55 protein-coding genes and 1 pseudogene (2 of these 56 cut by a window edge) are annotated in these 55,802 nt (G+C 61.1%); 23 read left to right on the top strand and 33 right to left on the bottom strand.

Annotation, left to right across the window (positions count from 1 at the left end; genetic code table 11):
* The 3 genes from ACM6JM_RS20400 to ACM6JM_RS20410 form a co-directional block, all read right to left on the bottom strand.
* Window positions 1–42, bottom strand: the start of a protein-coding gene (locus ACM6JM_RS20400) for a uroporphyrinogen-III synthase (protein ID WP_414882412.1). Its footprint begins 726 nt before the window's first position; only the first 42 of its 768 coding nucleotides appear in the window; its start codon is at window positions 40–42; the stop codon falls past the left edge of the window.
* The gene (gene hemC, locus ACM6JM_RS20405) at window positions 39–980 is read right to left on the bottom strand and encodes a hydroxymethylbilane synthase (RefSeq protein ID WP_039765286.1); all 942 of its coding nucleotides are present in this window, start codon (window positions 978–980) and stop codon (window positions 39–41) included. The genes ACM6JM_RS20400 and hemC overlap by 4 nt, the downstream gene beginning before the upstream one ends.
* A 138-nt stretch (window positions 981–1,118) precedes the next feature.
* Window positions 1,119–1,865: a LytR/AlgR family response regulator transcription factor gene (locus tag ACM6JM_RS20410; RefSeq protein WP_039765284.1), complete on the bottom strand. Its 747-nt coding sequence runs from the start codon at window positions 1,863–1,865 to the stop codon at window positions 1,119–1,121.
* 473 nt (window positions 1,866–2,338) lie between these two features.
* Here ACM6JM_RS20410 and argH point away from each other — a divergent pair, with 473 nt between their 5' ends.
* Window positions 2,339–3,733 (top strand): argininosuccinate lyase, encoded by a 1,395-nt coding sequence (gene argH, locus ACM6JM_RS20415; protein ID WP_011336517.1) that lies wholly within the window; start codon window positions 2,339–2,341, stop codon window positions 3,731–3,733.
* A gap of 110 nt (window positions 3,734–3,843) precedes the next feature.
* Here the strand turns inward: argH and ACM6JM_RS20420 are convergent, their stop codons facing one another.
* Entirely contained in the window at window positions 3,844–4,503 is a 660-nt protein-coding gene (locus ACM6JM_RS20420; RefSeq protein WP_414882413.1) for a glutathione S-transferase, read from the bottom strand.
* Window positions 4,504–4,623: 120 nt separating this feature from the next.
* On the opposite strand from ACM6JM_RS20420, the gene ACM6JM_RS20425 reads away from it, so the two are divergent.
* The 3 genes from ACM6JM_RS20425 (at window position 4,624) to ACM6JM_RS20435 (ending at window position 8,383) form a co-directional block, all read left to right on the top strand.
* Window positions 4,624–4,908: a hypothetical protein gene (locus tag ACM6JM_RS20425; protein ID WP_007951881.1), complete on the top strand. Its 285-nt coding sequence runs from the start codon at window positions 4,624–4,626 to the stop codon at window positions 4,906–4,908.
* Window positions 4,909–5,099: 191 nt separating this feature from the next.
* Window positions 5,100–5,345, top strand: coding sequence for a TIGR02647 family protein (locus ACM6JM_RS20430; RefSeq protein WP_127648051.1), 246 nt, complete (start codon window positions 5,100–5,102; stop codon window positions 5,343–5,345).
* A gap of 194 nt (window positions 5,346–5,539) precedes the next feature.
* Complete coding sequence (locus tag ACM6JM_RS20435) at window positions 5,540–8,383, top strand: class I adenylate cyclase (RefSeq protein ID WP_103385882.1); 2,844 nt, start codon at window positions 5,540–5,542, stop codon at window positions 8,381–8,383.
* A 6-nt stretch (window positions 8,384–8,389) separates the two neighbouring features.
* On the opposite strand, the gene rnk is transcribed toward ACM6JM_RS20435, so the two are convergent.
* From rnk to cyaY, 3 genes are all read right to left on the bottom strand, one after another.
* Window positions 8,390–8,800, bottom strand: coding sequence for a nucleoside diphosphate kinase regulator (gene rnk, locus ACM6JM_RS20440; protein WP_007951886.1), 411 nt, complete (start codon window positions 8,798–8,800; stop codon window positions 8,390–8,392).
* A 128-nt stretch (window positions 8,801–8,928) separates the two neighbouring features.
* Window positions 8,929–9,153, bottom strand: coding sequence for a DUF1289 domain-containing protein (locus ACM6JM_RS20445; protein WP_039765278.1), 225 nt, complete (start codon window positions 9,151–9,153; stop codon window positions 8,929–8,931).
* A 4-nt stretch (window positions 9,154–9,157) separates the two neighbouring features.
* Entirely contained in the window at window positions 9,158–9,490 is a 333-nt protein-coding gene (gene cyaY, locus ACM6JM_RS20450) for an iron donor protein CyaY (RefSeq protein ID WP_007951887.1), read from the bottom strand.
* Between the two features lie 239 nt (window positions 9,491–9,729).
* Between cyaY and lptM the strand changes: the two genes are divergently transcribed.
* From lptM to ACM6JM_RS20480, 6 genes are read left to right on the top strand one after another with little or no spacing between them, the layout of a single operon-like run.
* On the top strand, window positions 9,730–9,903 hold the full coding sequence (gene lptM, locus ACM6JM_RS20455) for an LPS translocon maturation chaperone LptM (protein ID WP_134334171.1): 174 nt from the start codon (window positions 9,730–9,732) through the stop codon (window positions 9,901–9,903).
* A gap of 9 nt (window positions 9,904–9,912) precedes the next feature.
* Window positions 9,913–11,160, top strand: a complete 1,248-nt coding sequence (lysA, locus tag ACM6JM_RS20460; RefSeq protein WP_039765275.1) for a diaminopimelate decarboxylase — start codon at window positions 9,913–9,915, stop codon at window positions 11,158–11,160.
* A gap of 4 nt (window positions 11,161–11,164) precedes the next feature.
* Window positions 11,165–11,995: a diaminopimelate epimerase gene (gene dapF / locus ACM6JM_RS20465; RefSeq protein ID WP_011336523.1), complete on the top strand. Its 831-nt coding sequence runs from the start codon at window positions 11,165–11,167 to the stop codon at window positions 11,993–11,995.
* Between the two features lie 13 nt (window positions 11,996–12,008).
* Entirely contained in the window at window positions 12,009–12,734 is a 726-nt protein-coding gene (locus ACM6JM_RS20470; RefSeq protein WP_007951894.1) for a DUF484 family protein, read from the top strand.
* A gap of 2 nt (window positions 12,735–12,736) precedes the next feature.
* Complete coding sequence (gene xerC / locus ACM6JM_RS20475) at window positions 12,737–13,636, top strand: tyrosine recombinase XerC (RefSeq protein WP_414882414.1); 900 nt, start codon at window positions 12,737–12,739, stop codon at window positions 13,634–13,636.
* A complete protein-coding gene (locus ACM6JM_RS20480; RefSeq protein ID WP_414882415.1) occupies window positions 13,633–14,337 on the top strand; it encodes an HAD family hydrolase in 705 nt (234 codons plus the stop codon). Before xerC ends, ACM6JM_RS20480 begins: the two co-directional genes overlap by 4 nt.
* A gap of 65 nt (window positions 14,338–14,402) precedes the next feature.
* Here ACM6JM_RS20480 and sutA read toward each other — a convergent pair whose 3' ends face one another.
* The 4 genes from sutA to glnK form a co-directional block, all read right to left on the bottom strand.
* Entirely contained in the window at window positions 14,403–14,729 is a 327-nt protein-coding gene (gene sutA, locus ACM6JM_RS20485) for a transcriptional regulator SutA (protein WP_039765264.1), read from the bottom strand.
* 102 nt (window positions 14,730–14,831) lie between these two features.
* The gene (locus tag ACM6JM_RS20490; protein ID WP_039765261.1) at window positions 14,832–15,257 is read right to left on the bottom strand and encodes a secondary thiamine-phosphate synthase enzyme YjbQ; all 426 of its coding nucleotides are present in this window, start codon (window positions 15,255–15,257) and stop codon (window positions 14,832–14,834) included.
* A 215-nt stretch (window positions 15,258–15,472) separates the two neighbouring features.
* Window positions 15,473–16,810, bottom strand: coding sequence for an ammonium transporter (locus ACM6JM_RS20495; RefSeq protein ID WP_007951904.1), 1,338 nt, complete (start codon window positions 16,808–16,810; stop codon window positions 15,473–15,475).
* Between the two features lie 37 nt (window positions 16,811–16,847).
* Window positions 16,848–17,186, bottom strand: a complete 339-nt coding sequence (gene glnK, locus ACM6JM_RS20500) for a P-II family nitrogen regulator (protein ID WP_002555808.1) — start codon at window positions 17,184–17,186, stop codon at window positions 16,848–16,850.
* Window positions 17,187–17,584: 398 nt separating this feature from the next.
* Here glnK and ACM6JM_RS20505 point away from each other — a divergent pair, with 398 nt between their 5' ends.
* Window positions 17,585–17,845: an accessory factor UbiK family protein gene (locus ACM6JM_RS20505; protein ID WP_011336527.1), complete on the top strand. Its 261-nt coding sequence runs from the start codon at window positions 17,585–17,587 to the stop codon at window positions 17,843–17,845.
* Window positions 17,846–18,151: 306 nt separating this feature from the next.
* The gene (locus ACM6JM_RS20510; RefSeq protein WP_414882416.1) at window positions 18,152–19,645 is read left to right on the top strand and encodes a YifB family Mg chelatase-like AAA ATPase; all 1,494 of its coding nucleotides are present in this window, start codon (window positions 18,152–18,154) and stop codon (window positions 19,643–19,645) included.
* 105 nt (window positions 19,646–19,750) lie between these two features.
* Here ACM6JM_RS20510 and ACM6JM_RS20515 read toward each other — a convergent pair whose 3' ends face one another.
* From ACM6JM_RS20515 to ACM6JM_RS20525, 3 genes and pseudogenes are all read right to left on the bottom strand, one after another.
* Window positions 19,751–20,611 carry a methyl-accepting chemotaxis protein gene (locus tag ACM6JM_RS20515; RefSeq protein WP_371855392.1) on the bottom strand — a complete coding sequence of 287 codons (861 nt, stop codon included), beginning with the start codon at window positions 20,609–20,611 and terminating at the stop codon, window positions 19,751–19,753.
* Window positions 20,606–21,727 (bottom strand): annotated as a pseudogene (locus ACM6JM_RS20520) (Cache 3/Cache 2 fusion domain-containing protein); the annotation flags it as partial. The gene ACM6JM_RS20515 and the pseudogene ACM6JM_RS20520, both read right to left, overlap by 6 nt.
* Before the next feature lie 180 nt (window positions 21,728–21,907).
* Entirely contained in the window at window positions 21,908–22,828 is a 921-nt protein-coding gene (locus ACM6JM_RS20525) for a LysR substrate-binding domain-containing protein (protein ID WP_414882417.1), read from the bottom strand.
* A 158-nt stretch (window positions 22,829–22,986) separates the two neighbouring features.
* On the opposite strand from ACM6JM_RS20525, the gene ACM6JM_RS20530 reads away from it, so the two are divergent.
* Window positions 22,987–24,381 carry a NorM family multidrug efflux MATE transporter gene (locus ACM6JM_RS20530; protein ID WP_074690005.1) on the top strand — a complete coding sequence of 465 codons (1,395 nt, stop codon included), beginning with the start codon at window positions 22,987–22,989 and terminating at the stop codon, window positions 24,379–24,381.
* 42 nt (window positions 24,382–24,423) lie between these two features.
* Here ACM6JM_RS20530 and ACM6JM_RS20535 read toward each other — a convergent pair whose 3' ends face one another.
* On the bottom strand, window positions 24,424–26,094 hold the full coding sequence (locus tag ACM6JM_RS20535) for a putative bifunctional diguanylate cyclase/phosphodiesterase (protein ID WP_039765245.1): 1,671 nt from the start codon (window positions 26,092–26,094) through the stop codon (window positions 24,424–24,426).
* A 264-nt stretch (window positions 26,095–26,358) separates the two neighbouring features.
* On the opposite strand from ACM6JM_RS20535, the gene rep reads away from it, so the two are divergent.
* Together rep and ACM6JM_RS20545 are read left to right on the top strand one after the other, a co-directional pair.
* A complete protein-coding gene (gene rep / locus ACM6JM_RS20540; protein WP_039765244.1) occupies window positions 26,359–28,368 on the top strand; it encodes a DNA helicase Rep in 2,010 nt (669 codons plus the stop codon).
* 57 nt (window positions 28,369–28,425) lie between these two features.
* Window positions 28,426–28,998 (top strand): xanthine phosphoribosyltransferase, encoded by a 573-nt coding sequence (locus ACM6JM_RS20545; RefSeq protein WP_007920398.1) that lies wholly within the window; start codon window positions 28,426–28,428, stop codon window positions 28,996–28,998.
* A 126-nt stretch (window positions 28,999–29,124) separates the two neighbouring features.
* Here ACM6JM_RS20545 and ACM6JM_RS20550 read toward each other — a convergent pair whose 3' ends face one another.
* A complete protein-coding gene (locus tag ACM6JM_RS20550) occupies window positions 29,125–31,047 on the bottom strand; it encodes an acetyl-CoA hydrolase/transferase C-terminal domain-containing protein (RefSeq protein ID WP_414882418.1) in 1,923 nt (640 codons plus the stop codon).
* A 572-nt stretch (window positions 31,048–31,619) separates the two neighbouring features.
* Between ACM6JM_RS20550 and ACM6JM_RS20555 the strand changes: the two genes are divergently transcribed.
* The 4 genes from ACM6JM_RS20555 (at window position 31,620) to ACM6JM_RS20570 (ending at window position 34,334) form a co-directional block, all read left to right on the top strand.
* Window positions 31,620–31,859, top strand: coding sequence for a hypothetical protein (locus tag ACM6JM_RS20555; RefSeq protein ID WP_146040478.1), 240 nt, complete (start codon window positions 31,620–31,622; stop codon window positions 31,857–31,859).
* Window positions 31,856–32,734, top strand: a complete 879-nt coding sequence (locus ACM6JM_RS20560; protein WP_207273885.1) for a hypothetical protein — start codon at window positions 31,856–31,858, stop codon at window positions 32,732–32,734. The genes ACM6JM_RS20555 and ACM6JM_RS20560 overlap by 4 nt, the downstream gene beginning before the upstream one ends.
* Before the next feature lie 189 nt (window positions 32,735–32,923).
* On the top strand, window positions 32,924–33,622 hold the full coding sequence (locus ACM6JM_RS20565) for a hypothetical protein (RefSeq protein ID WP_074690001.1): 699 nt from the start codon (window positions 32,924–32,926) through the stop codon (window positions 33,620–33,622).
* Window positions 33,615–34,334: an AAA family ATPase gene (locus tag ACM6JM_RS20570; RefSeq protein ID WP_074689999.1), complete on the top strand. Its 720-nt coding sequence runs from the start codon at window positions 33,615–33,617 to the stop codon at window positions 34,332–34,334. The genes ACM6JM_RS20565 and ACM6JM_RS20570 overlap by 8 nt, the downstream gene beginning before the upstream one ends.
* A gap of 55 nt (window positions 34,335–34,389) precedes the next feature.
* On the opposite strand, the gene ACM6JM_RS20575 is transcribed toward ACM6JM_RS20570, so the two are convergent.
* The 5 genes from ACM6JM_RS20575 to dadA form a co-directional block, all read right to left on the bottom strand.
* Window positions 34,390–34,806 carry a c-type cytochrome gene (locus ACM6JM_RS20575; protein WP_039765242.1) on the bottom strand — a complete coding sequence of 139 codons (417 nt, stop codon included), beginning with the start codon at window positions 34,804–34,806 and terminating at the stop codon, window positions 34,390–34,392.
* Between the two features lie 181 nt (window positions 34,807–34,987).
* Window positions 34,988–35,536, bottom strand: a complete 549-nt coding sequence (locus tag ACM6JM_RS20580) for a cupin domain-containing protein (RefSeq protein WP_003229444.1) — start codon at window positions 35,534–35,536, stop codon at window positions 34,988–34,990.
* 88 nt (window positions 35,537–35,624) lie between these two features.
* Complete coding sequence (alr, locus tag ACM6JM_RS20585) at window positions 35,625–36,698, bottom strand: alanine racemase (RefSeq protein WP_414882419.1); 1,074 nt, start codon at window positions 36,696–36,698, stop codon at window positions 35,625–35,627.
* A 95-nt stretch (window positions 36,699–36,793) separates the two neighbouring features.
* Window positions 36,794–37,147, bottom strand: a complete 354-nt coding sequence (locus ACM6JM_RS20590) for a RidA family protein (protein ID WP_039765240.1) — start codon at window positions 37,145–37,147, stop codon at window positions 36,794–36,796.
* The gene (gene dadA / locus ACM6JM_RS20595; protein ID WP_414882420.1) at window positions 37,119–38,423 is read right to left on the bottom strand and encodes a D-amino acid dehydrogenase; all 1,305 of its coding nucleotides are present in this window, start codon (window positions 38,421–38,423) and stop codon (window positions 37,119–37,121) included. The genes ACM6JM_RS20590 and dadA overlap by 29 nt, the downstream gene beginning before the upstream one ends.
* A gap of 154 nt (window positions 38,424–38,577) precedes the next feature.
* Between dadA and ACM6JM_RS20600 the strand changes: the two genes are divergently transcribed.
* Window positions 38,578–39,066, top strand: a complete 489-nt coding sequence (locus tag ACM6JM_RS20600) for an Lrp/AsnC ligand binding domain-containing protein (protein ID WP_003177284.1) — start codon at window positions 38,578–38,580, stop codon at window positions 39,064–39,066.
* A gap of 114 nt (window positions 39,067–39,180) precedes the next feature.
* On the opposite strand, the gene ACM6JM_RS20605 is transcribed toward ACM6JM_RS20600, so the two are convergent.
* On the bottom strand, window positions 39,181–39,534 hold the full coding sequence (locus tag ACM6JM_RS20605; protein WP_007954485.1) for a YkgJ family cysteine cluster protein: 354 nt from the start codon (window positions 39,532–39,534) through the stop codon (window positions 39,181–39,183).
* Between the two features lie 145 nt (window positions 39,535–39,679).
* On the opposite strand from ACM6JM_RS20605, the gene ACM6JM_RS20610 reads away from it, so the two are divergent.
* The gene (locus ACM6JM_RS20610; RefSeq protein ID WP_414882421.1) at window positions 39,680–40,990 is read left to right on the top strand and encodes an NAD(P)/FAD-dependent oxidoreductase; all 1,311 of its coding nucleotides are present in this window, start codon (window positions 39,680–39,682) and stop codon (window positions 40,988–40,990) included.
* 116 nt (window positions 40,991–41,106) lie between these two features.
* On the opposite strand, the gene ACM6JM_RS20615 is transcribed toward ACM6JM_RS20610, so the two are convergent.
* Window positions 41,107–41,352 (bottom strand): DUF1127 domain-containing protein, encoded by a 246-nt coding sequence (locus ACM6JM_RS20615; protein WP_039765237.1) that lies wholly within the window; start codon window positions 41,350–41,352, stop codon window positions 41,107–41,109.
* Window positions 41,353–41,531: 179 nt separating this feature from the next.
* Between ACM6JM_RS20615 and ACM6JM_RS20620 the strand changes: the two genes are divergently transcribed.
* Window positions 41,532–42,953: a PLP-dependent aminotransferase family protein gene (locus ACM6JM_RS20620; protein WP_039765236.1), complete on the top strand. Its 1,422-nt coding sequence runs from the start codon at window positions 41,532–41,534 to the stop codon at window positions 42,951–42,953.
* On the opposite strand, the gene ACM6JM_RS20625 is transcribed toward ACM6JM_RS20620, so the two are convergent.
* The 8 genes from ACM6JM_RS20625 to ACM6JM_RS20660 form a co-directional block, all read right to left on the bottom strand.
* Window positions 42,950–43,477 carry a hypothetical protein gene (locus tag ACM6JM_RS20625; protein WP_039765235.1) on the bottom strand — a complete coding sequence of 176 codons (528 nt, stop codon included), beginning with the start codon at window positions 43,475–43,477 and terminating at the stop codon, window positions 42,950–42,952. The two genes, ACM6JM_RS20620 and ACM6JM_RS20625, sit on opposite strands and share 4 nt — an antisense overlap.
* A gap of 13 nt (window positions 43,478–43,490) precedes the next feature.
* On the bottom strand, window positions 43,491–45,914 hold the full coding sequence (locus ACM6JM_RS20630) for a fimbria/pilus outer membrane usher protein (protein ID WP_414882422.1): 2,424 nt from the start codon (window positions 45,912–45,914) through the stop codon (window positions 43,491–43,493).
* A complete protein-coding gene (locus ACM6JM_RS20635) occupies window positions 45,914–46,624 on the bottom strand; it encodes a fimbria/pilus chaperone family protein (RefSeq protein WP_414882423.1) in 711 nt (236 codons plus the stop codon). Before ACM6JM_RS20635 ends, ACM6JM_RS20630 begins: the two co-directional genes overlap by 1 nt.
* A 101-nt stretch (window positions 46,625–46,725) precedes the next feature.
* Entirely contained in the window at window positions 46,726–47,376 is a 651-nt protein-coding gene (locus ACM6JM_RS20640; RefSeq protein WP_039765232.1) for a DUF1120 domain-containing protein, read from the bottom strand.
* 220 nt (window positions 47,377–47,596) lie between these two features.
* A complete protein-coding gene (locus ACM6JM_RS20645; protein WP_039765231.1) occupies window positions 47,597–48,139 on the bottom strand; it encodes a hypothetical protein in 543 nt (180 codons plus the stop codon).
* A gap of 13 nt (window positions 48,140–48,152) precedes the next feature.
* On the bottom strand, window positions 48,153–50,576 hold the full coding sequence (locus ACM6JM_RS20650) for a fimbria/pilus outer membrane usher protein (RefSeq protein WP_414882424.1): 2,424 nt from the start codon (window positions 50,574–50,576) through the stop codon (window positions 48,153–48,155).
* Window positions 50,576–51,283, bottom strand: a complete 708-nt coding sequence (locus tag ACM6JM_RS20655; protein ID WP_414882425.1) for a fimbria/pilus chaperone family protein — start codon at window positions 51,281–51,283, stop codon at window positions 50,576–50,578. Before ACM6JM_RS20655 ends, ACM6JM_RS20650 begins: the two co-directional genes overlap by 1 nt.
* 160 nt (window positions 51,284–51,443) lie before the next feature.
* Window positions 51,444–52,106 (bottom strand): DUF1120 domain-containing protein, encoded by a 663-nt coding sequence (locus ACM6JM_RS20660; RefSeq protein WP_039765227.1) that lies wholly within the window; start codon window positions 52,104–52,106, stop codon window positions 51,444–51,446.
* 376 nt (window positions 52,107–52,482) lie between these two features.
* Here ACM6JM_RS20660 and ACM6JM_RS20665 point away from each other — a divergent pair, with 376 nt between their 5' ends.
* Window positions 52,483–54,018 (top strand): phospholipase D family protein, encoded by a 1,536-nt coding sequence (locus tag ACM6JM_RS20665; protein WP_092163873.1) that lies wholly within the window; start codon window positions 52,483–52,485, stop codon window positions 54,016–54,018.
* A 21-nt stretch (window positions 54,019–54,039) separates the two neighbouring features.
* On the opposite strand, the gene ACM6JM_RS20670 is transcribed toward ACM6JM_RS20665, so the two are convergent.
* Both ACM6JM_RS20670 and ACM6JM_RS20675 read right to left on the bottom strand, forming a co-directional pair.
* Window positions 54,040–55,185, bottom strand: coding sequence for an MFS transporter (locus ACM6JM_RS20670; RefSeq protein WP_414882426.1), 1,146 nt, complete (start codon window positions 55,183–55,185; stop codon window positions 54,040–54,042).
* A gap of 184 nt (window positions 55,186–55,369) precedes the next feature.
* Window positions 55,370–55,802 carry the 3' end of an aldehyde dehydrogenase gene (locus tag ACM6JM_RS20675; protein WP_414882427.1) on the bottom strand. The gene runs 1,061 nt beyond the window's last position, so the window shows 433 of its 1,494 coding nt (coding positions 1,062–1,494); its start codon lies off the right edge, out of view; it ends in the stop codon at window positions 55,370–55,372.

Genomic DNA, 55,802 nt, shown 5'->3' on the forward strand with positions numbered 1-55,802 from the left:
GTCCTCCACCGGGCGCGTCAGCAGCAGGCGCCAGGCGGTCACTCGTGACCTGCCTCGCCGTAGACCGCCTTGAGAATATCGTCGGCGCCTTGGCCGAGCAGGTCTTCGGCAACCTGTACGCCCAGCGTCTCGGCTGCCGCGCGCGGTGCACGAGCCTGTGCGCTGAGCAGCTTGCCGCCGCTCGGTTCGCCCACCAGACCGCGCAGCCACAACTGATCGCCTTCGAGCACGGCGTAGCAAGCGATCGGCACCTGGCAGCCGCCATTCAGATGTTTGTTGAGAGCACGCTCGGCGGTGACACGGTCGGCGGTGTCGGCGTGATGCAGGGGCGCGAGCAAGGCATGGATTTCGGTGTCGGCGCTGCGACATTCGATACCGACGGCGCCCTGGCCACCGGCCGGCAGGCTGTCATCGACGCTGATGGCCGAGGTGATGCGATCTTCGAAACCGAGGCGGATCAGGCCCGCTGCCGCGAGGATGATCGCGTCATACTCGCCGGCGTCGAGCTTGGCCAGACGGGTGTTGACGTTGCCACGCAGGAAACGGATCTCGAGATCCGGACGGCGTGTCAGCAACTGCGCCTGACGCCGCAGGCTGGAAGTGCCGACGATGCTGCCGGCGGGTAATGCATCGAGGCTGGAATAAGTGTTGGAGACAAACGCGTCACGGGGATCTTCGCGCTCGCAGATGCAGAACAGACCGAGGCCTTCGGGGAAATCCATCGGCACGTCTTTCATCGAATGCACGGCGATGTCGGCTTCGTTTTCCAGCAGCGCGGTTTCCAGTTCCTTGACGAACAGGCCCTTGCCACCGATTTTCGACAGGGGCGAATCGAGCAGCTTGTCGCCGCGACTGACCATGGGCACCAGCGTCACCAGCAGGCCCGGGTGGGATGCTTCAAGACGGGCTTTGACGTATTCGGCCTGCCAGAGGGCCAGAGCACTTTTGCGGGTGGCGATGCGGATTTCGCGAGAGGACATGGATCAATCCGTACTGAATAGATACGGCGGATAATAACAGCTCAGCCAAATCCACTTTGACCTGAATCAGATACGGCGTGGCCTCCCTGGCCTGCAATGCCTGGTGAAATGAACGAAGAACCGCCCGAAGCCTGCGGACTAAAGCCCCTGCATCATTTTGCGCACGCCCGCCACATGTCGACGGCTGACAATCAGCGCGTCACCGTTGAGGCCCTTGAGGAACAACTGGAAGTGGCCCAGCGGTGTGCGTTGCAGTCGCTCGATGCGGTCGCGGGCGACCAGTGCGTTGCGGTGGATCCGCACGAAGCGCTCGCCAAATTCGTCTTCCAGCGCCTTGAGCGGCTCATCCAGAAGGACTTCGCCAGCTTCGTGGCGCAAGGTCACGTATTTGTGGTCGGCAATGAAGTACACCACCTGATCCAGCGGGATCAGTTCGATGCCTTTGCGGGTCCGGGCGCTGATGTGGCTGCGCGGGCCGTTACCGCTTTCGGCGGCAGGACGGGTCAGGGCCGAGAGTTGGGCCCGGTTGGGACGTTCAGCCCGTTTCAGGGCGTCATGCAGATGTTCGGTTCGCACGGGTTTCACCACATAGCCCACGGCGCTGGCCTGCAGGGCCTCCACGGCAAATTCATCGGGACCTGCGCAAAACACCACGGCCGGCGGGGTTTCGCGTTCGCACAGACGGGCAGCCACCTGCAGGCCATCGAGGCCCGGCATGCGGATATCGAGCAGTACGATATCCGGCTTGTGGCTGTCGATCAGTGCCAACGCCTCTTCGCCATTGGTGGCGCTGGGCTCCAGGATTGTGTAGCCCTCGAGCTCGCTCACCATTCGGCTGAGTCGCTCGCGGGCCAGTGGTTCGTCATCAACGATCAGGACATTCATATTGCGCTGGATTCCTGCGTGAGTCTCGCACAAGGATAGCGTAGACAAGTGGAGTGACGTCCGTCACCGCGATCCACGCTAAGACTAGCGCGAGCGCCAAAAAGTGCCGTACGTCGGCCGGCAATATTTGCCGACACCCGCAACGTACCGCCCGACGCCCGTCGCCGACTGCGTTTTACGCAGGGTATGCCAATGGCCAATACACCCACCCCTCTCTCTTCTTATAGTCGGTGGCCGGATCTTTGCCCGATCCGTGGTCACCCGACCCCTATGTCCTACTGTAGACGCTCGTCGGGCCGATATTGCTCAATCGGAAAATATCCTTGCGCAAATCCCCCGGGGACGCCGACAACTATGGCGGAGCGAATGAGAAAAAAACGTATCGACCAGTGTCAGCGACAGGATTGGCAACCCTGTTATTATCCGCGCCAGCGTTTCACGCCTTCTTTCTTCAAGCCGATACGAGCGAATTCATGAGCACTGACAAGACCAATCAGTCCTGGGGCGGCCGCTTCAGTGAACCCGTCGACGCCTTCGTCGCCCGCTTCACCGCCTCCGTCACTTTCGACCAGCGCCTGTATCGCCACGACATCATGGGCTCGATCGCCCACGCCACCATGCTGGCCAAGGTCGGCGTGCTGACGGATGCCGAGCGCGACAGCATCATCGATGGCCTGAAGACCATCCAGGGCGAAATCGAGGCCGGCCAGTTCGACTGGCGCGTCGACCTCGAAGACGTGCACATGAACATCGAGGCACGCCTGACCGACCGCATCGGCGTCACCGGCAAGAAGCTGCACACCGGCCGCAGCCGTAACGACCAGGTCGCCACCGACATACGCCTGTGGCTGCGTGACGAGATCGACCTGATCCTGAGCGAAATCACCCGCCTGCAAAAAGGCCTGCTGGAGCAGGCCGAGCGTGAAGCCGCCAGCATCATGCCGGGCTTCACCCACCTGCAGACCGCTCAGCCGGTGACCTTCGGGCACCACATGCTGGCCTGGTTCGAAATGCTCAGCCGCGACTACGAGCGTCTGGTCGACTGCCGCAAGCGCACCAACCGCATGCCGCTGGGCAGCGCCGCACTGGCCGGCACCACTTACCCGATCGACCGCGAATACACCGCGCAACTGCTGGGCTTCGACGCCGTCGGCGGCAACTCGCTGGACAACGTGTCCGACCGTGACTTCGCCATCGAATTCTGCTCGGCCGCGAGCATCGCGATGATGCACCTGTCGCGCTTCTCCGAAGAGCTGGTGCTGTGGACCAGCGCGCAATTCCAGTTCATTGATCTGCCGGACCGTTTCTGCACCGGCAGCTCGATCATGCCGCAAAAGAAAAACCCGGATGTGCCGGAGTTGGTACGCGGCAAGACCGGTCGGGTGTTCGGCGCCCTGATGGGCCTGCTGACCCTGATGAAAGGCCAGCCGCTGGCCTACAACAAGGACAACCAGGAAGACAAGGAACCGCTGTTCGACGCCGCCGACACCTTGCGCGACTCGCTGCGTGCCTTTGCCGACATGATCCCGGCGATCAAGCCAAAGCACGCGATCATGCGCGAAGCGGCGCTGCGCGGTTTCTCCACCGCTACCGATCTGGCCGACTACCTGGTTCGCCGTGGCCTGCCGTTCCGTGACTGCCACGAAATCGTCGGCCACGCCGTGAAGTATGGCGTCGACACCGGCAAGGATCTGGCGGAAATGAGCCTGGAAGAACTGCGCCAGTTCAGCGACCAGATCGAGCAGGACGTGTTTGCCGTGCTGACCCTCGAAGGCTCGGTAAATGCCCGTGACCACATCGGCGGCACTGCGCCGGCGCAGGTCAAGGCTGCCGTGGTTCGCGGTCAGGCGTTGATCGCCAGCCGCTAAAAGCCAAAAGCATCGCCAGCAGGCTGGCTCCCACATTCTGGATCTGTGAATACAAATTCAGTGTGGGAGCCAGCCTGCTGGCGATTGCTCTTTCAAAAACGCTAAAACTGCTACTTCTTCGCAGCGATCATCGCCAAAAACGTCGGCATCGCCGCTTCCTTGTCCGCTGCAATCTTCTGCACGTGCGGATTCTGCTCCAGCCGCTCCAGCAGCGCCTTGGCCTTCGGCATCTGCGCCAGCAAATCCAGACCGAACAGCTTGTGCCCCACCGCAACTGCCAACGGCACGCTGTAGAGGAAGTACAAATCCGCAATACTCAGGCTGTCGCCCGCCACATACGGGGCGAACTTGCCGTGACGGCCCAGTGCCGCAAAGCCCAGCAGCAATTCAGCCTTGGTTTTCTCCTTGATCGCTTCCGGCAGCGTCGTACCGAAAAACGCCTCGCCATAGCAGGCACGGGCCGGCAGCTCGATGTACAGCTCGATTTCCTTGGCCACCGCCAGCACCTGAGCGCGGGCAAACGGCTCGGTCGGCAACAGCGGGACACCCTTCTGGCTGCTTTCAAGGTATTCGAGCATCACCATCGTTTCATTGATGTAGCCACCTTCGGTCCCCAGCACCGGCACCTTGCCGCGCGGGCTGATGGCCAGGGACTCCGGCGTTGGCGTCGGGTAGAACGTGACCTCTTCGAACGGCAGGTCTTTTTCCAGCAGCGCCAGCTTGACCATGTTGTAGTAGTTGCTGACGGAGAATCCATAGAGCTTGAACATCACATAGCCTCCAGGCCGTGCGGGGTGGGCAGTGCCTGTTTATAGATCGCACCAGGGATTCGCGCCAGCAGCATCACGCTGAATGCGGGTAAACTGGCGCCTTTCCTTGAGGAGCCTGCCATGAGCGAGCCGACTGACATCGACAATGATGAAGAAGAGTTCACCGAATCGACGCTGATCGAAGCGATCGAGAACCAGATCGAAAGCGACAACCCGCCAGCGGCCAAGGCAACCTTCAACAAGCTGACGCTGGTCGGTTACGAGCGTGATGACATCCTGAATCTGATGGCCCACGTGCTGGCCTGTGAAATCGACGCGATGCTCGACGAAGACCGCGCGTTCGATACCGAGTGGTACGAAACCGCGCTGCGCGCACTGCCCGAACTGCCACCGGAAAAGCAGTAAACGGCCCCGCCCTGTGGGAGCCCGCCTGCTCCCACACAATTTGTCACCCATCTGCGAGGCCTTCTGCCGCCCCCTGACTACACTGGAATTCACCCCGGGACAAAAACCCTGACACGCGCACTGGACAGGCCGCGCCGGCAGGTTCACCTTAGGGGCGCTGTCGTCCAATTCCTAGAAAGTCTGGAGTCCTTATGTCGCTTACCCCTGAGTTGGTTGCCGAACTGGAAGTCCTTGCACTCTTCAACCTGGACAGTTCCCAGGAAGGTCTGAAAATTCATCAGACCGCTGCCCCGAAGCACATTGCCGCCGCACAACGCCTGTTCGAAAAAGAACTGACAGACCAGCCTGATGGCGGTTACCTGACCAGCCTCGGTCGCGATGCCGCACAAAACGTGCAAACCGTACTGACGATTCTCAGAGAGCAGCAAACCGCCTGATTTTCCCGACTTTGCCCACGGAAACCCCTGCCACGGGATTTCCGCGGGCCAGCCATGAACGTCCCCCATCGCCGCGCGATAGAAATCTGACGTCAAAAAACAAATTCAGCTTAAAACTCCTGCCGCTCAGGCGCTAAACTCCCGGACACCCGAGACCCCTTGCCTCCGAGCCCTGCGCGCCGGTTTGAGCCGACATGACCCGCACCCATGAAATCCGCCCCGACCTCGACGAAGGCATCGACCGCAAGGTACTCAGCCAGCTACGTGCACGCTTTCTGAAACTCAATGAAGGCCGCCTGAACCGGGCGCGGGAAGGCCTGTCGACGCGCCAGCAAAGTGTGCTGACGCTGCTGCCGCTGTTTTTTCACGTTAATCATCCGCTGCTGCCGGGTTATGTCTCGGGCAGCACGCCAACCGGGCTGTCAAATTACGAGCCTGACGCCGAGGCGCTCGCCGAAGCCCAGCGCCTGACCCGCTCGTTTTCCTACAAGCCGCGTCACGGAAGCAACCCGCCACGGCCGATTCACGGTCTGTTCCTGATGGGCAGCCTCGGCACGCTGGCCCAGGCAGACCAGAGCGACATGGACGTGTGGGTCTGCCACGCCCCCGACCTGAGCGATAGTGAGCTGGCCGAACTGCGCAAGAAGTGCCAGTTGCTCGAAACCTGGGCCGCCAGCCAGGGAGCCGAGGCGCACTTTTTCCTGATCGACCCGGTACGTTTCGTCAAAGGCGAACGCGATACTCAGCTCAGCTCCGAAGATTGCGGCACCACCCAGCACTATCTGCTGCTGGACGAGTTCTACCGCACCGCGATCTGGCTGGCTGGGCGCACGCCGATCTGGTGGCTGGTGCCGGTCTACGAAGAACGCGCCTATGACGCGTACACCCACACCCTGATTTCCAAGCGTTTCATCCGCAACGATGAAACCCTCGACCTGGGGCCGATGGCGCACATTCCGCCGGGCGAATTCGTCGGCGCCGGGCTGTGGCAACTGTTCAAGGGCATCGAGTCACCTTACAAATCGGTGCTCAAGCTGCTGCTGACCGAGGTCTACGCCAGCGAGCATCCGCATGTGCAGTGCCTGAGCCTGCGCTTCAAGCAAGCGGTGTTCGCCAATCGGCTGGACCTCGACGAGCTGGATCCGTACATGGTGGTCTACCGCCGGATCGAGGAATACCTCACAGCGCGCAACGAACCGGAGCGGCTTGAGCTGGTACGCCGTGCGCTGTACCTCAAGGTCAACCGCAAGCTCACCGGCAACAGCCGAACCCAGAGTTGGCAGCGCTCACTGCTGGAAAGACTGGCCAGCGAATGGCATTGGGATCAGCGGCAACTGGCGCTGCTCGACAGCCGCAGCCAGTGGAAAGTCCGCCAAGTCAGCGCCGAACGCCGGGCGCTGGTCAACGAACTCAATTACAGCTATCGATTCCTGACCCAGTTCGCCCGCGCAGAGCAGACCGTCAGCCTGATCAACAAGCGCGACCTCAACGTTCTCGGACGGCGCCTGTATGCGGCGTTCGAGCGCAAGGCGGACAAGGTCGAGTTCATCAATCCCGGCATCGCCCCGGACCTGGCCGAAGACACGCTGACCCTGGTGCAATCGCCGAACAAAAAGGAACCGGGCCAGACCCAGTGGGGCCTTTACAACGGCAGCCTGACAGCGCTGGAGTGGGAACACTTCGCACCGATCAAGCGCAGCCGCGAGTTGCTGGAATTGTTGACCTGGTGCCACCGCAACGGCGTGATCGACAGCAGCACCCGACTGGCCCTGCACCCCGGCACCAGCGACATGAGCGAGTTCGAGCTGTTCAACCTGCTCGGCAGCCTGCAACAGAGCATCCCCCTGCCCTTGCCGACCGTTGCCGAAGAACCGCTGCTGCGCGCCGCCGTACCGAACGAAGTGTTGATGCTGGTGAATGTCGGGGTCGATCCGCTCAAGCATCACCGCGACCTGAACATCCTGATGACCACCGAGCGTACCGATTCGCTGAGCTACGCCGGTGTGCGCGAGAACCTGGTGTTGACCTTGGATCAGGTCACGCTCAACAGCTGGAACGAAGTGCTGGTCAACCGCTTCGATGGCCCGCATGCCCTGATGGACTGCCTGCGCGATTACCTCAACAATCTGCCGCGCGGAGCGCAACAGCCGTCGCTGCGAGTGCGCTGCTTCTGTCACAACCGCGCGCAGTTCATCGCGCGACGGGTGGAAGAAATCATCGACACCGCGCAGACCCTGTTGCTCAGCGACCTGAATCACCGCTACCTGATCCAGGTGCAGCAGCATTACCACGTGCTGGAACTGGTGCCGGGTCAGGTCAACCATGTCGCCCTCGCCACCCTGCCGGCGCTGCTCGATTACCTGGGCGAGGAACAGCCGCGCTACAGCCCGCTGCACCTGGACCCGATGGCGCTGGAAGACCACGACCTGGCGCTGATCCTGCCGATGGGCCAGCCTGAATGCATTCAGGTGTTCTACCGGATCACCGAACAAACCGCCGAGCTGTACGTACTCGACGAATTCAATGCGCTGTGGCAACAGCACTTGCCCTTTCACGACGAGCAAAGCCTGTTGGTGCCATTGCAGCGGTTCCTGCAGTCGATCCAGTTCCGCCGCGAAGCGCTGCTGCCGATGGATGCGGGCCATGCCGCCAGCCTTGAAATCTTGTATTACCAGTTATTGCCATCAGGGCCGGGACGCGCGCGACGGGTCGAAATGCGCCCGGCGCCGCAGACGCCGGTCAACAAACCGTTCTACGACGTGCAGGCGATCGTCGGCAAAGCCGCGCCCGGCGAGGTGCAGGTCACGCTGTATTGCAATCAACGGGAATTCAGCGAGCTGGAACATGGTGACCAGCTGTTCAGCGTGGTCGCCCGGGAGATCGTCGGGCAGCGCCGGGAAACCGAGCGCTACCGCTGCTACATCACCGACCTGGACCTGTCGGGCGTGATCGGTGACGGGCAGAGTTCGAGCAATCTGTATCTGCGTTACAAGGCCGACCTGGAACGCTCTCTGAACGAGGCGCTCGAGCAGGTCTGAGGCGGGTTACTCCGGGAAATCACCGCCGTTGGCCGGCTGCGATTCGACTTCGAGCAAGGTCAGTTTCAGGGTCTTGCCGCCCGGGGCTGGCCAGTCGATGTGCTGACCAACCTTCAGGCCCAGCAGCGCACTGCCGACCGGGGCCAGGATCGAGACTTTGCCTTCGTCGGCGTTGGCGTGCTTCGGATAGACCAGGGTCAGGTGGTAGTCCTTGCCACTGCTTTCTTCGCGGCAGTGCACACGGGAATTCATCGTCACGACATCGGCAGGCACTTCATCGTGACCGACCAGGGTATCGGCGCGGTCCAGTTCGGTTTGCAGCGCGATCACGCCCGGCAGCGTGTCATCCAGGCTGTCGATCAGGCGCTCCAGACGTTGCACGTCCAGACGGGTAAGGGTGATGGAAGGTGCGGTCATGATCCGGGCAGACTCCTTTCTTCTGCACACAAAAAAAGCAAAACCCCGCCAAAAAAGACGGGGTTTTCACCAGGCCTCGATGGGTTGAGGCGTTTCCGGACACTATCACAGCTCAAAAAATATACAAGCTACGCGCCGGCGAGCTGCCGGCGCTGAGCGGCCTGCGCACAAATCACCCGGCGGCGCTCGTCATCGGCCGCACGCCACTCGCGGATGTCTTCGACATGGCGCATGCAACCGAGGCAGACCTTCTGCTCATCCAGCCGGCATACGCCGGTGCACGGCGAAGGCACGGCCGGGCTGACGTTGCTGTAGAGCGGCTTCGGCGGACGGGCGGGCGCGGTGTCAGTCACGAAATCACAGGCCTTCGAAATCGAATTCGGTGCCGGCCTGCTGCTTGACGATGCGCTCGAGCATTTCGCCCAGCTGTTCTTCGCTCTTGTCGCACATCCAGCGTTCGCTTTCTTCGTCGTAGTCGAAGTGGAAACCGCCGGACACCGCGGCCAGCCACAGCTGCCGCAACGGTTCCTGACGACTGAAGATCAGCTGGGTGCCGTTCTCGAACTTGACGGTCAGCACACCGGCCGAGTTCTCCATGTCGATGTCCAGGTCGCTGTCGTCGAAGATGTCTTCCAGTTTTTCCTGGGTTTCATCGACCAGATCGTGGAAACGGGCTTCGGACAAACTCATTGCGGCAACCTCAAAAAATGTCTGATCAGGCTCAAGCGCCGCAAGATACGGACGCTGCCAGCCGATTGCAAAGGATAACGACCAAGCGCCCTGCCCGGCGACGAAATATCCACCCGTCACGCGGGAAAAGTTTCCGCGCCGCAGCCTGAGCCCCGCCGGACGGGAGTTCCGTCGCATAGGCAAGCTGCCGGGTGGCCGGTATACTCCGGCGCAATTAACGCATTTTCAAGGATTTCGCCATGAAGCGCCTGATCTCTTCCCTTGCTGCGCTCGTCGCGGTTGCCTGCCTTGTTTCGGCTTGTGGTCAAAAAGGCCCGCTGTACCTGCCCGATGAAGATCAGGACCCGGCCGAGCAAGCCCAGACTTCGCAAAAGCAGCCTGCCTCCAAGGCACACAAGCACGACGTTTACTAAGGGATCGCCATGGACGCTTTTAACTACCGTGGCGGGGAGCTGTTCGCGGAAGGTGTGGCGCTGTCCGCCATCGCCGATCGCTTCGGCACTCCCACCTACGTCTACTCCCGCGCTCACATCGAGGCCCAGTACCTGGCCTACGCCGATGCGCTGGCCGGCATGCCGCACCTGGTCTGCTTTGCGGTCAAGGCCAACTCCAACCTCGGCGTCCTGAATGTCCTGGCCCGTATCGGCGCCGGTTTCGACATCGTCTCCCGTGGCGAGCTGGAACGCGTTCTGGCCGCCGGCGGCAGCCCGGACAAGATCGTATTCTCCGGCGTCGGCAAGACCCGTGACGACATGCGCCGTGCGCTGGAAGTCGGCGTGCATTGCTTCAACGTCGAATCCACCGACGAGCTCGAGCGCCTGCAAGTGGTCGCCGCCGAGTTGGGCGTTCGCGCGCCGATCTCGCTGCGCGTGAACCCGGACGTCGATGCCGGCACCCACCCGTACATCTCCACCGGTCTCAAAGAGAACAAGTTCGGCATCGCCATCACCGACGCCGAAGACGTGTACGTGCGTGCCGCGCACTTGCCGAACCTGGAAGTGGTCGGCGTCGACTGCCACATCGGTTCGCAACTGACCACTCTGCCGCCGTTCCTCGATGCCCTTGATCGCCTGCTGGATCTGGTCGATCGCCTTGGCGATTGCGGCATCCACCTGCGCCACATCGATCTCGGTGGCGGCCTGGGTGTGCGTTATCGCGACGAAGAGCCGCCATTGGCTGCCGATTACATCAAGGCTGTGCGCGAGCGCCTGGTCGGCCGTGATCTGGCGCTGGTGTTCGAACCGGGCCGCTTCATCGTCGCCAACGCCGGCGTGCTGCTGACTCAAGTCGAATACCTCAAGCACACCGAGCACAAAGACTTCGCCATCGTCGACGCGGCCATGAACGACCTGATCCGCCCGGCGCTGTACCAGGCCTGGATGGACGTGACCGCGGTCAAGCCGCGCGACACCGCTGCACGCAAGTACGACGTGGTCGGCCCGATCTGCGAAACCGGCGACTTCCTCGCCAAGGAACGCGAACTGGCGCTGGAAGAAGGCGATCTGCTGGCCGTGCATTCGGCCGGTGCCTACGGTTTCGTGATGAGCTCCAACTACAACACCCGCGGCCGTGCCGCCGAAGTGCTGGTGGATGGCGATCAGGCCTTTGAAGTGCGTCGCCGCGAAACCGTGGCCGAGCTGTTTGCCGGCGAAAGCCTGCTGCCGGAGTAACCCCATGCTGCTGCGTTTTACCAAGATGCACGGCCTGGGCAACGACTTCATGGTCCTCGACCTGGTCAGCCAGCACGCGCATATTCAGCCCAAGCACGCAAAAATGTGGGGCGACCGGCACACCGGCATCGGTTTCGACCAGTTGCTGATCGTCGAAGCGCCGAGCAATCCGGATGTGGACTTCCGTTACCGGATCTTCAACTCCGACGGTTCCGAAGTGGAGCAGTGCGGCAATGGTGCGCGCTGCTTCGCCCGCTTCGTGCTCGACAAGCGTCTGACCGCCAAACGGCAGATCCGCGTCGAGACCAAGGGCGGCATCATCGAACTGGACGTGCGTAACGACGGCCAGATCGGCGTGAACATGGGCGCCCCGCGCCTGGTGCCGGCGGACATTCCGTTCCAGGCGCCGGAGCAGGCCCTGAGTTATCAGGTCGATGTCGACGGTACGCCGGTCGATCTGGCCGCGGTGTCCATGGGCAACCCCCATGCGGTGCTGCGAGTCAGCGATATCAACACTGCACCGGTGCATGAACTGGGGCCGAAAATCGAACATCACCCGCGCTTTCCGGCGCGGGTCAACGTCGGTTTTCTCCAGGTCATCGACCGCCATCGCGCGCAACTGCGCGTCTGGGAACGCGGCGCCGGGGAAACCCAGGCCTGCGGCACCGGTGCCTGCGCTGCTGCTGTAGCGGCGATCAGTCAGGGGTGGATGGATTCGCCACTGTTGATCGACCTGCCGGGCGGGCGCCTGTCCATTGAGTGGGCAGGCCCCGGCCAACCGGTGTTGATGACCGGCCCGGCAGTGCGCGTATACGAAGGACAAGTGCGTCTTTGAGTGAGCAGAAGCCATGACCGATAAGCCTCAGGTACCCGCCCGACAGTCCGGTGAATCAGCGTCCGAGAGCCTGGAGGCGGCAGCGGTTGCCGCGTACCTGGAGGCTCATCCGGACTTTTTCGTCGAGCATGAAGAACTGCTGCCGTCCCTGCGCATCCCCCATCAGCGCGGCGATACCGTTTCGCTGGTCGAGCGCCAGATGGCCATCCTGCGCGACCGCAACATCGAGATGCGTCACCGCCTCTCGCACTTGATGGACGTCGCCCGGGACAACGATCGCCTGTTCGACAAGACCCGTCGCCTGATCCTCGCCCTGATGGACGCTGCCACCCTGGAAGATGTGGTGATCAGCGTCGAAGACAGCCTGCGTCAGGATTTCCAGGTGCCCTTCGTCAGCCTGATCCTGCTCGGCGACAACCCGGCCCCGGTCGGCCGCTGGGTGACCCACGCCGACGCGCAAACCGCCATCGGCGGCCTGCTCACCGAAGGCAAGAGCGTCAGTGGCAGCCTGCGCGAGCATGAGCTGGACTTCCTGTTCGGCGAAGAACAGCGCAAGCAGATCGGCTCCACCGCCGTGGTCGCCGTCAGCCATCAGGGCATCCACGGAATCCTGGCCATCGCCAGCCGTGATCCGCAGCACTACAAGAGCTCGGTCGGCACGCTGTTCCTCAGCTACATCGCCGAAGTCATGGGTCGCGTGCTGCCACGGGTCAACAGCTCCCTGCGTTCGGTACGCTGAGCATGGAACGACAACTGGACGCTTACTGCGAACACCTGCGCAGTGAGCGGCAGGTGTCGCCGCATACGCTGTCGGCCTACCGGCGCGATCTCGACAAAGTCCTCGGCTGGTGCATCAAACAGAACATCGGCAGCTGGCAGGCGCTCGACATCCAGCGCCTGCGCAGCCTGATCGCCCGCCTGCATGCCCAGGGCCAGTCCTCGCGCAGTCTGGCGCGCCTGCTCTCGGCCGTGCGCGGGCTCTATCACTATCTGAATCGCGAAGGCCTCTGCGATCACGATCCGGCCACCGGCCTCGCGCCGCCCAAAGGCGAACGCCGCTTGCCGAAAACCCTCGACACCGACCGCGCCCTGCAACTGCTTGAAGGTGCTGTTGAGGACGATTTCCTGGCTCGACGTGATCAGGCGATTCTGGAGTTGTTCTATTCCTCCGGCCTGCGCCTGTCGGAGCTGACCGGGCTCAATCTCGATCAACTCGATCTGGCCGACGGCATGGTTCAGGTACTCGGCAAGGGCAGCAAGACGCGCCTGTTGCCGGTCGGCAAAAAAGCCCGGGAAGCACTGGAGCAATGGCTGCCGTTGCGGGCGCTGACCAATCCGGCGGACGGCGCCGTATTCGTCAGCCAGCAAGGTCGACGCCTCGGCCCGCGCGCAATTCAGGTGCGGGTCAAACTGGCCGGCGAGCGCGAACTGGGGCAGAACCTGCACCCGCACATGCTGCGGCACTCCTTCGCCAGCCATTTGCTCGAGTCCTCCCAAGACCTGCGCGCGGTGCAGGAATTGCTCGGCCACTCGGACATCAAGACCACCCAGATCTATACCCACCTGGACTTCCAGCACCTGGCGGCGGTCTACGACAGCGCCCATCCACGGGCCAAACGCATGAAAGGCGACGATTCATGAGCATCCAGTTGATCACCTTCGACCTCGACGACACCCTGTGGGACACCGCCCCGGTGATCGTCAGCGCCGAAGCGGTTTTGCGCGAATGGCTGAGCGAGCATGCGCCGAATCTGGGCGCGGTACCGGTGGAGCATCTGTGGTCGATCCGTGAGCGGGTACTGGCCAATGAACCGGGACTGAAACACCGCATCAGCGCGCTGCGCCGGCGAGTGCTGTTCCATGCGCTGGAGGAAGCCGGATACGCCCACAGCGAAGCGTCGGATCTGGCGGACAAGAGTTTTGAAGTGTTTCTGCATGCGCGGCATCAGATCGAGGTGTTCCCGGAGGTCGAGCCGATCCTGGAAACCCTCGCCAAACACTACGCTCTCGGGGTGGTCACCAATGGCAACGCCGATGTCCGTCGTCTCGGGCTGGCGGACTACTTCAAGTTTGCGCTGTGCGCCGAAGACATCGGCATCGCCAAGCCGGATGTGCGACTGTTCCATGAAGCGTTGCAGCGCGGTGGCGTGAGCGCCGAAGCCGCCGTGCATATCGGCGATCACCCGGGGGACGACATCGCCGGGGCGCAGCAGGCCGGTCTGCGAGCGATCTGGTTCAACCCCGCCGGCAAGGTCTGGGAAGCGGAGCGCCAGCCGGATGCCGAGATTCGCAGCCTGAACGATCTGCCCGCGGTGCTCGCCCGCTGGAACAGCCGCGGCTGATTTTCTTTCGCCCATGAAAAAGCCCGCAGCGACGGCGGGCTTTTTCAGCAAGCAAGCGACACGCCTCAGATAGGGCGGCTGCCGTACTTGTTGTCCGGCTTCTTGGGCGGATCGGCGACCACGTTGGCCTCCACTTCCTGAACCTTGCCACCGCGCGCAAGGAACTCTTCCATGGCCTTGGCCAGGGCATCGCGCTCCTTGTTCTTGGCTTCGATGCTCGGCAACTCGTCGACCGACACCGCCGCCTTGGCCTTGCCTTTGGCAGCCGGGACCGGCGTATCGTCACCGCCATCGTCTTCAGCAGCGTCTTCCGCTGCTGCTTCCAGACCGTCTTCGGCCTCGTCTTCGTCGCCTACTTCGAGGTCGTCGTTTTCCAGATCATCGTCGCTCATGTTCTACCTCATGACTTGCGAAAAGCAGATTAGTTATAGACCAGCTTTGGCGACTGTCGAAAGTCGCCGGAAAAAAATCAGTAACCATTGGTGACCAACGGTTTATGCCCCTTCACCGTGCAAGGTGGCGAGGACTTTACGGGCACCGCCATGATCACGGTGCTCGCCCAGGTAAACGCCTTGCCAGGTGCCCAGTGCCAGTCGACCCGCCGTTACCGGCAAACTGATCTGACAGCCCAGCACGCTGGCCTTGAAGTGCGCCGGGAGGTCGTCCAGGCCTTCGTCGTTATGCTCATAGCCGTCTGTTCCTTGTGGGATCAGACGATTGAAAAATCGTTCGAAGTCGCGACGTACCGCCGGATCGGCGTTCTCGTTGATGGTCAACGACGCCGAGGTATGCTGCAGCCACAAATGCAACAGACCGACCCGGCATGCCTTGAGTTCAGGCAGACCGGCGAGCAACTCGTCCGTCACCAGATGAAAGCCCCGGGGCCGTGCCCGCAGGGTTATCAGAGTCTGTTGCCACATACAGTTCTCCGCACGTTCGGGGCGCATTCTAGCGCGCTCTGGAAAAAAACAAAGGCCCTAATATTCCTTCAATGATGTAAGCCTTTGGCCGCAGAAAAACACTCGTCGTAAACACGACCAAAGCAGTACGAAAAATCCTTTGAGCTGTATCGGGGAAGACAAATTCCAGACAAAAAAATGCCCGGCAAGCCGGGCAAGTTTTTTGCGGCGCGTGCTTACAGGTTGTAGCCGCGCTCGTTGTGTTGTGCCAGATCCAGGCCGACCGATTCTTCTTCCTCGGTCACACGCAGACCCATCACGGCATCCAGTACCTTGAGGATGATGAAAGTGACGATGGCGGTGTAAATCACGGTGAAGCCGACGCCTTTGCACTGAATCCAGACTTGTGCGGCGATGTCGGTGACGGTGCCGAAGCCACCCAGCGACGGTGCGGCGAACACACCGGTCAGGATCGCACCGAGGATACCGCCGATACCGTGCACGCCGAAGGCATCCAGGGAGTCGTCATAACCGAGTTTGCGTTTCAGGGTGGTGGCGCAGAAGAAGCACACCACGCCTGCTGCCAGACCGATCACCAGTGCGCCCATCGGGCCCACGGTGCCAGCGGCCGGAGTGATCGCCACCAGACCTGCAACGACGCCGGATGCGATACCCAGTGCGCTTGGTTTGCCGTGGGTGATCCACTCGGCGAACATCCAGCCCAATGCAGCAGCAGCGGTAGCGATCTGAGTGACCAGCATCGCCATGCCGGCAGTGCCGTTGGCGGCCGCAGCGGAGCCGGCGTTGAAGCCGAACCAGCCGACCCACAGCATCGCCGCGCCCATCAGGGTGTAACCCAGATTGTGTGGCGCCATCGGGGTGGTCGGGAAACCTTTGCGTTTACCCAGTACCAGGCAGGCAATCAGACCGGCCACACCGGCGTTGATGTGCACCACGGTGCCGCCGGCGAAGTCGAGCACGCCCCAGTCCCACATCAGGCCGCCGTTGCCGGACCAGACCATGTGCGCGATCGGTGCGTAGACCAGGGTGAACCAGATGCCCATGAAGATCAGCATCGCGGAGAACTTCATCCGCTCGGCGAACGCACCGACGATCAGCGCCGGAGTGATGATCGCGAAGGTCATCTGGAAGGTGATGAAGACCGCCTCGGGGAACAGCGCCGCCGGTCCGGTCAGGCTCGCTGGCGTGACACCGGCCAGGAACGCCTTGCCGAAACCGCCCACGAACGAGTTGAAGTTGACGACACCCTGCTCCATGCCGGTGGTGTCGAACGCGATGCTGTAGCCATAAATGACCCACAGGACGCTGATCAGACCGGTAATGGCGAAGCACTGCATCATCACGGAAAGAATGTTTTTCGACCGAACCATGCCGCCGTAGAACAGCGCGAGGCCGGGGATGGTCATGAACAGCACGAGGGCTGTGGAGGTCAGCATCCAGGCGGTGTCGCCGGAATTCAGGACTGGGGCTGCCACTTCGTCTGCCGCCATGGCCAGGCCGGGCATTACGATAGACAACAGGGCTCCTAGCCCTGCGAATTTACGCAGAGTCATATTGTTTTCTCCTGGGGCGTTGGGTTTGTGGCGGCGTTTAGATCGCGTCGGTATCGGTTTCGCCGGTACGGATGCGGATCGCCTGTTCCAGATTGACCACGAAGATCTTGCCGTCACCGATCTTGCCGGTGTTGGCAGCCTTGGTTATCGCCTCGATAACCCGATCCAGATCCTTGTCGTCGATGGCAACGTCGATTTTCACCTTGGGCAGAAAATCGACCACATACTCCGCGCCGCGATACAGCTCGGTGTGACCCTTCTGCCGACCGAAGCCTTTGACTTCAGTAACGGTAATGCCCTGCACGCCGATTTCGGACAGCGACTCGCGCACGTCGTCCAACTTGAACGGCTTGATGATGGCAGTGACTAGCTTCATGAAACTCTCTCCCGAATTGGTGGACTTGCCCCAGGAAAACAAACCCGACTCAAGTCTAAGCGCAGTGCCTGGCTTTGTAACGCTTCGTTGTCGACGCCAGCTAACCGCTCCAGACGAAACTCCCCGCTCCGTCTGCCGCACTGCATTCGTCACAGCGACTGCATCAGTGCATGGGTCGAAGGTGACTAAGCAGAAAGCTTGCCATCTCGCCAAAAACCACTGATTTCAATCCCTTGGCCGCTGCCACAGATGCCATCACCCAAATGGCACTCCGGATACGCACAACAACGGTGCGTGGCCGTGCATCCCGTTGCGCGAAAAGCGTGCATCCGTGCCTGCGCCAATGACTATAGACACTGCGTGATACACTGCCGGCCATTGTTTCCAGGACATATCCCATGCTCGCGCCCAAAGACTTCCTCGACGCCCTTAGCGGCACCGCCTCCCGCCTGTTCAGCGGCGACACGCCCTTGCCAAAAGCCGAAATCGAAAGCCAGTTCAAGATGCTGCTGCAAAGTGCCTTCAGCAAACTGGACCTGGTGAGCCGCGAAGAGTTTGACAGTCAGATGGTGGTGCTGGCGCGCACTCGCGCCCGGCTCGAGAGCCTTGAGGCGAAGGTGGCGGAGCTGGAAGCGAAGCTGACGCCGCCGGCTGAGTGAGTCCTCATCCCAGCCCGCAACTGGTTGGCGGAATTTCGTTGATGCTTGTGCCAGCGATCAAACCTGCATAACCTGAGCAAACGTGAGTGTGTCCACTAAGGACGCGCAGGCCTTGGCCTCACCGAAGCCTGCAACTGAAAACCGTCTCCTCAAGGCGGTTTTTTTTCGCCTCGAGATATGTGCGGCTGTCGACCGCAACATCCAGTGAAGGTTTGCCCAGGCAACCGTCCCTCCAACACTCCCCTCCCCGACTACCCTTCAAAAACCCGCAGGAAGCGGCCCCTCGATTCAACTCAAGGAACGACCATGTCCCTCGCCATCGTCCATAGCCGCGCCCAGATTGGCGTGGATGCCCCCGCCGTCACCGTCGAAGTCCACCTGGCCAACGGCCTGCCCTCGCTGACCATGGTCGGCCTGCCTGAAGCGGCGGTGAAAGAGAGCAAGGATCGGGTGCGCAGTGCGATCATCAATTCCGGGCTGCAGTTTCCGGCGCGGCGGATCACTCTGAATCTGGCACCGGCGGATCTGCCCAAGGATGGCGGGCGGTTCGATCTGGCGATTGCGCTGGGGATTCTGTCGGCGAGTGTGCAGGTGCCGACGTTGACGCTGGATGATGTGGAGTGCCTTGGCGAACTGGCGTTATCCGGCGCCGTGCGGGCGGTGCGCGGGGTGTTGCCGGCGGCACTGGCAGCGCGCAAGGCCGGGCGGACGCTGGTGGTGCCGCGGGCGAATGCCGAAGAGGCGTGTCTGGCGTCGGGACTGAGGGTGATTGCGGTGGATCATCTGCTGGAGGCTGTGGCGCATTTCAACGGGCATACGCCAGTCGAGCCTTATGTCTCGGACGGGCTGATCCATGCTGCCAAACCTTATCCCGACCTGAATGAAGTACAGGGCCAACTGGCGGCCAAACGGGCGCTGCTGATTGCCGCTGCCGGCGCCCACAACCTGCTGTTCAGCGGGCCACCGGGGACGGGCAAGACATTGCTGGCCAGTCGTTTGCCAGGGCTGCTGCCACCGCTGACCGAGAGTGAAGCGCTGGAAGTGGCGGCGATTCAATCCGTCGCCAGCGGCGCGCCGCTGACTCACTGGCCGCAACGCCCGTTCCGCCAACCGCATCACTCGGCTTCCGGGCCGGCATTGGTCGGTGGCAGTTCAAAACCTCAGCCCGGCGAAATCACCCTCGCCCATCACGGCGTGCTGTTTCTCGATGAGCTGCCCGAGTTTGATCGCAAGGTGCTGGAGGTGCTGCGCGAACCGCTGGAATCCGGCTGCATCGTGATCGCAAGGGCCAAGGAACGGGTGCGGTTTCCCGCGAGATTCCAATTGGTGGCGGCGATGAATCCCTGCCCCTGTGGATATCTTGGCGAACCTAGCGGCAAGTGCTCGTGCACGCCGGACATGGTGCAGCGCTATCGCAACAAGCTGTCGGGGCCGTTGCTGGACCGGATCGATTTACACCTGACGGTGGCGCGGGAGGCGACAGCGCTGAACCCTGCGGTAAAACCGGGAGAGGACAGCGCCAGCGCGGCCACGCGGGTCGCTGAGGCCCGCGAGCGTCAGCAAAAACGCCAGGGTTGCGCCAATGCGTTTCTCGATTTGCCGGGGCTGAAGAAGCACTGCAAGTTATCCACAGCCGATGAAACCTGGCTGGAGACGGCGTGCGAAAGACTGACCTTGTCGCTGCGCTCGGCGCATCGGTTGCTCAAGGTCGCGCGGACGCTGGCGGATCTCGAAAAGTGCGCAGATATCAGTCGCGAGCATCTGGCCGAAGCGTTGCAGTATCGGCCGGCGACTCAGTAAGTGCTGAGTTTGGGGTGGCCCCAATCGCGAGCAGGCTCGCTCCCACAAGTCCAACATAGATCCTGTGGGAGCGAGCCTGCTCGCGATCGCTATTTCAGAGACGCCTCAACGGAAGCGGTCGACCTCTTGGCGCAGGTCGGCTGCCAGGCCTTCCAGTTCCTTGGCGGTGATGGCCAGGTTAGACACCACTTCGCGCTGCTCGCTGTTGGCCATCGCGATGCTCTGCAAGTTGCTGCTGAGCAAAGTCGCGGTGCTGCTCTGCTCCTGAGTCGCGGTGGTGATCGCGGCAAACTGCTCACCCGCCGAGCGACTTTGCTCGTCAATGCGCGCCAGCGCCGAAGCGACGTTGGCGTTGCGCGACAGCCCTTCCTGCATCAGCAGATTGCCCTGCTCCATGTTGCTGATGGCGTTGCCGGTTTCCTGCTGAATGCTGTGAATCATGCTGGAAATTTCATCCGTCGCCTGACGGGTACGCGAAGCCAGGCTGCGCACCTCGTCGGCCACCACGGCAAAGCCGCGACCCTGCTCGCCGGCACGGGCCGCTTCGATGGCGGCGTTGAGTGCCAGCAGGTTGGTCTGTTCGGCAATCGAGGTGATCACGCTGACGATGCCGCCGATTTCCTGGGAACGCTGACCGAGCGTGTTGATCACGGTCGCGGTGGTGTTCAGTGCGCCGGCAATCTGCTCCAGCGAGGAAGACGCTTCCTCCATCGACGTGCGACCGATCTGCGTCTGCTGCGCGTTTTCCTGGGCAAGGCGCTGGGTGTTGCCCATGTTGTCGGCAATGTTCAGCGAAGTGGCGGAGAACTCTTCAACGGCACCGGCCATGCTGGTGATTTCGCCAGACTGTTGCTCCATGCCTTCATAGGCGCCTCCGGACAGACCGGACAGCGCCTGAGCCCGACGGTTGACCTCTTCCGAGGCGCGGCGGATGTGCTCGACCATGGTCGACAGGGCCTGGCTCATCTGGTTGAACGCGCGAGCCAGCTGACCGATCTCGTCGTTGCTCGACACGCTCAGGCGCACGCTCAGATCACCGGCACCCAGGGCTTCGGCCTGACGCACCAGATCGCCCAGCGGCGCCAGCTTGCTGCGCAGCAACCAGACCACGGAGCCGACCGCCAGCAGCATCGCCAGCAGACTGCCGATGGCCAGCTGAGTGCCGACGCTCCAGGTCACCGCGCGAATCTCCGCCTTCGGCATGCTCGCCACTACCGACCACGGCCCACCCTCGAACGGCACGGCGATGCTGTAAAAGTCTTCGGACTTGTCGCTCCAGAACCGGCCTTTACCCGGCGCTTTCGCCAGATCGTTGATTACCGTAATCGCTTGATCCAGCGCCTGCACGCCCGCCGGGGCCACCAGCCATTGGTTTTTCTCGTCCAGCAATGCCAGCGAACCGGTCTGGCCGATGCGGAAGCGCTTGAGATTGGCGAACTGGGCGTTCTGCGCGTCGGTGTAATCGAAGCCGACAAACAACACGGCAATCACCTTGCCGCTGCTGTCACGCACCGGGGTGTACTGAGTCATGTAGGAACGATCGAACAGCAAGGCACGGCCAACGTACCCCTGCCCTGCCATCAACTTCGCATAGGCCGGGTGGGCGTGGTCGAGCACGGTGCCGATGGCGCGGGTGCCGTCCTGTTTGCTCAGGGAGGTGCTGACGCGAATGAAGTCTTCGCCGCTGCGCACGAACAGCGTGGCGACACCCGCCGTCATCTGCTTGAACTCGTCGACTTCCTTGAAGTTGTTGTTCAACACTTCGCTGCCCAGGTGCAGGCCCGGCGTCTGGGTGCCGGCCACGGTCACCGGCTCGCTCGGATGAATGCTCAGGCCGGCGCTGAAGCGCTTCTCGAACAACCCGCTCAGGCGCTGGGTGCTTTCGCGCAGCGTGCCGTGGAAGGTGCTCAATTGGTCGGCGAGCAGACGCGCCTCACTGGCGAGGTGCTCCTCACGTGTGGCGAGGTTGGCGGTATCCAGCGAACGCAAAGCAAAGACTGTACTGCCGCTGATGACAATCGCCAGTATCACGGCGAGCGCGAGGCCCAGCTGCGAGGCGATCCGAGCGCGAGGTTGAGACATGGACAGCTCCTGGCCGAACTTCCGATCCTCCTTGATCGCAGCTCGGATAATTTTCTAATGGGGGTGAATCGTGGTAACCGGCACGACGGTTCCACATGCACGTATTCGGCGGTAAAACCGAATACTTGAGCGAACAGCAGGGTTATGGCGAAAGGCCGGCATTGTGCAGGCTCGAACGATTCAGCTCAAGCGCGTGACCGCCGGCAGCGTCATGGCGCGGACTTCGCCTTGCAGGAAGTCGCTGAGGCGGCGCAAACGTTCACCTCCGGGGCGGGTCTTTGGCCATACCAGGTAATAATTCAGTCCGCTGGCGACCGCCGTCGGCCAGGGCAGGCTCAAGCGCCCTTGCGCGACATCCTCGGCCACCATCAGCAGATCGCCCATGGACACCCCATAGCCCCTGGCTGCCGCGATCATGCCCAGCTCCAGGGTGTCGAACACCTGCCCGCCCTTGAGCGACACCTGTTCCGACAGTCCCATGTGTTCCAGCCAACTGCGCCAGTCCCGGCGATCCGGCGTCGGGTGCAGCAGCTCGGCGCTGGCCAGCCGCGCCACGTCCCACGGCTGATCGTTGAGCAGATTCGGCGCGCCAACCGGAATCAGCTCCTCCGGAAACAGCAGGCTGGCTTCCCAGTCCGGCGGGAAATGTCCGTCACTCAGCAGCACCGCGCAATCGAAGGGCTCGTTGTTGAAGTCCACCGAGTCCACGTCCATCCACGCGCTGGTCAGTTGCACTTCGTTGCCTGGCTGCAAATGCCTGAAACGACTGAGCCGCGCCAGCAACCAGCGCATGGTCAGGGTCGACGGGGCTTTCATGCGCAGGATGTCATCTTCGGCGCGCAAGGTATTGCAGGCCCGCTCAAGCGCGGCAAAGCCCTCACGGATGCCCGGCAGCAGCAGGCGTGCCGACTCGGTCAGTTGCAGGTTGCGCCCGCTGCGGTGAAACAAGCGGCAGGCGAAGTGCTCTTCGAGCGTGCGGATGTGCCGGCTCACCGCACTCTGAGTGATCGACAACTCTTCAGCTGCCCGGGTGAACGAACTGTGGCGGGCCGCCGCTTCGAATGCGCGCAGGGCATACAAGGGGGGAAGACGACGGGACATGCACAGCGCTCCTATGGCGGGATTGCGCCAACTTAGCAGAATCGTGGAAGGATGAGTTTTAATCATGCCATCCATCCTTTTTATCCCTTTGTGCAACCTGCGCCAAACCCTGAGAATCGACGGTCTCTTGCTCCCTCTTTTATAAGGATGTGAACGCCATGCAGCGTCCTGTGCGTACCGAACTCTGGGCCATCCTGCGGCTGGCGGGGCCGTTGATCGCCTCGCAGTTGGCGCACATGCTGATGGTGCTGACCGACACCCTGATGATGGCGCGCCTCAGTCCCGAAGCGCTGGCCGGTGGCGGTCTGGGCGCGGCGAGCTATTCGTTCGTGTCGATTTTCTGCATCGGCGTGATCGCGGCGGTCGGCACTCTGGTGGCGATTCGTCAGGGCGCCGGCGACATCATCGGCGCCGCCCGCCTGACCCAGGCCGGATTGTGGCTGGCGTGGCTGATGGCGCTCGGCGCCGGGCTGCTGTTGTGGAATCTGAAACCGGTGCTCTTGCTATTCGGCCAGACCGAGACCAACGTCAACGCCGCCGGGCAATTTCTGATCGCCCTGCCGTTCGCCCTGCCCGGCTACCTGAGCTTCATGGCCTTGCGCGGCTTCACCAGCGCCATCGGCCGGGCAACGCCGGTGATGGTCATCAGCCTCGCCGGTACGGTGGCCAACTTCCTGCTCAACTACGCGCTGATCACCGGCCTGTTCGGCCTGCCGAAACTGGGGCTGACCGGTATCGGTCTGGTCACGGCGATCGTTGCCAACTGCATGGCGCTGGCACTGGCCTGGCACATTCGCCGGCATCCGGCCTATGACGCCTACCCGCTTCGCGAAGGTCTGTCGCGGCCAAATCGGCAGTATTTGAAAGAACTCTGGCGCCTGGGCTTGCCTATCGGCGGCACCTACGCGGTGGAAGTCGGGCTGTTCGCCTTCGCGGCGCTGTGCATGGGCACCATGGGCAGCACGCAACTGGCGGCGCACCAGATCGCCCTGCAAATTGTCTCGGTGGCATTCATGGTTCCGGCGGGGATGTCGTATGCGATCACCATGCGCGTCGGTCAGCATTACGGCGCCGGGCAATTGAACGATGCGCGGATGTCGGGACGGGTCGGCATCGTCTTTGGTGCGGTGGTAATGCTGGGGTTTGCGATGGTGTTCTGGTTGCTGCCGAATCAGTTGGTCGGTTTGTTCCTCGACCATAACGACCCGGCGTTTGCCGAGGTGATTCGTCTGGCCGTCAGCCTGCTGGCCGTGGCGGCGTGGTTCGAGCTGTTCGACGGCACGCAGACGATTGCCATGGGCTGCATCCGCGGGCTCAAGGATGCCAAGACCACATTCCTGGTCGGGCTCGTTTGCTACTGGCTGATCGGTGCGCCGGCGGCGTGGCTGATGGCGTTCCATCTGCACTGGGGGCCGACCGGCGTCTGGTGGGGTCTGGCGCTGGGGCTGGCCTGCGCGGCGGTGAGCCTGACGCTGGCGTTCGAATGGAAGATGAAGCGGATGATTCGGCTCGAGCCGCAATCTCAAGGTTTCAAGATCGCTCAGCCGGAATGAGTTTCCCTGTGGAAGCAAGCTCGCTCCCACAGGGATTTGAGGCTAAACCACGATACCCAGCGGCGGCTGGCTGGCGTCAACCACCAGATATTCAACCAGTTCCGCCAACGGCAACGGCTTGCTGATCAGGTAACCCTGCACCTGATCGCAGCCGAACCCGCGCAACAGATCCAGTTGCTCCCGGGTTTCCACCCCTTCGGCCACCACTTCCAGGTGCAGGTTGTGCGCGAGATTGATCATCGCGTGCACCAGTTTGCGGTTCTCTTCACGCTGCTCCATGCCGCCGACAAAGCTCTTGTCGATCTTCAGCAAGGTGATCGGCAGGCTGTTGAGGTGCACGAACGATGAGAACCCGGTGCCGAAATCATCCAGCGAAAATCGCACGCCGAGGCGACCGAGCGCGTCCATGGTCTGCTTGACCAGATCGCTGCGGCGCATCACGGCGGTTTCGGTGAGTTCGAATTCCAGCCACTGCGCCTCGACGCCGCGCTCGGCGATCAGACGGCTGAGCGTCGGCAGCAACTGGCTGTCCTGAAACTGGCGGAACGACAGGTTGATCGCCATGTGCAGCGCCGGCAGTCCGCGTTCGCGCAACGCCTGCATGTCGCGCAGGGCCCGGGATATCACCCAATAACCCAGCGGCACGATCAGGCCGCTCTGCTCCGCCAGCGGCACGAATTCACTCGGCGGCAGCAGGCCGCGTTCGCTATGGCGCCAGCGCACCAGCGCTTCGAGGCCGACGATCTGGCCGTCCTGCAGGTTCAGGCGCGGCTGGTAGTGCAGCTCCAGCTCGTCACGGCGCAACGCCCGGCGCAGCTCGCTTTCGAGGTCGGCCATGCTCCGCGCGTTGCGGTTGATCCGCTCGTTGAAGATGTGAAAGGTGCAGCCCTGAGTGCTCTTGGCCTGCTGCATGGCGATGTGCGCGTGCCACATCAGCGGATCCGCACCACCCTGGGCGCGGGCATGGGCGATGCCCAGGCTGGAGCCGATCAACAGGCTTTCCCCGTCGACCCAATAAGGTTCGGCCAGGGCTTCGGTAATGCGCTCGGCCATCCATTCGGCCCGTTGCGGGGCGCGGCGGGTATCGATCAGCAAGGCGAATTCATCGCTGCCGAGGCGCGCCAGTTGATCGCCGACTTCCAGCTGACTTTTCAGCCGTGCGACGACTTGCAGGATCAGGCGGTCGCCGGCCTGGTGGCCAAGGGCGTCGTTGGCGTGACGGAAGTTGTCGAGATCAAGGTGCCCGAGGGCCAGGCCGCGACCGTCGTTTTCGGCGAGGCGCGCCGTCAGCAGGGTCTGGAAGCCCTGGCGGTTGGCGATGCCGGTCAGCGGATCCTGTTCGGCCAGGCGTTGCAGGGTGTTTTCCAGCACGCCGCGTTCGCGCACATGCCGCAGGCAACGCCGGAGCATGCCGGGATCGAGGGCATCGAACACCAGCCAGTCGCTGACGCCGTCGGGCGCGGTCGCCGGCTCGTGTTCCAACAGCAACACCGTCGGCAGGCTGCAACGGCCGGGCGCCGGCTGCAACGCGGGAACGGTCAACAACACCGCGTGGCGGTTGTCTTCGAACAGGCTGCTGACCGACTCCCAGCTCGGCGCGCTGATCAGCACCGCCGTACTTCCCAACGGCGCCAGACACTCGCGCAATAACGCTGTCCACGCTGGCTCTTCGGCCAGTAGCAGCAAACGCAAGGGTTCGACAGGCGTAGTCAAGCTGACTCCCTAGACTCTGCAATGATGTGGGCGGCGGGCATTATGCCGTTGCGGCAACCAATGACCAAACGACAACGGTTATCAAAACGTTATTTTGTGTCACGAATGAGAACATTAGCCGCAAAATCACCGCGCATCCTGCGTGAAAGTAACAAAACCGGCAAATTTGAATCGCGTGCTGCGTCACAAGTCGGAGAGAGCAGCACAAATCGCTGAGCCTGTTAAAATGCCGGCCCATTTCGTCAACGACTCCCGAATTTTCGTATGTCCCGACTCAATCCCCGGCAGCAAGAAGCCGTGAACTACGTCGGCGGCCCTCTATTGGTGCTCGCCGGTGCTGGCTCCGGCAAGACCAGCGTGATCACGCGCAAGATTGCGCATCTGATCCAGAACTGCGGCATCCGCGCCCAGTACATCGTCGCCATGACCTTCACCAACAAGGCCGCGCGCGAGATGAAAGAGCGGGTCGGCACCCTGCTGCGTCCAGGTGAAGGACGCGGGCTGACGGTCTGCACCTTCCACAACCTGGGCCTGAACATCATCCGCAAGGAACATGAACGGCTGGGCTACAAACCCGGTTTCTCGATCTTCGATGAAACCGACGTCAAGTCGCTGATGACCGACATCATGCAGAAGGAATATGCAGGCGACGACGGCGTCGACGAGATCAAGAACATGATCGGCGCCTGGAAAAACGACCTGATCCTGCCGGCCCAGGCCCTGGAAAACGCCCGTAACCCCAAGGAACAGACCGCCGCCATCGTCTACACCCACTATCAGCGCACGCTCAAGGCGTTCAACGCGGTGGACTTCGACGACCTGATCCTGCTGCCGGTGAAACTCTTCGAAGAGCACGCCGACATCCTCGAAAAATGGCAGAACAAGGTGCGTTACCTGCTGGTCGACGAATACCAGGACACCAACGCCAGCCAGTACCTGCTGGTGAAAATGCTCATCGGCAAACGCAACCAGTTCACCGTGGTGGGCGACGACGACCAGTCGATCTACGCCTGGCGCGGCGCGCGGCCGGAAAACCTGATGTTGCTCAAGGACGACTATCCGTCCCTGAAAGTGGTGATGCTGGAGCAGAACTACCGCTCCACCAGCCGCATCCTGCGCTGCGCCAACGTGCTGATCTCGAACAACCCGCACGAATTCGAGAAGCAGCTGTGGAGTGAGATGGGCCACGGCGACGAGATCCGCGTGATCCGCTGCCGCAACGAGGACGCCGAAGCCGAGCGCGTGGCCATGGAAATCCTCAGCCTGCACTTGCGCACCGACCGCCCGTACAGCGACTTCGCGATCCTCTATCGCGGCAACTACCAGGCCAAGCTGATCGAGTTGAAACTGCAGCACCATCAGGTGCCGTACCGTCTGAGCGGCGGCAACAGTTTCTTCGGTCGTCAGGAAGTGAAAGACCTGATGGCCTACTTCCGCCTGATCGTGAACCCGGACGACGACAACGCCTTCCTGCGGGTGATCAACGTGCCGCGCCGGGAAATCGGCTCGACGACCCTGGAAAAACTCGGCAACTACGCCACCGAACGCAAGATCTCGATGTACGCCGCCACCGACGAACTCGGCCTGGGCGAGCATCTGGACAGCCGCTTCACCGATCGCCTGTCGCGCTTCAAGCGCTTCATGGACAAGGTGCGCGAGCAATGCGCCGGCGAAGACCCGATCTCCGCCCTGCGCAGCATGGTCATGGACATCGACTACGAGAACTGGCTGCGCACCAATAGCTCCAGCGACAAGGCCGCGGACTACCGGATGAGCAACGTCTGGTTCCTGATCGAAGCCTTGAAGAACACCCTGGAAAAAGACGAAGACGGCGAAATGACCGTCGAGGACGCCATCGGCAAACTGGTCCTGCGTGACATGCTGGAACGTCAGCAGGAAGAGGAAGACGGCGCCGAAGGCGTCCAGATGATGACCCTGCATGCGTCCAAGGGCCTGGAATTCCCCTACGTGTTCATCATGGGCATGGAAGAGGAAATCCTCCCGCACCGCTCCAGCATCGAAGCCGACACCATCGAAGAAGAACGCCGCCTGGCCTACGTGGGCATTACCCGCGCGCGCCAGACCCTCGCGTTTACCTTCGCCGCCAAGCGCAAACAGTACGGCGAGATCATCGACTGCGCGCCAAGCCGCTTCCTTGATGAGCTGCCGCCGGACGACCTGGCCTGGGAAGGCAACGACGACACACCGACCGAAGTCAAAGCCGTGCGGGGCAACAGCGCACTGGCTGATATACGCGCGATGTTAAAGCGCTAGAATTGACCACTTTTTACTAGACCTTCGGCGCACAAAGCGCCAAATGAGGACAGCTTCATGGAAGCATTGCACCAGAAAATCCGCGAACAAGGCATTGTGCTTTCCGACCAGGTCCTGAAGGTCGACGCCTTCCTGAACCACCAGATCGACCCGGCCCTGATGAAGCTGATCGGCGACGAATTCGCCTCGCTGTTCAAGGATTCCGGCATCACCAAGATTGTCACCATCGAAGCCTCGGGCATCGCCCCGGCGATCATGACCGGTCTGAACCTCGGCGTGCCGGTGATCTTCGCCCGCAAGCAACAGTCCCTGACCCTGACTGAAAACCTGCTGTCGGCGACCGTTTACTCGTTCACCAAGAAAACCGAAAGCACCGTGGCCATCTCCCCGCGCCACCTGACCAGCAGCGACCGTGTGCTGATCATCGACGACTTCCTGGCCAACGGTAAGGCGTCCCAGGCGCTGATCTCGATCATCAAGCAGGCCGGCGCCACCGTCGCTGGCTTGGGCATCGTGATCGAGAAGTCGTTCCAGGGCGGCCGTGCGGAGCTGGATTCGCAGGGTTACCGCGTCGAGTCGCTGGCTCGCGTGAAATCGCTGAAGGATGGCGTGGTTACCTTCATCGAGTAAGCAACACCGCATTACCTCTGTGGGAGCCAGCCTGCTGGCGATGGCGTCGTGTCAGTCAACATCTTCAGGACTGGCGGATAGCAATCGCCAGCAGGCTGGCTCCCACAGTTGCTTCGGGTGTTGGAGTTATTGCGCGGTAGCTTTGAGGCCAGTAAGGAGCAACCGCTGAAACAGGTCTTCCTTCAGACCTTCCGGATCAGTGAGCTGCATGCGCGCCAGATGCTCCGGATACAGCGAAGCCTCAGGCGCATCCAGCGCTGCCTTGCCCAACTCCAGAATCTCGGTCAGCTTGAACTTGCTCTTGAGCCAGTTCAGCGCCCGCAACAGATCCTTTTCGACCTCCGTGAAATCGCAGCCCAGCGGATACTCCGGAAACAGGTTCGGATGCCGTGCGGCAATCGCCTGCAAGCGTTGCGGGGTGTTGTCGGTAAAGCGCGGATCGAGACGGAAATCCTTCGGCAGCTTGCCGACCTTCTGCGCCTGCTCGATCAGGCCCTGCTGGAAGCGCGAGTCGCTGATGTTCAACAGCGCTTCGATCACCACCGCATCCGATTTGCCGCGCAAATCGGCGATACCGTACTCGGTGACCACAATGTCGCGCAGGTGCCGCGGAATCGTGCAATGGCCGTACTCCCAGACAATGTTCGAACTGACATCGCCGCCGGATTCGCGCCAGCTGCGCAGCAGCAGGATCGAGCGCGCATCGTGCAGCGCATGGCCCTGGGCAACGAAGTTGTACTGGCCGCCGACGCCGCTGAGCACCCGCCCGTCTTCCAGTTGATCCGCCACCCCGGCGCCCAGCAGGGTAATGGTGAATACGGTGTTGATGAATCGCGCATCCAGACGCTGCAGGCGCTTGAGCTCTTCCTGACCGTACAGCTCGTTGATGTAGCTGATGCGGGTCATGTTGAATTCGAGGCGTTTGCTCAGCGGTAACTCACGCAAGCGTTCATAGAAACTGCGCGGCCCGAGGAAGAAACCGCCATGGATCGAGATGCCATCGGTTTGCGCCGCTTCGTCGAGGGTCCCGGCGTTGGCCCGCTCCTGAGTCTGTACATCCGGGTAAACCTTGCGCCGGATGATCCCGGCTTCGGCCAGTACCAGCAGGCCGTTGACGAACATTTCGCTGCAACCGTACAAGCCTTTGGCGAAGGGTTCGATGCCGCCCTCGCGTTCGATCAACTGCGCCCATTGGCTGAGGTTCACATCGGCCAGCAAGTCCTGGTATCCGGCGTTGTCGGCCTGACGCGCCAGCAACGCGGCGGTCAGCGCATCGCCCATCGAGCCGATACCGATCTGCAAAGTACCGCCATCGCGCACCAAGGTGCTGGCGTGCAAACCGATGAAATGATCCTGAAAGCCGACAGGCATGTTCGGCGTGGAAAACAGCGTGCTGCTGTCCTTCTCGTCGATCAGCAGGTCGAAGGTATCGATGTCGACTTCGGCGTCGCCCGGCATGTACGGCAGCTCGGTGTGCACCTGGCCGACCAGCAGAATGGTCTCCCCCGCCGCCCGGCGTTTGGCGATCATCGGGAACAGGTCGAGGGTGATGTCCGGGTTGCAGCTCAGGCTAAGACGATCCGGATGTTCGCTGCTGCTGGCGAGCAACTGCGCCACCAGGTTCAGGCCGGCGGCGTTGATGTCGCGGGCGGCGTGGCTGTAATTACTGCTGACGTAATCCTGCTGGGCCGGCGCGCTGTTGAGCAGGCTGCCCGGCTGCATGAAGAACTGCTCGATGCGGATGTTGGCCGGCAGGCTATCGCGGTGCAGATCGGCGAGGAATTCCAGTTCTGGGTAATCACCGAACACCCGCTCGACGAAGGGCTCGATGAAGCGCTTCTGCAAACCATCGCCCAGCGTCGGGCGGCCGAGGCACAGGGCGGTGTAGATCGTCAGCTGCCGTTCGGGCAACCCGGCCACCCGCCGGTACAGCGCGTTGACGAAAGGATTGGGTTTGCCCAGCCCCAGCGGCAGGCCCATGTGGATATGCGCCGGCAACCGCGCCAGCACGTCGTCCACTGCCTGTTCGATCGAACACAACTGCACCATCTGAAGCCTCCTGCCCGTTCCGTGAATAGGGGTAGACCGAGCTTGCCGGGGATTTACTTCAGAGGGAAGGCAATTAGTGCGAAAAAAATAGAAGAGTGCGATGTTTGGTGCAAGCACATCCAAAAAACATTCAACAATAACAATGCATTAACGATACCGAGAGAATCATCACACAAGCCTGTAGCCTCTTTCCCACATTGATTCCAATTTAATCGCGCAGAACTTCAGGACACTTCTGAATTGAAGTTATCTGAGTTCCAGCTAGCATTAAAAACGTAACACTTCGTTAGCAATCAATGCCTTTAGACCAACATAAATTTATCCGAACAATTTATGGAGATCGACTTTTTAGCAATCCGTAGTGCGTGGACACGCATTCTAAATTCAAGCGAACCGATATCAACGTTGGCAATTCAAGCATTCAGCAACTTGAGTGCAGCCAGCAGCGGTTCGCCCATGCGCTAGTTGCTGCTCACAATGTTGGCAAGGATGCTGCTACGCGACTTACATGTAGTCATGAGCCAGGGGCGGTCAATACGTGCCGCCCTTTCACTTGCTTCAGGATTTTTATATTGAAAACGCCGATTGAATTTTTAACTGAGCCCTTGAACCGCCACCGAAGCCTGACCACAGACTGCCCGGTATGGCCATACCTGCCTTACTATATTTACCATATCGAAAATAAACTTCCAAAAGCATCCGGAAGCGCCCTGGAAACTCAGCCAGGTTCACTACTCGGTTTCATTGGTTTGATTGACCGTAACTACGAGCTTCCATTTCGTCCGCACCAAATGGAATTTATCAAACCATGAAAAGCAATCTAATACTTTGCTGCTTCGGCCTGGGCGTCTCAGCTCTAACAAGCGCATCGCCTTACTTAATCGGAAATTCAATTAATTTATACCTATCCCACGATCGCTTATATTTATATGTGCTCGCTGGTGCTTCGCTTTTCATCATCGCGACGCCACCCTTGAAACTAGCAGCCAACATATATCTACAAAAGACTTCTGCCAAGACAAGGTACATTCTGAAAAAAACAATTTTAACTCGCCTGGGAAGCAAAGCATCCATACATACAAGAAACCCAGGTGAGCAGATCGAACTCATCGACGGAGATGTTGACGGCTCTTTGTATCTATACCATTCGGTTTTCTTTGACACCTCACTCAACTTCAGCATCATAATCTTCGCATTGATTATAACGACTCACTATCATCCACTTTTGGCGCTCGCCCCCCTTAGCGGCCTGATATATGCCTCAGCTGCATATTTTATAACCCGGAGAAACAGCGCCACCCTTTTTGAAGAATATGTAAAAGAAAACACCGTTACAATAGGGGCAATCTGTGCGCATTTATACAATGCCGAACCATACAACGACAGAGTCAAGCTGAGCATCAAACACATTGAACGCCTCGCTTTTCGTTCAAGCCTGAAAGCATCATCCTTCGAATCCATTTCGGGAACATGCTATTTGGTAGCGATAGTTTTTTTATTCTTGATATCTGCTCACTTATTAAGCGAAAGCACTTTGACAACAGGCGCTATCTTTGCCTCAGCCATCTACCTCGAACGTGTGCTCAGCCCGACAACTTCGCTTCTATCCATATACTATTCAAGCAGAGAGGCCGCTTATCGCCGCCACCGGATTCTAAGCTACAAATTGCAGTATGAGGGGCATTAAATTATGTTTATGTGCTTGCAAAAAAATTTAATATTATTTTTATTTTCAACAATGTGCCTGACTTTAGCAGCTGTATGCCAATTGCTAATACCATCGATCGTTGCCAAGGGACTTACAGCTCTCAGTAGTGGTGCTTTCAGCACTAATCTGTACCTAGTTCTCACCACTATTTTTTTAGCGAAGCTCGCAATGCAAACTCTGGGTAACTCAATGGCAGCGCTTATGGAAGCAAAATCTCGCTTTTTACTCATTAATTTCGTTGTGCATGATAAAAGGCCTTATCCGTTAAGCTTTCGCGTGACGATGATCAAAGAAGATGCCGAGAAAATTGCTTCAGTCCTTCATGACTCAACTCATCTGGCAGGATCTTGTATTTTGACTTTTGCCACAGCCTATATCTTACTTCGTGAAAACGCTTATTTTTTCATCCCTCTGATACTCATCACTGCGTTGACTTGCGTGCAGTTGATATATGCCAAACCCAAAATCCAGAGTCTGTATAAAGCCGAAATGGTCAATGAAGACCTGTATAAGGAATCACTCATCAGCACTTTCAGCTCCCCCACAATTGATGACCAAAATTCTCAAGCACTTATCACCAGCTGTAATGAACGTCTGAAGAATACAATACGAGCACGCTACAAATATCAAAAAGCCAACGCCATTCAATGCTTCTGGCCGGAAATGGCGATCTCGGCCGGGACAGTATCGGTCGTTATTTTCAGCGCCACTGCTACGCCTGAATTATTCGGCGAGCGTCTTATTGCCTGCCTTGGTTACGTCGGAATTTTTACCATGGCTAGCACGAGCTCAATAAGACTTGGCATAACGATGATTGGAGTAAGGGTATCCGTCAGTAGAATATTCGGGGAGCACCAATATGAATGATTTATTCATCCAGCAGATACGACTAAAGCCAGACAGAGTGGCGGCTCATTTTTTACGCGACCTTTTTCCGCTTCCATTCAGTAACAGAATTACCGTATTTATCGGAGAAAATGGTTCTGGAAAGTCCACCCTGCTTGAAGCACTTGCCATCAGTTTGGGATGCAATCCAGAAGGCGGTGGGAAGAACTTTAATTTCTCGACCGAGAACACTCACTCGAATATGCACGAAGCCCTGACGCTTTCAAAAGGCTACCGAAAGGAGAAGGACGTTTTTTTCTACAGAGCAGAAACCTTCTATAACTTGAACACTGCGATCCGCAAGCTTGACGCAGAGGCGAGCTTTGATCCCGAAATAAAGGCCTACTACGGCGGCGAGGATATGCATTGCATGTCGCACGGTGAAGCAATGGAGGCGCTGTTTCGAAACCGATTCAAAGCCCAGGGACTGTACGTTCTAGATGAACCGGAAGCGTCGTTATCCCCATTGAGGCAATTGGTGTTCATCAACCGAGTAATGGAGCTATCGCGCAAGGGTGCACAGTTCATCATTGCCACTCACTCACCGCTCATTATGTCGATCCCGGGATGTGATCTGAGACAGATTTCGGAAGGGCGCTCCGAAGCAATAGCCCCAGCAGATACTGATGCTTACGCGGTGTACAAAGCCGTGCTGAATTCTTCCGGTGCCTTTATCGCGAAAAGCACACAGTGATATTGCAGACAAAAAAACCGTCCGAAGACGGTTTTTTTTTCGTCAGAAGCGCGGCTTATTTCAGGCCGGACATCTTCTGAATCGCGCCCTTGAGCTCTTCATCGGAGCAGTCGGCGCAGGTGCCTTTTGGCGGCATCGAGTTGATGCCGGTGATGGCCTTGGCCAGGATGCCGTCGAGGCCGCCCTGGTGGTCGGCGCGCTCTTTCCAGGCCGCGGTGTCACCGATTTTCGGTGCGCCCAACAGGCCGGAGCCGTGGCAAGCGTTGCAATGTTTGGCAATCACTTCGTCCGGCGTCTTGGCGCCACCACCGCCGCCTGCCGAAGCAGCGACTTCCATCCCCTTGCACTCTTGCCCTTGAACACACACCTGGCCCACCGGCTCGAGGCGCTTGGCAATGTCGTCATTCGTCGCAGCTTGAGCGCTGACAGCCCAGAGGGCCAGTACGGTTGCTGGTGCAGCCAGCATTTTCATAATTAGGTTCACGCGTTCACCCTCAATGGTGGCTATTCACGCCTGCGGCCACGGTTCGCAGGCGGGCGCAAGTATAGCGGTTAGCCCGCTTCACTGAAACAACCCCAAATTCGAAGGGGTTATATCGCGCTGTGGAAAAACGTTTCGGGTGCCTTCGCCGTATGGCCTGGCGCCTCTTGGTTTAAAAATTCGCCGGCGTGGCTGCGCTGATTAGTCGCGCCGGTGCATCGAACGGATTACGGAAACGATGCGGCTTGGTACTTTCAAAGTAGTAGCTGTCGCCGGCTTCGAGGATAAAAGTTTCAAGGCCTACCACCAGTTCCAGGCGCCCTTCCACCAGAATCCCGGTTTCCTCGCCTTCGTGGGTGAGCATTTCTTCGCCGGTGTCGGCGCCCGGCGGGTAGATTTCATTGAGGAACGCGATGGCCCGACTCGGGTGCGCGCGGCCGACCAGCTTCATGGTCACGGCGCCGTCGGAAATGTCGATCAGCTCGTTGGCCTTGTAGACGATCTGGGTCGGTTTTTCCTGCAGGATCTCTTCGGAAAAGAACTCGACCATGGACATGGGAATCCCGCCCAGAACCTTCCTCAGCGAACTGATCGAAGGGCTGACGCTGTTCTTTTCGATCATCGAAATGGTGCTGTTGGTGACGCCCGCGCGCTTGGCGAGTTCACGCTGGGAAAGCCCTTTGAGCTTGCGGATCGATTGCAGTCGTTCACCGACGTCCAAGGCTGGAGCCTCCTGATGTTGTAGAAATATTGAGCGTTATCATGGCGACAGCGTTCAGTATTTACAACACTTGGGCCCCGCTAGCGCTTCAACCCTCGGAATAGAGCCTTGGCACCCGGCGCAGGTTGCAGAAGATCTGGTACGGAATGGTGTCCGCCCACTTCGCCACATCGCTGGCGAGGATGTTCTTGCCCCACAGCTCGACGGTCGAACCGAGGCCGGCCTGCGGTACGTCAGTCAGGTCGATGCACAGCATGTCCATCGACACCCGCCCAAGAATGCGGCTGCGCTGGCCGGCCACCAGCACCGGGGTGCCGGTCGGCGCCTGACGCGGATAACCGTCGGCATAACCCATGGCGACCACGCCGATGCGCATCGGTTTGTCGGTGATGAACTTCGCGCCGTAACCCACCGGTTCGCCGGCCGGCAGTTCACGCACGCTGATAACTTTCGATTCCAGCGTCATCACCGGCTGCAGGCGCTCGGCCACGGCGTTGGCTTCTTCGAACGGGGTGGCGCCGTAGAGCATGATGCCCGGACGCACCCAGTCGCTTTGAATCTGCGGCCAGCCCAGCACCGCCGGCGAGTTGCGCAGGCTGACTTCAGCCGCCAGGCCCTGACGCGCAGCTTCGAATACTGCAACCTGATCGGCGCTGCTCTGCTCGTGCAGCTCATCGGCCCGGGCGAAGTGGCTCATCAGCACGACTTTCGCCACGTTGCCGCTGGCCAGCAAACGCTGGTAAGCCGCCGGGTAATCCTTCGGATGCAGGCCCACGCGGTGCATACCCGAATCGAGCTTCAGCCACACGGTGATCGGTTTGCTCAACGCTGCCTGCTCGATCGCTTCGAGCTGCCACAGCGAATGCACCACGCACCAGAAATCGTGCTCGACGATCAGCGCCAGCTCATCGGCCTCGAAAAAACCTTCAAGCAGCAGCACTGGCGCGCGAATCCCGGCAGCACGCAGCTCCAGGGCTTCTTCGATGCACGCCACCGCGAAGCCGTCCGCTTCAGCCTCCAGCGCCTGGGCGCAACGCACCGCGCCATGGCCGTAGGCATCGGCCTTGATCACCGCCAGTGCCTTGGCACCGGTGACTTCACGGGCGATACGGTAGTTGTGACGCAGGGCTTGAAGATCGATCAGGGCACGGGCAGGACGCATGGCAGCAGACTTCTTGGCGGTCATGGGAATAAAAACCGGCGCTGGCTGACGGCGTGAACCGCCAACAGCACCGGGAGAGGGATCTTTACAACGGGTTACGGCAGCGCGGCGACGATGGAGATCTCGACCAGGATGCTCGGCTTGGCCATCTTCGCTTCAACCGTGGCACGGGCCGGGGCGGCGCCTTTGGGCAGCCATTGATCCCACACCGAATTCATGCCGGCAAAGTGCGCCTCGATGTCGTTCAGGTAGATCGTCGCCGACAGCAGGTGCTGTTTGTCGGTGCCGGCCAGATCGAGCAGTCGCTCGATGTTGGCGAGGACGTCGCGGGTCTGCTGTTCGACACCGGCGTTGAAGTCATCGCCGACCTGCCCGGACAGATACACCGTACCGTTGTGGCTGACGATCTGACTCATGCGCTCATTGGTGAGCTGGCGCTGGATTGCCATGCTTTGCGGACTCCTGGGTGGTGTTGCCATAACGGGAAATATCGAGGCCTTCGGCGCTGATCTGTGGCTTTTTCTTCGCCATCAGGTCAGCCAGCAAGCGACCGGAGCCGCACGCCATGGTCCAGCCGAGGGTGCCGTGACCGGTGTTCAGGAACAGGTTCTTGAACGGGGTGGCGCCGACGATCGGCGTGCCATCCGGGGTGGTTGGACGCAGGCCGGTCCAGAAACTCGCTTCGGCCAGATTGCCGCCCTGAGGATAAAGGTCGTTGACGATCATCTCCAGGGTTTCGCGCCGACGCGGGTTCAGCGACAGGTCAAAACCGGCGATCTCCGCCATGCCGCCGACGCGGATGCGGTTGTCGAAACGGGTGATCGCGACCTTGTAGGTCTCGTCGAGAATGGTCGACGTCGGGGCCATGGTCGGGTTGGTGATCGGCACAGTCAGCGAGTAGCCCTTCAACGGATACACCGGGGCCTTGATGCCCAGCGGCTTGAGCAGTTGCGGCGAGTAGCTGCCGAGGGCGAGTACGTAGCGGTCGGCGGTTTCCAGCTTGCCGTCGACCCACACGCCGTTGATGCGGTCACCGGCGAAGTCGAGGCGCTGGAGGTCCTGGCCGAAACGGAATTCCACGCCCAGTTGGGTGGCCATTTCGGCGAGGCGGGTGGTGAAGATCTGGCAGTCGCCAGTCTGGTCGTTCGGCAGGCGCAGGGCACCGGCGAGGATGTCGGTGACACCCGCCAGCGCCGGTTCGACGCGGGCAATGCCGGCGCGGTCGAGGACTTCGAACGGCACGCCGGATTCTTTCAGTACGGCGATGTCCTTGGCGGCGTTATCCAGTTGTGCCTGGGTGCGGAACAACTGGGTGGTGCCGAGGCTGCGGCCTTCATAGGCGATGCCGGTTTCGGCGCGCAGTTCGTCGAGGCAGTCGCGGCTGTACTCGGACAGACGCACCATGCGCTCCTTGTTCACCGCGTAACGGTTGGCGGTGCAGTTGCGCAGCATCTGCGCCATCCACAGGTACTGGTCGATGTCGGCGGTGGCCTTGATCGCCAGCGGCGCGTGGCGTTGCAGCAGCCACTTGATGGCTTTGAGGGGTACGCCCGGCGCAGCCCACGGCGAGGCGTAGCCTGGCGAGACCTGGCCGGCGTTGGCGAAACTGGTCTCCATGGCCGCGGCGGGCTGCCGGTCGACCACCACCACTTCAAACCCGGCACGGGCCAGATAGTAAGCACTGGCGGTACCGATGACGCCGCTACCCAAGACCATAACGCGCATTTTGTATCCCTCATCGCGGCGTGCCGCGTACGTCTGTTGTTAGAGCAATGATGCGCGCAGTGTAAAAAAGATTTGCCAGTGCTTTTCACTGTATAAGCGCCTATATTTGGCGACAATTCTCGGCAAAAACCCTTTTCACGGAGGCGCATCCCCTATGCGTACCAACACTCAGACCAAACGTGAGCTGGACAAGATCGACCGCAACATCTTGCGGATCCTGCAGGCGGACGGGCGGATTTCATTCACCGAACTGGGCGAAAAGGTCGGGCTCTCCACCACGCCGTGTACCGAGCGGGTACGGCGCCTGGAGCGCGAGGGGATCATCATGGGCTACAACGCCCGCCTGAATCCGCAGCACTTGAAGGGTAGTCTGCTGGTGTTCGTCGAGATCAGCCTCGACTACAAATCCGGCGATACTTTCGAAGAGTTCCGACGTGCGGTGCTGAAATTGCCCCACGTGCTGGAGTGCCACCTGGTATCAGGGGATTTCGACTATCTGGTGAAGGCGCGGATTTCCGAGATGGCCTCGTACCGCAAGCTGCTGGGCGACATCCTGCTCAAGCTGCCGCATGTGCGCGAATCCAAGAGCTACATCGTGATGGAAGAAGTGAAAGAGAGCCTGAGCCTGCCGATTCCGGACTGATCGCTCAGACCAGTACCTGCCCACTGGATCGTTCCCACGCTCCGCGTTCGGCTTTGGAAGGGACGCGGAGCGTCCCGGGCTGCGTTCCCACGCAGAGCGTGGGAACGATCAGAGTCAGACCAGCACTTGCCGGTTTTCAGCCATGTACTCGAACACCTGCTTCTCGACCCGTGGGTGAATCAGTTCCACCGGTCGCCGGCCGTTGGGGCACGGCAAGGTCTGGGTGGTGCCGAACAAACGGCAGATCAGCGGCCGCTCGTCATACACCGTGCAGCCATTCGGCCCCAAATGCACACAGTTGAGCTCTTCCATGGCCGCGTCTTGTTCGGCGCGGGTCTTGCGCGGCAGGCGGGACATTTCCTCAGGCGAGGTGGTCACGGGCCCGCAACAGTCATGACAGCCCGGCACGCATTCGAACGTGGGAATCTGCTGACGCAGGGTGCGGATTTTCTGACTGTTGCAGCTCATTGCAGAGGTAACCGGAGCGAAATAGGCGGCAATTGTGCCGCAAAAGCCATGATCCAGACACCACGGGGCGACCAATGTTGCCCGGCCTCGGGCCTGCGGCTTATGCTCCGTCAAATTTTCTCGACACCCGCTCAGGATGACGCCCATGAATGCCCGCGCCCAAGCCACCGCGAGCCAACCCCACGTTGCCTCTTATTACGCCGCCAGCAGCCTGCCGCAACCCGACCATCCGGTGCTGCAAGGTGAACTGATCGCCGACGTGTGCGTAGTCGGCGGCGGTTTCTCCGGGCTGAACACCGCGCTGGAACTGGCTGAACGGGGCTTGAGCGTGGTGTTGCTGGAAGCGCACCGGATCGGCTGGGGCGCCAGCGGCCGCAACGGCGGGCAGTTGATTCGCGGGGTCGGTCACGGCCTCGATCAATTCGCCAACGTGATCGGCGCCGACGGCGTACGTCAGATGAAACTCATGGGCCTGGAAGCGGTGGAAATCGTCCGCCAGCGCGTCGAAAAATTTCAGATCCCCTGCGACCTGACCTGGGGTTACTGCGACCTTGCCAACAAACCCTCCGACCTGGAAGGTTTTGCCGAAGACGCCGAAGAGCTGCGCAGCCTCGGTTACCGCTACGAAACCCGTCTGCTGCAAGCGAACGAAATGCACACAGTGGTTGGCTCTAACCGCTACGTCGGCGGCTTGATCGATATGGGATCTGGTCATTTGCACCCGCTGAACCTGGCACTCGGCGAAGCCGCAGCAGCGCAGCAACTGGGGGTGAAGCTGTTCGAGCAATCGGCGGTCACTCGCATCGACTATGGCCCGGAAGTCCGGGTGCATACAGCGCAAGGTTCGGTGCGGGCGAAGACCCTGGTGCTGGGCTGCAACGCCTATCTCAACAATCTGAATCCGCAACTCAGCGGCAAGGTGCTGCCGGCCGGCAGCTACATCATCGCCACCGAACCGCTGAGCGAAGAACAGGCCCACGCCCTGCTGCCACAGAACATGGCGGTCTGCGACCAGCGGGTGGCGCTGGATTACTACCGGCTCTCGGCAGATCGTCGCCTGCTGTTCGGCGGCGCCTGCCATTACTCGGGGCGTGACCCAAAAGACATCGGCGCGTACATGCGGCCCAAAATGCTGGAAGTGTTTCCGCAACTGGCCTCGGTAAAGATCGATTATCAGTGGGGCGGGATGATCGGTATCGGCGCCAACCGTCTGCCGCAGATTGGCCGGCTCGCGGAGCAGCCGAACGTGTATTACGCCCAGGCCTATTCCGGCCACGGCGTGAATGCCACGCACCTGGCGGGCAAGCTGCTGGCCGAGGCTATCAGCGGCCAGCACAGCGGTGGCTTCGAACTGTTCGCCAAAGTGCCACACATCACATTCCCCGGCGGCAAGCATCTGCGTTCGCCGCTGTTGGCGTTGGGGATGTTGTGGCATCGGCTCAAAGAGTTGGTCTGAGATCGTTCCCACGCTCTGCGTGGGAATGCATCCAGTGACGCTCTGCGTCACAGCGGACGCGGAGCGTCCGGGGCGGCGTTCCCACGCAGAGCGTGGGAACGATCCTGATACAGATCTCAGATCCGCCAGAACGGCTTCAACCCTTCCTCCAGCGCCTGCTCGCGGGTCAGCCCGATGTCCTTGAGCTGTTCCGGTGTCAGGCGCAACAACGCCTTGCGCGTGTGCAGACGATGCCAGAACAGGTCCCAGCGACTCAGGCCGGACGGTGCGTTGCACATGCTCTCGTTGCGCGCATTGTCCTGTTGCCCTGCCTCCAGTTCCTGACTGTGTAACGTCAGCCGCACATCGCTCAAGCCGTTCATTTTCGTTGCTCCTGTTTACTTGGGTAGCCAGAGATTCCATGATGCGCGGGCGAGCAAAAGCATTACAGATTCAACACATCTGTATTATTTCCATACAGATTTGCTGTCTCTGCGACTGAATTGTCGATTTACGCCGCATCTGTACTGGTTTAACGAATCATCTGCATCGAGGCAGTGCCATGACGCTCTATGTGAATCTCGCCGAACTGCTCGGCACCCGCATCGAACAAGGCTTCTACCGTCCTGGTGATCGCCTGCCGTCGGTGCGCGCCTTGAGCGTCGAACACGGGGTCAGCCTGAGCACGGTGCAGCAGGCCTATCGGATGCTGGAAGACAGCGGCCTGGCCACGCCGAAACCCAAGTCCGGGTACTTCGTGCCGGTCGGTCGCGAGTTGCCGGAACTGCCGGCGGTCGGGCGCCCGGCGCAACGACCGGTGGAAATTTCCCAGTGGGATCAGGTGCTGGAACTGATTCGCGCGGTACCGCGCAAGGACGTTGTGCAGCTCGGTCGCGGCATGCCGGACATCTCGTCACCGACCATGAAACCGCTGCTGCGCGGACTGGCCCGTATCAGCCGCCGTCAGGACATGCCCGGTCTGTATTACGACAACATCCACGGCACTCTCGAATTGCGTGAACAGATTGCCCGGCTGATGCTCGATTCCGGCTGCCAGTTGAGCGCCAGCGATCTGGTGGTCACCACCGGTTGCCACGAAGCGCTGTCCACCAGCATTCACGCGATCTGCGAGCCCGGCGACATCGTCGCGGTGGACTCGCCGAGCTTTCACGGCGCGATGCAGACCCTCAAGGGGCTGGGCATGAAAGCCCTGGAAATCCCCACCGACCCGCTCACCGGTATCAGCCTCGAAGCGCTGGAACTGGCGCTGGAGCAATGGCCGATCAAGGTCATCCAGCTCACGCCCAACTGCAACAACCCGCTTGGCTACATCATGCCGGAGTCGCGCAAACGCGCCCTGCTCAACCTGGCCCAGCGCTTCGACGTGGCGATCATCGAAGACGATGTGTATGGCGAACTGGCCTACACCTACCCACGTCCGCGCACGATCAAATCCTTCGACGAAGACGGCCGCGTGCTGCTGTGCAGTTCGTTCTCCAAGACCCTGGCGCCGGGGCTGCGCATTGGCTGGGTCGCGCCCGGCCGCTATCTCGAGCGGGTGCTGCACATGAAATACATCAGCACTGGCTCCACGGCACCGCAACCGCAGATCGCCATCGCCGAATTTCTCAAGGCCGGGCACTTCGAACCGCATTTGCGGCGGATGCGCACGCAATACCAGCGCAATCGCGACGTGATGATCGATTGGGTGACGCGCTACTTCCCGGCCGGCACCCGCGCCAGCCGCCCGCAGGGCAGCTTCATGCTCTGGGTCGAACTGCCGGAAGGTTTCGATACGCTGAAACTGAATCGTGCGCTGCACGATCAGGGCGTACAGATTGCCGTCGGCAGCATCTTTTCCGCCTCGGGCAAATACCGCAATTGCCTGCGCATGAACTACGCGGCCAAACCCACAGCACTGATCGAAGAAGCGGTGCGCAAGGTTGGCGCGGCGGCGATCAAGCTGTTGGCCGAGGCCGATTAATCCACCATAAAGGCGCCCTGACCTTCAAACCGCACCGGATCGACGGGGCGGCTTGAGGCGTCATCGACCCGCGCATCCAGCTCCAGCTCCACTTCCAGCAGACTGCCCTGGATACCGGCGTCCGCCCGCCATGGAACAACGTGGATGCCCGGTCGCAGGAAATCACCTTCGACCGGTTGGCCGCTGTCCAGGCGCCAGTGCACCGCCGCACCGTCGACACGAGCAGCCACGATACGCAGTTGCAACGTGCCCGCCGCCCAACGGAAACGTTGCGGATCGGCGGGGGGCGCGACAAATGCCCAGCGCATCAAGCGCACGTCGGGACAGTGCACCCGCAAGTGCACGCTGCGCAGACCAAAGCCCGGGCCCCGGCCATCAAGCGCCGTGCGTTGCAGCAGGTCGGCGCGCGTTGCGCTACCCAGGTTCACGCTCGCGGGCGACAGACTCGACTGACACGTCTCGGCGCTGAACGCCTGTTGAAATACCAGACACGGCAACACGATCCAAACCGGCAGAAATTTCATCAGATGCACTCGTTCAGGACAGCTCGGCCGGCGCGCAGGTGGCATCGACCCGCTCGATGAGCGCGCTGTCTTCAGGGGATTCGGGAAGCGGGAAACGCAACACGCACCGCGTGTTGTCAGGGAGCTGCACATGCAGGCGCTGACCCGCTTTTGCGTCGGGCAGAAAAATCGTTCCGGCATCCTGGACCGTTGTCAGGTAGCGGCCCTGCTCATCGTGAACACTCAACCCCTTGGTCAGCCATTGCCGGTCGACGGTCATGGCGTTGAGCAACAATCGCCGGACGGTGACGAGGGAAAAGTCCAGATGCTGCACCGAACCACGGGCGGGCTGCACTTCCTTCACCCCGTCGAGCACTTCAACGTTGCGCGACAGGCTGAGCGGGTCGACTTCCAACCGTGCCGTCGACCAGGCCGGCAGGCTCGCCGCGACTGCGTGGCCCGAGCCATCGGTCCAGACCGGCCCTTGAGGCGTGTTCAGTTTCACGCCCGATCGATCACCGGCCTTGAGTACGCCGAAGGTGTCGCGCAGGGGATAAGGCGACAAGGTTACGCCCTCGCGATGCAGCACCACACCACCGCGCAGCCCCACGTCGTAATCGGTCGCGCCGGATCGCTGGCCGACACCAACGTCCAGGCTGGTGTAGCGCGGCAGCGTATTGAAGCGCACGCCGTAACTGGCCGCAGTCTCATCGCGGTACTCCGCGTTGGCGCTGTAGGCCAGGTTTTCCCCCAGCACTTCGCTGACGGCCACGCCCCGACGCAGGCCGGATCGATCATCACGGCGCAAATAGCCGCGCAGTCTTCGCTGGCCACCCAGCGCCATTCCCAGTGTCAGGTAAGCGGAATTGCCCAGGCGATCGGGCGCCGTATCGCCGATAGCACGTTCCAGGTTCAACGACAGGCTGATGCGCTCAGGCAATGTACGCGACCAGGACAGGCCAAGACGCGACTGCGACGGTTCACCCTGGGTCGAATATCGCGACCAGGTCCCCCCGAATGCACCCCATTGATCCACCGAACCGGTGAGAGAAAACACCAGGTGATCGCGACCGGGAGACTCAGCCCGGTGAAGCGCCTGATTCCAGCCGGTGTCTGACAGCGTGCGAAAATTCCGACTCTGGCGCACCGCAACCAGACTCGTCGACAGGTGCTCGGACAGCGGCGCACTAAGCGTCAGCTGCGTCTGGCTGCCTCCCGCGCCACTGGAGCGCTCATCGGACAGCACCTGCTTCACGCCCAGTGCGTAGCCGCCGGCCCATTGTCGTTGCAGGCCCCAGCCTGTCGACAGGTAGTCGGTTGCCGCGAGCACACCGGCGGTCAGACGGGTGGCCTGCCCCCAATCCCAATCCTTGCTGAACGCCGTGAAAGAAGGCGTCTGTCGGTCGTCCGAGCCCAGCCGTCGCACCGTGCCCAGCGCGAAGTTGAACCCGCTCGGCCCGGCCCATTGTGCTTCGTGGAGACTGGCCGCCGGCACGCGCAAGCGCCGCGCCTGCCCATCCTGTTCGTGGACGGTCACGTCCAGATCAATCCGGTTGCTCAGCAGCGGCAGCGCTCGCAGCGTGAACGGCCCACTCGGCACCATGGTGGTGTAGATCATCACGCCGTTCTGCCGGACTTCGATGCGTGCTTGCGAATACGCGACACCTTCCACCTGCCCCCGCGCGCCGTCCTGCGCCGTTCGCAACTGGGTGAATGCCGCTTCCGGCAGGATCTGCACACCGTTGAATGGTTCACCGGCAAACAAGGTCGACGCGAGATTCAATTGCCCGACCTGCAGGCTGACTTCGGCGTCTTCCAGGGTTCGCGCACCGTAGGTATACAGGTGCTCGAACCGCGAGTTGCCGGAGGTCGACGTGTAAGACTGCCGACTGCGCAATACCCAATCCCCGGCGTTCACGCCGACCTCTGAGCCCAAGCTTTGAAACCTGTCGTGTTGGCCTTCATGCTGACTGCCGACCATCAACGCGTCGTAGTTGAAAACGCCGGCCATTCCGCCATGAGCGAAGTTGTTGGGCGCACGTTCCGGCAGCATCAGACGGTCGGTCGGTACCAGCAGGTCAATCCGTTCGCGTCCCGGATCCAGATGCGCGACCGCTTCGGGAAATCCCTCCACCAACGTCGTGCACTGCTGCGGTCGCAACTTGGCCATTGAGGGTGGAGGGTGTACTCCGGCAGCGTTCAGCCATTGGGGTTGCAGGCACAATTCTCCGCGCTCGTTGAATGACACCCGCACACGGCCTCTGGCCTGTCCGTTGACCTCAAGCGCCACGGAATGCTCGCCTTGGGCGAAGCGCGGCGCCTCCCGAAAGTACGCCGCTAGCGCAGGGTCGATGCCGCGTTCCCTCAACACTTGAGCGTCGAACTCCAGTGACTCGGCCGCCTGCACGGTGCCGTTGACCGCCAGCAGCAACACGCCCCAACGAACGCAGACCTTCATCAGCGGGTTACCGGCGCGTCGTAATGGTCGACCGCAAAGCCGTAGGTGGTGGCCGGAAAAATCCTCACTGCCATCGTCTGAGCCGAGGCGTGCAAGGGGAAATCAACGTGCAGTCGCTCGCCGGGCAAGATGTAGGTCTTCGGCAGGTTAACCGAGCGGGTGCCCGGCAGAGGAACAATGGTTTTCGCCAGCCGAACCACATAGGGGCTCGGATTGACGACCTGCACACCAGCGGCATCTATTGACCAGGTCAGCCGTTTCCAGGGCTCGCGCTCCACCGGCAATCCGGCAGGGCGCAGAATCACCGGCAGGTTCTGACGGACACCGAGAGTGACCCGCGCTCCGGCGGCGTCACTGGCCGGCTGGATCCCCTCGAAGATCAACCGCTTCAGGCGTTCAGTCTTCAACGGTTGCTGACTTTGCAGAATGAATCGCACTTGCTGAATGCCGTCCGGTTCGACACGAGCGATGGGCGGGGTAAAGACCAGCAGTACATCGTCGCTGTCCTCGATATTCTCGACGGTGGTGTGCAGCAATGCGGGGCGCGTATCGGTATTGCGCACATTCATTACCGCTTCACCCATACCTTCCTCCACCAACAGCACCGGCGTCTGCGGAACCATTCCGGCGGCGTGGGCCAGCGGCACTGAAAGCCATGCGAACAGGCACAGCGCTGCAGTCTTGAGAGCAGACTTGAAAGAAATGAGCATCGGGATAATCCGTGGAATGCTGGATGCGGCCCGGCAAATGCCGGACCGCGCTCGCGTGTGCCAGCCGGTCCCGGTGCCTGAGAGACACCGGGACGCTGTCATCAGAGGTAGAACATGTCGAACGTCACGGAGCCGTCCAGCGGGATTTCGTTGGCAATCGGCAGGGCGTTGCTTGGGCCGATGATCGGCAGCAGGTGCATCGGGAAACCGTGATGACGAGCCGCAACCGGACCGGCCGCGGCATTGTCGCCCCACGAGTACAGTTGCGGCGCATTGCTGACCAGTGTGCTGGTCGGCACACGCCATGCCGGGGCCGCCAGCGTCCGGGTCAGCAGCGTCTGGGCATTGCCGTCGGTCTCCGGAATGCCATGGCGCAAGGCGAAACCACCAATAGGCGTACCGTTGATTTCGCCCAGCCCGAAAAACAGTGCCGGATCACTCTGACCGGCACCATCACTGATGCCGGGCAATTTGGTGCCGGCCCGGTTGTCACGCACCGACACTTCCACGGGGGCCGGTGCATCGCAATTGATGTGCAGGGACACATCGCGACCGGCCAACAGGGTCTGAGTGGTCGGATTCAACGTCGCCGCCGAAATCTTGCGCAGATCCACCGTGCCGCCACCGGCAAAGGCCGGAATGCAGGAGGTCGGAATAATGGTACCGATGACATTCAGGTCAACGCTTTCTGCCATTGCCCATGCTGGCAGCAACGCTGCAGCCAGTACCGCAAGACGGGATGTCTTTTTCATAAGCCGTAATCTTCCATTAAATGACTGTCCACTCCCTACAAACCTGGTATGTAAGTAAGCGGGCTGATGATTGCGGCTTATGAGAGATAAATCTGTAGGAAACGGGAGCGCTTAAACAGCGAAATCACGACTGGTTTAATAGGTAATTTGAGCTTGGTGGCGGGATCCTACGCTGCCGTGGTCGGATGCTTTGAACCGCCCTGTCTCCGGGGTCCGAGATTCAGTACGCCTGAAAGCGCAGATCGATCCCGAACCGGGTCAGATCGGCAACCCGGGTCTGCGCTGACCCTACCCGTCCTTCAAGTTCCACTTCGACGTCCATGCGCTGACCTTCCAGTGCAACGCCCGCCCGCGCGGGAATCAGGCTTTGCCCGGCGGGCCAGACAGCCGCACCGGATGCCGCACCCGGTTCAAAACCAAGCCACTGCACAGCCTTGCCATCCACCCGGACAGCCACCACTTGAACCCTCAACACCCCGGCGCTAAAACGATAGTCGACGGCGTCCGCTGCTGGCGCGACCAGGTCGAGTCGCAACGGTCCTGTCCGCTCACACTGAACGGTGATCTGCACCCGGCGGCGCCCGAAACTCAACTGGTCATTCTCTATGGGCTGTTGCAGCAACTGACCGCGCGTCATCGCTCCAAAATCGACGGAAGGCTGCCCCAGCCTGACTGCACAGTCCGACTGCGCCTGTGCCTGATCGGCAATAAATGCGGTACTGAGCAATGCCAGACCGATCATGCCGGTTTTCAAATGCTGCATGGTGACTGACTCCTTAAACCGCTTGGCAGGTGGCTTGTGCCGTTTCGTACAGCGACTGCGTGTCGGGTTGTTCGTCGATGCTGTAGATCAACCGGCAGCGACTGCCATCGGGCAGCACCACATGCAAAATCGTGTCGGGCAGGACATCGGGCAAAAAGATCGTGCCGGCTTCCAGCACGTTAGTGATGTACTGTCCCTGCGCGTCGAAAACCGCTCCACCCTTGCTCAGAAGCACGTTGTCGGCGGTGCGCGCCTGTAACAGCAGGCGCCGCGCAGTGACCATCTCGAATGCAAGGTGCGCTACCGCACCACGCCCGGCTTCGACTTCCTGGTAAGCGTTGTGCACATCGACATTGCGCCCCAGGCTGGCCGTGTCGAGTTCGACCCGTCCCTTGCTGTACGCCGGCAGACTCGCCGCCACGGCGTGCCCGGCATAATCGGTCCAGACCGGGCCGCGCGGGGTGTTGAGCTTGACTCCCGCACTGTCGCCGGCCTTGAGCAAGGCGAAGGTTTCGCGCAGCGGATAAGGCGACAGGGTCACGCCTTCACCATGCAGTAACGCACCGCCGCGCAGACCGATGTCATAGTTCTGGTTACCGGCTCCGCTGCGCGAATAGCCCATGTCCATCTGACTGTAGCGGGGCAACAGATTGACCCGCCCGTTGAATCCGGCGCCACCTTCATCCGGTCGCTCGGCGCCGATGCTGTAAGCCAGGGTGTCGCTCAGTTGTTCATTGAATCGCAGGCCGCTGCGAGTGCCGCCCGCGTCGTCGTTGCGCACATAGCTGCGCAACGTCTGCCGGACACCTAACGGCAGACTGACACTCAGATAGGCTGCCGTACCGCGAGCATCGTTCGAATCCCCCGCGACATCGCGCTCAACCGTAAATGTCACACTGGCTCGCCGAATGCTCTGCGACCAGGCCAGGGCGACTCTTGAAGTGGCCGTCCCGTCAAACAGGGAGAACCGCGAATAGCTGGCGGAAAAACCACCGAACAGCGGGCTGCTGGTGCTGAGATTCGCCGTCAGTTGATTGCGCATTCGCTGAAACGGCTGATCATTGTGCGAGTCCCAGGTGGTATCCGAGAGTGTGCGAAACCCCTGAGTCTGCCGGGTCAGCGCAACACTCGCCGACAGCCTTTCACTCAGAGGACCGCTGGCCGTCCATTGCAACTGAGTGCCGGATGCAGCCTGATCCTGCGCCCGGGAAACCAACTGCCGGCCCCCCAGTACCAGTCGATTGCCGACGCTGCCCTGCATCGCCCAGCCCACCGACTCATAACCTGTACCGAGCATGGCGCCGGCCGTGACCTGCCCACGCTGGCCCAGCCGCCAGTCCTTGCTGGCAGCCGCGAAGGACGGCGCATCACGATCATCATCGGCATAGCGTCGCACTTGGCCGACCGCCAGCCCATAACCGGCCGCCCGCCCCGTCATTGCGCCTCGCAACTGCGTCGCCGGCACAATGAAGCGCCGCTGCTGCCCGTCCTCTTCATGCACCGTCACTTCCAGATCCACGCTCTGACTGAGCAACGGCAAACCGACCAGGGTGAACGGGCCGCCGGGCACCACCGTGGTGTAGATCAGCGCACCGTTCTGCGTAACTTCGATTCGGGCGACGGAATAGGCAATCCCTTCTACCCGCGCACCGGAGCTGTCATCGTCCAGCGCCATCAGGGCCAGTTCCGGCTGCACCTGAAAGCCGTTGAAGGCCTCGCCGGAAAACAACGGGGAAGCCATGTTCAACTGACCCAATTGCAGGTTGACCCGATAGCGCTCCGAGGTGTGCGAGGCATAGGCATACAGGTGCTCGAGGCGATCCTGACCGGCGAAATCGCTGTACACCTGACGACTGCGAAACGACCAATCCGCAGCATTCAGCCCAAGCTCGGTATTCAGATTGCGGAACTGCGAGGACTGGCCGGCGAACCGACTGCCAAGCAGCAAGGCGTCGTAGTTGAACAGGCCTGCCGCGCCCCCGTTGAGGAAACTGCGGCGAACCGGGCGATCTGGCATCAGCGCATCGGTGGGCACCAGCAGTGCGACATGCCCCTGCGAGGGATCGGTTTGCACTACCGCGTCAGGAACGTACTGACCGAACGGCACACATCCCGGTCCACCCGCCGACTCGATTCGAGTGGTGGCTCTGATGCCGCCCCTTTCCAGCAGTGACGGCGTGAAACACAATTCGCCTTCGGCATCGAATACGACCTGCACCCGCCCCTTGGGAACGCCGTTGACCGACAGGGTTACCGCCTGCTCGCCCTCGCGAAAGCGCGGCGCCTGGCTGAAGTACTCGGCCAGACGCGGGTCCAACCCGCGGGATTTCAGGACATCCTGATTGAACTGCACGGATACACGCTCGGTGCTTCTGGCGATCGGAGCGGCACTCAGAATGATCATCAGCGCCGCGCCGGCCAGACAATGTCGCTGCATCAATCCGCCACCAACGGAGCGTCGAAATGCGCAATGGCGAAACCGTACGTAGTGACTGGAAACAGTCGCACCTGGAGCTGTGAACGGCTCGATTCAGCCGTCCCGCTCAGGGTCAGCTGCTCGCCAGGCAACACATAGGTACGCCCCAGATCCATCTCTTTGCCACCAGGCAACAACATCACCGAATGACCCAGCCGCACCACATACGGGCTTGGATTGCGGACCTTTATCTCGGAGCCTTGTCGTAGCCAGACCAAATGCTTCCAGGGCTCACGGTCGATCGGCAATTTCGCCGGACGCAGGATCGCCGGGATGTTCTGGCGCACGCTCAGGTTGACCTGCGCCTTGCCCGTCGCATCCTGCGGCGCGATGCCTTCGAACACCACCCGCTTGAGACGCTCGGTCTTCAGCGGTGCGGCGCTGCGCAAAATGAATCGCACGCGCTGTGTGGCCCCGGGCTCGACCCGGGCGACCGGCGGCGTCAGAAGAAGCAAGGGTTCGGTGTCTTGCGGCACGTCCTCGACAGAGGTGTGCAACAGCGCCGGATGGGGCTCGCTGTTGAACACATTGATCCCCGCCTCGCCCAGTCCTTCGTCGAGCACCAATACCGGCGTTTCGGGAACCATCCCCGCCGCCCGGAGCTGGCCGGGCTCCGATAAAACCACCAACAGCACACTCATGATGGCGCTGCGCATGAAGCCGTTCATGTCGTTGTCCACAGACAAGCGCGCAGCCGGCAGCACCGCCAGGCCACGAGCCAGCCGATCAGGTTGATAGGAAATGACAGGCCACACAAAGGCCGAGCCTGTCGGCAGTCACTGCAAAACCCTGTTGCGCCTCAAACCCGGCACAACCACCCGCATTCCCTCAGAGGTAAAGCAACTCGAACGTAGCCGACCCGTTGAGTGCGAACTCGGAGGTGATCGGCAGGCTCGACGACGGGCCGATGACGGGAACCAGGGTCATGGGGAACGTGTGGACAATGCCCGGCGTCGGACCTGCCGCCAGCGAAGCACCCCACGAGTACCGAAGGTTGCCGCCTTCGGCGTTTTTCCCGACCAGCGTTGCCGTTTCGGGAGAGTCCCAGTTGGCCATGTCGCCCTGCTTGTACATGACCATCGACGGCTGACCGTCGACGGTGGGTGTGCCGAACCGCAGGCCGTAGCCACCGATCTTCGCCCCGGCCACTTCACCGATCCCGTAAATGTACATGGCCCAGTCGTAGCCATCGATGACAATCCCGGGCCGCTGCGTATGAGACTGATTGTCATGCACTTTGATCGCCATGGGGGCGGCTGCGGAGCAACTGACGCTCAGCGTGATGTTGCGGTTCTGCAGTTCGGTCTGGCGATCCCGGTTCAGCGAACCGGCGGAAATGTCTCCCAGATCAACGGTATTGCCGCCGGCGAAGGCCGGTGTACAGGAGGTCGGAACAATGGTGCCCGTGATCGTCAGATCCGCGCTGTCGGCCATGACCCAGGCCGGTGACAGAGCGCTTGCGACAGCAATTGCACGAAAGGTCTTGCGCATGAAAATTCTCACTCCATAAGAATCGAAAGATGACAGCCAGCTGCGCTTCTTCTGCTGTAAAACAGGAAACTTCCTGCCTCAAAATCAGCGTTGTCATTATTCCAATTGTTTCCCGGCAGCGATGTAAGGCGACGGCGCGATTCGCACGGGAAAAATCGCTGCAAGGCGTAGCTGATGTGAGCCGGAAAAATCGTCAATTCGTTTAAGAACTCTCGCTTGCCCGACAGTCATAAGCTACAAGCCGCTCTGGTCCAGGGCTCGGATTGACTGACCGTCGAACGGATAACACGCTGCGTACGCCGTGCCATACTCCTGACCTCGCCCACACCCGGAACGATCCGACTTGAGCTCAAGACATTCCCTGCCATTTGCACTGATGTTCGTCCTGCTGCTCGCCGGGTGCGCCTCACTGGATGTTCCACGAGAACCCAGCCAGACCCTGCCAGCCAACGGATCGGCATTCGGCCGTTCCATCCAGGCCCAGGCGGCGCCCTACAAGGGCCAGTCCGGTTTTCGCCTGCTGTCCAACAGCACTGAAGCCTTTACCGCCCGCGCCGAGCTGATCCGCAACGCCCAAAGCAGTCTCGACTTGCAGTACTACATCGTCCATGACGGCATCAGCACCCGAATGCTGGTGGAAGAATTGTTGAAGGCCGCCGACCGTGGCGTGCGGGTGCGGATCCTGCTGGACGACACCACCAGCGACGGTCTCGACCTCATCATCGCCACACTGGCGGCGCATCCGCAGATCCAGATCCGTCTGTTCAATCCGCTGCACCTGGGGCGCAGCACCGGCGTGACCCGTGCGGCCGGGCGGCTGTTCAACCTGTCGCTGCAACATCGGCGCATGCACAACAAGTTGTGGCTGGCGGACAACAGTGTGGCCATCGTCGGCGGGCGCAATCTGGGCGATGAATACTTCGATGCCGAGCCCAACCTGAACTTCACCGACATCGACATGCTCAGTGTCGGGCCGGTCGCCGAACAGCTCGGGCACAGTTTCGACCAGTACTGGAACAGTGCCCTGAGCAAGCCGATCGACGAATTCCTCTCCAGCAAACCCACGGCCAAAGACCTGCAGAACACCCGCACGCGCCTGGAAGAATCCCTGGAAGAGACCCGCAAACAGAATCACGCGCTGTATCAGCAGTTGATGACTTACCGCACCGCTCCGCGCATGGACGTCTGGCGCCGGGAGCTGATCTGGGCCTGGAATCAGGCGTTGTGGGATGCGCCGAGCAAGGTGCTGGCCAAGGGCGAGCCCGATTCGCAGCTGCTGCTGACCACACAACTGGCGCCGGAGCTCACCGGTGTCAGCAAAGAACTGGTGATGATTTCTGCCTATTTCGTGCCGGGACAACCGGGGCTGGTCTACCTGACCGGCCGCGCCGATGCGGGCGTGTCGGTAAGCCTGCTGACCAACTCGCTGGAAGCCACCGATGTGCCGGCGGTGCACGGCGGTTATGCGCCGTATCGCAAGGCGTTGCTGGAACATGGCGTGAAGCTGTTTGAGCTGCGGCGCCAGCCTGGGGATAACGACGGCAGCGGCCCGCACCTGTTTTACAGCAAGTCCTATCGCGGCTCGGATTCGAGCCTGCACAGCAAGGCGATGATCTTCGACGGCAAAAAATCGTTCATCGGCTCGTTCAATTTCGACCCGCGCTCGGTGCTGTGGAACACCGAAGTCGGCGTGTTGGTGGACAGCCCCGAACTGGCGGCTCACGTGCGCGAACTGGCCTTGCAGGGCATGGCGCCAGCACTGAGCTACGAAGCGAAACTGCAGGACGGAAAAGTGGTGTGGGTCACCGAGGACAATGGCCAGATGCACACGCTGACCAAGGAGCCCGGCAACTGGTGGCGGCGCTTCAATGCGTGGTTCAGCACCACCGTGGGACTGGAGCGGATGCTGTAGCAACCCGCTCCAGCCGCCTCATCAAGCGGGCTCCGGCACCTTGCCGAACGCCCCTTGCCGCGACAGCAGAATCACCAGCCCGAACGCGCCGGCCGCCATCAGCCACGGCAACGCATGTCCACTGATCCACTGGCTGCCCGCGCCCGCCATCAACGGCCCGATCAGACAACCGACACCCCACAGCTGCGCGACATGCGCATTGGCGCGCACCAGCGCATCGTCGCGGTAACGCTCGCCGATCAGAATCAGCGAAAGCGTGAACAGACCACCGGCACTGGCGCCGAACAGCACCCACAGCGGCCAGATCAGCAGGGTGTCGAGCAGCATCGGGATCGCCAGGCTCGACAGCATCAGCACCACGGCGCAGCCGGTGAACAGGGTCCGTCGCGACAGGTAGTCGGCCAATGCACCGATGGGCAATTGCAGCAGCGCATCGCCCACCACCACGGTGCTGACCATCGCCAGCGCAATCTCTGCGGTGAACCCCTGTTGCAGGCAATACACCGGCAACAGCGTCAGGATCATCGCTTCGAATGCGGCGAACAAAGACACCGCCCAGGCGATGGCCGGCAGTTCGCGAGCGAAGCCCCACAGATCGCCGAAGGTCACGCTGCTGGCCTCGCTGCTCGGCGCACCGCTGCGGCCCAGCAGCAGAAGCGGCGATACGATCAACAGGCCAACACCGACCCAGAAACCATAATCGTGATCAGTGCCCAGCGCGCCCAACAGCAACGGACCGGACAGTTGGCTCAACGCGTAACTACTGCCGTACAGCGCCACCAGTCGTCCACGCCACTGCTCGACCACCAGCTGATTGATCCAGCTCTCGCCAAGGATGAAGACGATGGTCAGAGCCACGCCGATCATCAGCCGCAACACCAGCCAGATCGGGTAACTCGGCAGCAGCGCCAGCAGGCCGATGGACAGCGCCCCGGCCCACAGGCACAGGCGCATCAGGTTAGCCGTGCCGAAGCGCGCGGCCAGATGACTGGAAACCTTCGCCCCCAGCAACACGCCAATGGCCGGCATCGCCGCCATCACGCCGATGGCGAACGAGCCGTAACCCCAGCCCTCCAGGCGCAACGACACCAGCGGCATGCTGACACCAAGGGCCAGGCCAACACTCAAGACAGACGCCAACACGGCGAAATACGTCGCCCAACGCATGGTCCACGCTCCTGTGGATAATTTTTATTCACACAAAACCAATGTGGGAGCGAGCCTGCTCGCGATAGCGGTGTCACATTCAACATTGATGTCGACTGTCACACCGCTATCGCGAGCAGGCTCGCTCCCACAGGGATCTCTGTTCGATTCGGGAGCCTGATTCACTCAGGCTCCCGTCAACGGTTTACAGCTTGATCCAGGTCGCCTTCAGCTCGGTGTATTTGTCGAACGCGTGCAGCGACTTGTCGCGGCCGTTGCCCGACTGCTTGAAGCCGCCAAACGGTGCGGTCATGTCGCCGCCATCGTACTGATTGACCCACACGCTGCCGGCCCGCAGTGCCTTGGCGGTCAGGTGCGCCTTGGAAATGTCCCGAGTCCAGACTGCCGCCGCCAGGCCGTAAGGCGTGTCGTTGGCGATGCTGATCGCTTCCTCGGCGGTATCGAAGGCGATAACCGACAGCACCGGGCCGAAGATCTCTTCCTGGGCAATCTTCATCGCGTTGCTCACGCCGTCGAAAATCGTCGGCTCGACGTAAGTACCACCGGTTTCCTGAAGAATGCGCTTGCCGCCGGCCACCAGTTTGGCGCCATCGGTGTGGCCCGACTCGATGTAGGAC

This window comes from Pseudomonas sp. IT-P2, assembly GCF_949767575.1.
GTDB lineage: Bacteria > Pseudomonadota > Gammaproteobacteria > Pseudomonadales > Pseudomonadaceae > Aquipseudomonas > Aquipseudomonas pharyngis.

Bases quoted from the DNA above. Each gene is read 5' to 3' on its own strand.
- ACM6JM_RS20515 (WP_371855392.1), bottom strand. From the start codon at position 20,611: ATGAGCCAGGCCCTGTCGACCATGGTCGAGCACATCCGCCGCGCCTCG.
- ACM6JM_RS20565 (WP_074690001.1), top strand. From the start codon at position 32,924: ATGCAAACTCTGGGTAACTCAATGGCAGCGCTTATGGAAGCAAAATCT.
- ACM6JM_RS20575 (WP_039765242.1), bottom strand. From the start codon at position 34,806: ATGAAAATGCTGGCTGCACCAGCAACCGTACTGGCCCTCTGGGCTGTC.
- xerC (WP_414882414.1), top strand. From the start codon at position 12,737: ATGGAACGACAACTGGACGCTTACTGCGAACACCTGCGCAGTGAGCGG.
- ACM6JM_RS20660 (WP_039765227.1), bottom strand. From the start codon at position 52,106: ATGCGCAAGACCTTTCGTGCAATTGCTGTCGCAAGCGCTCTGTCACCG.
- lptM (WP_134334171.1), top strand. From the start codon at position 9,730: ATGAAGCGCCTGATCTCTTCCCTTGCTGCGCTCGTCGCGGTTGCCTGC.
- ACM6JM_RS20605 (WP_007954485.1), bottom strand. From the start codon at position 39,534: ATGAGCTGCAACAGTCAGAAAATCCGCACCCTGCGTCAGCAGATTCCC.
- ACM6JM_RS20545 (WP_007920398.1), top strand. From the start codon at position 28,426: ATGGAAGCATTGCACCAGAAAATCCGCGAACAAGGCATTGTGCTTTCC.
- ACM6JM_RS20430 (WP_127648051.1), top strand. From the start codon at position 5,100: ATGTCGCTTACCCCTGAGTTGGTTGCCGAACTGGAAGTCCTTGCACTC.
- ACM6JM_RS20560 (WP_207273885.1), top strand. From the start codon at position 31,856: ATGAAAAGCAATCTAATACTTTGCTGCTTCGGCCTGGGCGTCTCAGCT.
- ACM6JM_RS20590 (WP_039765240.1), bottom strand. From the start codon at position 37,147: ATGGCAATCCAGCGCCAGCTCACCAATGAGCGCATGAGTCAGATCGTC.
- ACM6JM_RS20655 (WP_414882425.1), bottom strand. From the start codon at position 51,283: ATGAACGGCTTCATGCGCAGCGCCATCATGAGTGTGCTGTTGGTGGTT.
- ACM6JM_RS20625 (WP_039765235.1), bottom strand. From the start codon at position 43,477: ATGAAATTTCTGCCGGTTTGGATCGTGTTGCCGTGTCTGGTATTTCAA.
- ACM6JM_RS20495 (WP_007951904.1), bottom strand. From the start codon at position 16,810: ATGACTCTGCGTAAATTCGCAGGGCTAGGAGCCCTGTTGTCTATCGTA.
- glnK (WP_002555808.1), bottom strand. From the start codon at position 17,186: ATGAAGCTAGTCACTGCCATCATCAAGCCGTTCAAGTTGGACGACGTG.
- ACM6JM_RS20645 (WP_039765231.1), bottom strand. From the start codon at position 48,139: ATGCAGCATTTGAAAACCGGCATGATCGGTCTGGCATTGCTCAGTACC.
- ACM6JM_RS20435 (WP_103385882.1), top strand. From the start codon at position 5,540: ATGACCCGCACCCATGAAATCCGCCCCGACCTCGACGAAGGCATCGAC.
- ACM6JM_RS20510 (WP_414882416.1), top strand. From the start codon at position 18,152: ATGTCCCTCGCCATCGTCCATAGCCGCGCCCAGATTGGCGTGGATGCC.
- ACM6JM_RS20525 (WP_414882417.1), bottom strand. From the start codon at position 22,828: ATGTCCCGTCGTCTTCCCCCCTTGTATGCCCTGCGCGCATTCGAAGCG.
- ACM6JM_RS20470 (WP_007951894.1), top strand. From the start codon at position 12,009: ATGACCGATAAGCCTCAGGTACCCGCCCGACAGTCCGGTGAATCAGCG.
- ACM6JM_RS20665 (WP_092163873.1), top strand. From the start codon at position 52,483: ATGTTCGTCCTGCTGCTCGCCGGGTGCGCCTCACTGGATGTTCCACGA.
- ACM6JM_RS20630 (WP_414882422.1), bottom strand. From the start codon at position 45,914: ATGAAGGTCTGCGTTCGTTGGGGCGTGTTGCTGCTGGCGGTCAACGGC.
- ACM6JM_RS20635 (WP_414882423.1), bottom strand. From the start codon at position 46,624: ATGCTCATTTCTTTCAAGTCTGCTCTCAAGACTGCAGCGCTGTGCCTG.
- ACM6JM_RS20650 (WP_414882424.1), bottom strand. From the start codon at position 50,576: ATGCAGCGACATTGTCTGGCCGGCGCGGCGCTGATGATCATTCTGAGT.
- ACM6JM_RS20490 (WP_039765261.1), bottom strand. From the start codon at position 15,257: ATGTGGCAACAGACTCTGATAACCCTGCGGGCACGGCCCCGGGGCTTT.
- ACM6JM_RS20480 (WP_414882415.1), top strand. From the start codon at position 13,633: ATGAGCATCCAGTTGATCACCTTCGACCTCGACGACACCCTGTGGGAC.
- ACM6JM_RS20570 (WP_074689999.1), top strand. From the start codon at position 33,615: ATGAATGATTTATTCATCCAGCAGATACGACTAAAGCCAGACAGAGTG.
- sutA (WP_039765264.1), bottom strand. From the start codon at position 14,729: ATGAGCGACGATGATCTGGAAAACGACGACCTCGAAGTAGGCGACGAA.
- dadA (WP_414882420.1), bottom strand. From the start codon at position 38,423: ATGCGCGTTATGGTCTTGGGTAGCGGCGTCATCGGTACCGCCAGTGCT.
- hemC (WP_039765286.1), bottom strand. From the start codon at position 980: ATGTCCTCTCGCGAAATCCGCATCGCCACCCGCAAAAGTGCTCTGGCC.
- ACM6JM_RS20425 (WP_007951881.1), top strand. From the start codon at position 4,624: ATGAGCGAGCCGACTGACATCGACAATGATGAAGAAGAGTTCACCGAA.
- ACM6JM_RS20640 (WP_039765232.1), bottom strand. From the start codon at position 47,376: ATGAAAAAGACATCCCGTCTTGCGGTACTGGCTGCAGCGTTGCTGCCA.
- ACM6JM_RS20620 (WP_039765236.1), top strand. From the start codon at position 41,532: ATGACGCTCTATGTGAATCTCGCCGAACTGCTCGGCACCCGCATCGAA.
- alr (WP_414882419.1), bottom strand. From the start codon at position 36,698: ATGCGTCCTGCCCGTGCCCTGATCGATCTTCAAGCCCTGCGTCACAAC.
- ACM6JM_RS20410 (WP_039765284.1), bottom strand. From the start codon at position 1,865: ATGAATGTCCTGATCGTTGATGACGAACCACTGGCCCGCGAGCGACTC.
- ACM6JM_RS20530 (WP_074690005.1), top strand. From the start codon at position 22,987: ATGCAGCGTCCTGTGCGTACCGAACTCTGGGCCATCCTGCGGCTGGCG.
- cyaY (WP_007951887.1), bottom strand. From the start codon at position 9,490: ATGAGTTTGTCCGAAGCCCGTTTCCACGATCTGGTCGATGAAACCCAG.
- ACM6JM_RS20600 (WP_003177284.1), top strand. From the start codon at position 38,578: ATGCGTACCAACACTCAGACCAAACGTGAGCTGGACAAGATCGACCGC.
- rep (WP_039765244.1), top strand. From the start codon at position 26,359: ATGTCCCGACTCAATCCCCGGCAGCAAGAAGCCGTGAACTACGTCGGC.
- lysA (WP_039765275.1), top strand. From the start codon at position 9,913: ATGGACGCTTTTAACTACCGTGGCGGGGAGCTGTTCGCGGAAGGTGTG.
- ACM6JM_RS20615 (WP_039765237.1), bottom strand. From the start codon at position 41,352: ATGAACGGCTTGAGCGATGTGCGGCTGACGTTACACAGTCAGGAACTG.
- ACM6JM_RS20420 (WP_414882413.1), bottom strand. From the start codon at position 4,503: ATGTTCAAGCTCTATGGATTCTCCGTCAGCAACTACTACAACATGGTC.
- ACM6JM_RS20505 (WP_011336527.1), top strand. From the start codon at position 17,585: ATGCTCGCGCCCAAAGACTTCCTCGACGCCCTTAGCGGCACCGCCTCC.
- rnk (WP_007951886.1), bottom strand. From the start codon at position 8,800: ATGACCGCACCTTCCATCACCCTTACCCGTCTGGACGTGCAACGTCTG.
- ACM6JM_RS20610 (WP_414882421.1), top strand. From the start codon at position 39,680: ATGAATGCCCGCGCCCAAGCCACCGCGAGCCAACCCCACGTTGCCTCT.
- ACM6JM_RS20670 (WP_414882426.1), bottom strand. From the start codon at position 55,185: ATGCGTTGGGCGACGTATTTCGCCGTGTTGGCGTCTGTCTTGAGTGTT.
- argH (WP_011336517.1), top strand. From the start codon at position 2,339: ATGAGCACTGACAAGACCAATCAGTCCTGGGGCGGCCGCTTCAGTGAA.
- dapF (WP_011336523.1), top strand. From the start codon at position 11,165: ATGCTGCTGCGTTTTACCAAGATGCACGGCCTGGGCAACGACTTCATG.
- ACM6JM_RS20550 (WP_414882418.1), bottom strand. From the start codon at position 31,047: ATGGTGCAGTTGTGTTCGATCGAACAGGCAGTGGACGACGTGCTGGCG.